The sequence below is a fragment of the Rhizobium sp. 42MFCr.1 genome, assembly GCF_000377185.1.
Classification (GTDB): Bacteria; Pseudomonadota; Alphaproteobacteria; order Rhizobiales; family Rhizobiaceae; genus Rhizobium; species Rhizobium altiplani.
Genome location: NZ_KB897861.1, coordinates 1 through 45,594 on the forward strand (window position 1 = coordinate 1; position 45,594 = coordinate 45,594).

The 45,594-nt window shown below is 60.4% G+C and carries 51 protein-coding genes and 1 pseudogene; 20 read left to right on the forward strand and 32 right to left on the reverse strand.

The genetic code is table 11. The annotated features are described in order from the left end of the window. Positions 1 to 156, forward strand: a pseudogene (locus C934_RS35945) (IS110 family transposase); the annotation flags it as partial. A gap of 45 nt (positions 157 to 201) precedes the next feature. On the opposite strand, the gene fliP reads toward C934_RS35945, so the two are convergent. From fliP to flgF, 13 genes are all read right to left on the reverse strand, one after another. Further along, on the reverse strand, positions 202 to 939 hold the full coding sequence (gene fliP / locus C934_RS0127070; RefSeq protein ID WP_018859682.1) for a flagellar type III secretion system pore protein FliP: 738 nt from the start codon (positions 937 to 939) through the stop codon (positions 202 to 204). Beyond that, positions 936 to 1,448, reverse strand: coding sequence for a flagellar basal body-associated FliL family protein (locus tag C934_RS0127075; protein ID WP_018859683.1), 513 nt, complete (start codon positions 1,446 to 1,448; stop codon positions 936 to 938). Before C934_RS0127075 ends, fliP begins: the two co-directional genes overlap by 4 nt. Before the next feature lie 10 nt (positions 1,449 to 1,458). Beyond that, a complete protein-coding gene (flgH, locus tag C934_RS0127080; protein WP_018859684.1) occupies positions 1,459 to 2,175 on the reverse strand; it encodes a flagellar basal body L-ring protein FlgH in 717 nt (238 codons plus the stop codon). Next, entirely contained in the window at positions 2,172 to 2,705 is a 534-nt protein-coding gene (locus tag C934_RS0127085) for a MotE family protein (protein WP_018859685.1), read from the reverse strand. Before C934_RS0127085 ends, flgH begins: the two co-directional genes overlap by 4 nt. Continuing rightward, the gene (locus C934_RS0127090; protein WP_018859686.1) at positions 2,702 to 3,823 is read right to left on the reverse strand and encodes a flagellar basal body P-ring protein FlgI; all 1,122 of its coding nucleotides are present in this window, start codon (positions 3,821 to 3,823) and stop codon (positions 2,702 to 2,704) included. Before C934_RS0127090 ends, C934_RS0127085 begins: the two co-directional genes overlap by 4 nt. Then, positions 3,820 to 4,305: a flagellar basal body P-ring formation chaperone FlgA gene (gene flgA / locus C934_RS0127095; RefSeq protein ID WP_018859687.1), complete on the reverse strand. Its 486-nt coding sequence runs from the start codon at positions 4,303 to 4,305 to the stop codon at positions 3,820 to 3,822. The genes C934_RS0127090 and flgA overlap by 4 nt, the downstream gene beginning before the upstream one ends. Positions 4,306 to 4,322: 17 nt before the next feature. Continuing rightward, positions 4,323 to 5,111: a flagellar basal-body rod protein FlgG gene (flgG, locus tag C934_RS0127100; RefSeq protein ID WP_018859688.1), complete on the reverse strand. Its 789-nt coding sequence runs from the start codon at positions 5,109 to 5,111 to the stop codon at positions 4,323 to 4,325. A 19-nt stretch (positions 5,112 to 5,130) separates the two neighbouring features. After that, positions 5,131 to 5,457: a flagellar hook-basal body complex protein FliE gene (locus C934_RS0127105; protein WP_018859689.1), complete on the reverse strand. Its 327-nt coding sequence runs from the start codon at positions 5,455 to 5,457 to the stop codon at positions 5,131 to 5,133. A 2-nt stretch (positions 5,458 to 5,459) separates the two neighbouring features. Further along, entirely contained in the window at positions 5,460 to 5,876 is a 417-nt protein-coding gene (gene flgC / locus C934_RS0127110; protein ID WP_018116161.1) for a flagellar basal body rod protein FlgC, read from the reverse strand. A 4-nt stretch (positions 5,877 to 5,880) separates the two neighbouring features. After that, positions 5,881 to 6,273, reverse strand: a complete 393-nt coding sequence (flgB, locus tag C934_RS0127115; protein WP_018859690.1) for a flagellar basal body rod protein FlgB — start codon at positions 6,271 to 6,273, stop codon at positions 5,881 to 5,883. Positions 6,274 to 6,445: 172 nt separating this feature from the next. Continuing rightward, entirely contained in the window at positions 6,446 to 6,997 is a 552-nt protein-coding gene (locus C934_RS0127120; protein ID WP_018859691.1) for a hypothetical protein, read from the reverse strand. An 11-nt stretch (positions 6,998 to 7,008) separates the two neighbouring features. Next, positions 7,009 to 8,400, reverse strand: coding sequence for a flagellar protein export ATPase FliI (gene fliI, locus C934_RS0127125; RefSeq protein WP_018859692.1), 1,392 nt, complete (start codon positions 8,398 to 8,400; stop codon positions 7,009 to 7,011). A 14-nt stretch (positions 8,401 to 8,414) separates the two neighbouring features. After that, a complete protein-coding gene (flgF, locus tag C934_RS0127130; protein ID WP_018859693.1) occupies positions 8,415 to 9,149 on the reverse strand; it encodes a flagellar basal-body rod protein FlgF in 735 nt (244 codons plus the stop codon). A 250-nt stretch (positions 9,150 to 9,399) separates the two neighbouring features. On the opposite strand from flgF, the gene motA reads away from it, so the two are divergent. The 6 genes from motA (at position 9,400) to C934_RS0127160 (ending at position 14,585) form a co-directional block, all read left to right on the forward strand. After that, the gene (gene motA, locus C934_RS0127135; protein WP_018859694.1) at positions 9,400 to 10,272 is read left to right on the forward strand and encodes a flagellar motor stator protein MotA; all 873 of its coding nucleotides are present in this window, start codon (positions 9,400 to 9,402) and stop codon (positions 10,270 to 10,272) included. 6 nt (positions 10,273 to 10,278) lie between these two features. Next, positions 10,279 to 11,217, forward strand: a complete 939-nt coding sequence (locus C934_RS0127140; RefSeq protein WP_026372122.1) for a FliM/FliN family flagellar motor switch protein — start codon at positions 10,279 to 10,281, stop codon at positions 11,215 to 11,217. A 62-nt stretch (positions 11,218 to 11,279) separates the two neighbouring features. Continuing rightward, positions 11,280 to 11,861 carry a flagellar motor switch protein FliN gene (gene fliN, locus C934_RS0127145; protein WP_018859696.1) on the forward strand — a complete coding sequence of 194 codons (582 nt, stop codon included), beginning with the start codon at positions 11,280 to 11,282 and terminating at the stop codon, positions 11,859 to 11,861. Positions 11,862 to 11,890: 29 nt separating this feature from the next. Then, entirely contained in the window at positions 11,891 to 12,931 is a 1,041-nt protein-coding gene (gene fliG, locus C934_RS0127150) for a flagellar motor switch protein FliG (protein ID WP_018859697.1), read from the forward strand. 129 nt (positions 12,932 to 13,060) lie between these two features. After that, positions 13,061 to 14,140, forward strand: coding sequence for a flagellar biosynthesis protein FlhB (gene flhB / locus C934_RS0127155; protein WP_018117037.1), 1,080 nt, complete (start codon positions 13,061 to 13,063; stop codon positions 14,138 to 14,140). A gap of 4 nt (positions 14,141 to 14,144) precedes the next feature. Next, positions 14,145 to 14,585: a hypothetical protein gene (locus C934_RS0127160; RefSeq protein WP_018859698.1), complete on the forward strand. Its 441-nt coding sequence runs from the start codon at positions 14,145 to 14,147 to the stop codon at positions 14,583 to 14,585. 18 nt (positions 14,586 to 14,603) lie between these two features. On the opposite strand, the gene visR is transcribed toward C934_RS0127160, so the two are convergent. From visR to C934_RS0127225, 13 genes are all read right to left on the reverse strand, one after another. Beyond that, entirely contained in the window at positions 14,604 to 15,350 is a 747-nt protein-coding gene (gene visR, locus C934_RS0127165; RefSeq protein WP_026372123.1) for a transcriptional regulator VisR, read from the reverse strand. A gap of 12 nt (positions 15,351 to 15,362) precedes the next feature. Continuing rightward, complete coding sequence (gene visN / locus C934_RS0127170) at positions 15,363 to 16,109, reverse strand: transcriptional regulator VisN (protein WP_018859700.1); 747 nt, start codon at positions 16,107 to 16,109, stop codon at positions 15,363 to 15,365. Positions 16,110 to 16,481: 372 nt separating this feature from the next. After that, complete coding sequence (gene fliF, locus C934_RS0127175; RefSeq protein ID WP_026372124.1) at positions 16,482 to 18,173, reverse strand: flagellar basal-body MS-ring/collar protein FliF; 1,692 nt, start codon at positions 18,171 to 18,173, stop codon at positions 16,482 to 16,484. 103 nt (positions 18,174 to 18,276) lie between these two features. Then, positions 18,277 to 18,666 (reverse strand): chemotaxis protein CheT, encoded by a 390-nt coding sequence (gene cheT, locus C934_RS0127180; RefSeq protein ID WP_018859702.1) that lies wholly within the window; start codon positions 18,664 to 18,666, stop codon positions 18,277 to 18,279. Positions 18,667 to 18,683: 17 nt separating this feature from the next. After that, positions 18,684 to 19,238 (reverse strand): chemoreceptor glutamine deamidase CheD, encoded by a 555-nt coding sequence (cheD, locus tag C934_RS0127185; protein WP_018117031.1) that lies wholly within the window; start codon positions 19,236 to 19,238, stop codon positions 18,684 to 18,686. After that, positions 19,235 to 19,624, reverse strand: coding sequence for a response regulator (locus C934_RS0127190; protein WP_007530058.1), 390 nt, complete (start codon positions 19,622 to 19,624; stop codon positions 19,235 to 19,237). Before C934_RS0127190 ends, cheD begins: the two co-directional genes overlap by 4 nt. Then, the gene (gene cheB, locus C934_RS0127195) at positions 19,624 to 20,667 is read right to left on the reverse strand and encodes a protein-glutamate O-methylesterase CheB (protein WP_018859703.1); all 1,044 of its coding nucleotides are present in this window, start codon (positions 20,665 to 20,667) and stop codon (positions 19,624 to 19,626) included. Before cheB ends, C934_RS0127190 begins: the two co-directional genes overlap by 1 nt. Continuing rightward, positions 20,664 to 21,575: a protein-glutamate O-methyltransferase CheR gene (cheR, locus tag C934_RS0127200; RefSeq protein WP_018859704.1), complete on the reverse strand. Its 912-nt coding sequence runs from the start codon at positions 21,573 to 21,575 to the stop codon at positions 20,664 to 20,666. The genes cheB and cheR overlap by 4 nt, the downstream gene beginning before the upstream one ends. Beyond that, positions 21,572 to 22,039, reverse strand: a complete 468-nt coding sequence (locus C934_RS0127205; protein WP_018117028.1) for a chemotaxis protein CheW — start codon at positions 22,037 to 22,039, stop codon at positions 21,572 to 21,574. Before C934_RS0127205 ends, cheR begins: the two co-directional genes overlap by 4 nt. Before the next feature lie 3 nt (positions 22,040 to 22,042). Then, on the reverse strand, positions 22,043 to 24,316 hold the full coding sequence (locus C934_RS0127210; RefSeq protein WP_018859705.1) for a chemotaxis protein CheA: 2,274 nt from the start codon (positions 24,314 to 24,316) through the stop codon (positions 22,043 to 22,045). A gap of 17 nt (positions 24,317 to 24,333) precedes the next feature. Further along, complete coding sequence (cheY1, locus tag C934_RS0127215; protein ID WP_007530053.1) at positions 24,334 to 24,699, reverse strand: chemotaxis response regulator CheY1; 366 nt, start codon at positions 24,697 to 24,699, stop codon at positions 24,334 to 24,336. Continuing rightward, complete coding sequence (locus C934_RS0127220; protein WP_018859706.1) at positions 24,696 to 24,989, reverse strand: STAS domain-containing protein; 294 nt, start codon at positions 24,987 to 24,989, stop codon at positions 24,696 to 24,698. The genes cheY1 and C934_RS0127220 overlap by 4 nt, the downstream gene beginning before the upstream one ends. A gap of 63 nt (positions 24,990 to 25,052) precedes the next feature. After that, positions 25,053 to 26,666: a globin-coupled sensor protein gene (locus C934_RS0127225; RefSeq protein WP_026372125.1), complete on the reverse strand. Its 1,614-nt coding sequence runs from the start codon at positions 26,664 to 26,666 to the stop codon at positions 25,053 to 25,055. Between the two features lie 646 nt (positions 26,667 to 27,312). Here C934_RS0127225 and C934_RS0127235 point away from each other — a divergent pair. Then, positions 27,313 to 28,734: an ArnT family glycosyltransferase gene (locus C934_RS0127235; protein ID WP_018859709.1), complete on the forward strand. Its 1,422-nt coding sequence runs from the start codon at positions 27,313 to 27,315 to the stop codon at positions 28,732 to 28,734. Positions 28,735 to 28,738: 4 nt separating this feature from the next. Here C934_RS0127235 and C934_RS0127240 read toward each other — a convergent pair whose 3' ends face one another. Next, positions 28,739 to 29,044 (reverse strand): helix-turn-helix transcriptional regulator, encoded by a 306-nt coding sequence (locus C934_RS0127240; protein ID WP_018859710.1) that lies wholly within the window; start codon positions 29,042 to 29,044, stop codon positions 28,739 to 28,741. Between the two features lie 34 nt (positions 29,045 to 29,078). Here C934_RS0127240 and ybaL point away from each other — a divergent pair, with 34 nt between their 5' ends. The 8 genes from ybaL to C934_RS0127280 all read left to right on the forward strand — a co-directional run bounded on the left by ybaL (position 29,079) and on the right by C934_RS0127280 (position 40,329). Continuing rightward, positions 29,079 to 30,887 carry a YbaL family putative K(+) efflux transporter gene (ybaL, locus tag C934_RS0127245; RefSeq protein ID WP_018859711.1) on the forward strand — a complete coding sequence of 603 codons (1,809 nt, stop codon included), beginning with the start codon at positions 29,079 to 29,081 and terminating at the stop codon, positions 30,885 to 30,887. A gap of 54 nt (positions 30,888 to 30,941) precedes the next feature. Further along, positions 30,942 to 31,322: a hypothetical protein gene (locus C934_RS0127250; RefSeq protein WP_018859712.1), complete on the forward strand. Its 381-nt coding sequence runs from the start codon at positions 30,942 to 30,944 to the stop codon at positions 31,320 to 31,322. Between the two features lie 92 nt (positions 31,323 to 31,414). Further along, complete coding sequence (gene secD / locus C934_RS0127255; protein WP_018859713.1) at positions 31,415 to 33,970, forward strand: protein translocase subunit SecD; 2,556 nt, start codon at positions 31,415 to 31,417, stop codon at positions 33,968 to 33,970. An 87-nt stretch (positions 33,971 to 34,057) separates the two neighbouring features. Then, positions 34,058 to 34,525 (forward strand): hypothetical protein, encoded by a 468-nt coding sequence (locus C934_RS35325; protein WP_018859714.1) that lies wholly within the window; start codon positions 34,058 to 34,060, stop codon positions 34,523 to 34,525. 44 nt (positions 34,526 to 34,569) lie between these two features. After that, positions 34,570 to 36,126, forward strand: coding sequence for a VOC family protein (locus tag C934_RS0127265; protein WP_018859715.1), 1,557 nt, complete (start codon positions 34,570 to 34,572; stop codon positions 36,124 to 36,126). A 665-nt stretch (positions 36,127 to 36,791) separates the two neighbouring features. Beyond that, a complete protein-coding gene (locus C934_RS0127270) occupies positions 36,792 to 37,709 on the forward strand; it encodes a glycosyltransferase family 2 protein (protein ID WP_026372127.1) in 918 nt (305 codons plus the stop codon). A gap of 67 nt (positions 37,710 to 37,776) precedes the next feature. Then, positions 37,777 to 39,267, forward strand: coding sequence for a lipopolysaccharide biosynthesis protein (locus C934_RS0127275; RefSeq protein WP_018859717.1), 1,491 nt, complete (start codon positions 37,777 to 37,779; stop codon positions 39,265 to 39,267). A gap of 42 nt (positions 39,268 to 39,309) precedes the next feature. Then, positions 39,310 to 40,329, forward strand: coding sequence for a polysaccharide pyruvyl transferase family protein (locus C934_RS0127280; RefSeq protein WP_018859718.1), 1,020 nt, complete (start codon positions 39,310 to 39,312; stop codon positions 40,327 to 40,329). Positions 40,330 to 40,336: 7 nt separating this feature from the next. Here the strand turns inward: C934_RS0127280 and C934_RS0127285 are convergent, their stop codons facing one another. Then, positions 40,337 to 41,233 carry a DMT family transporter gene (locus tag C934_RS0127285; protein ID WP_018859719.1) on the reverse strand — a complete coding sequence of 299 codons (897 nt, stop codon included), beginning with the start codon at positions 41,231 to 41,233 and terminating at the stop codon, positions 40,337 to 40,339. Between the two features lie 149 nt (positions 41,234 to 41,382). Next, on the reverse strand, positions 41,383 to 41,811 hold the full coding sequence (locus C934_RS0127290) for an OsmC family protein (protein ID WP_018859720.1): 429 nt from the start codon (positions 41,809 to 41,811) through the stop codon (positions 41,383 to 41,385). A 233-nt stretch (positions 41,812 to 42,044) separates the two neighbouring features. Here C934_RS0127290 and C934_RS0127295 point away from each other — a divergent pair, with 233 nt between their 5' ends. Then, positions 42,045 to 42,251, forward strand: a complete 207-nt coding sequence (locus tag C934_RS0127295) for a hypothetical protein (protein WP_018117010.1) — start codon at positions 42,045 to 42,047, stop codon at positions 42,249 to 42,251. A gap of 122 nt (positions 42,252 to 42,373) precedes the next feature. On the opposite strand, the gene C934_RS0127300 is transcribed toward C934_RS0127295, so the two are convergent. Further along, positions 42,374 to 42,778 (reverse strand): hypothetical protein, encoded by a 405-nt coding sequence (locus C934_RS0127300; protein WP_018117009.1) that lies wholly within the window; start codon positions 42,776 to 42,778, stop codon positions 42,374 to 42,376. Positions 42,779 to 43,020: 242 nt separating this feature from the next. Here C934_RS0127300 and C934_RS0127305 point away from each other — a divergent pair, with 242 nt between their 5' ends. Continuing rightward, positions 43,021 to 43,254, forward strand: a complete 234-nt coding sequence (locus C934_RS0127305; RefSeq protein WP_018859721.1) for a hypothetical protein — start codon at positions 43,021 to 43,023, stop codon at positions 43,252 to 43,254. A 205-nt stretch (positions 43,255 to 43,459) separates the two neighbouring features. Beyond that, complete coding sequence (locus C934_RS0127310; RefSeq protein WP_018859722.1) at positions 43,460 to 44,110, forward strand: glutathione S-transferase family protein; 651 nt, start codon at positions 43,460 to 43,462, stop codon at positions 44,108 to 44,110. A 136-nt stretch (positions 44,111 to 44,246) separates the two neighbouring features. Here the strand turns inward: C934_RS0127310 and C934_RS34845 are convergent, their stop codons facing one another. Further along, positions 44,247 to 44,474: a hypothetical protein gene (locus C934_RS34845; protein ID WP_156828810.1), complete on the reverse strand. Its 228-nt coding sequence runs from the start codon at positions 44,472 to 44,474 to the stop codon at positions 44,247 to 44,249. Positions 44,475 to 44,579: 105 nt separating this feature from the next. Then, entirely contained in the window at positions 44,580 to 44,747 is a 168-nt protein-coding gene (locus C934_RS35330; RefSeq protein WP_169683789.1) for a hypothetical protein, read from the reverse strand. A 630-nt stretch (positions 44,748 to 45,377) separates the two neighbouring features. Between C934_RS35330 and C934_RS32705 the strand changes: the two genes are divergently transcribed. Further along, positions 45,378 to 45,594: helix-turn-helix domain-containing protein (locus C934_RS32705; protein ID WP_018858287.1), on the forward strand; the 217-nt coding region annotated here is incomplete at its 3' end.

Sequence of the window (45,594 nt, forward strand, 5' to 3'; positions counted from 1 at the left end):
GCCATCCGCTTCGATCCAGCCATGAAGGCCGTCTTCGAACGACTGAAAGCGAAAGGAAAGCCCGGAAAGGTCGCTCTCGTCGCGGTCATGCGAAGGATAATCATAATCCTCAATGCCAAAATGAGAGACTATCGAGCAACGGTGATTGACGCCTAACACCGTTGCTTTTTGTTGTGTGGAGTGTGAAGCCGCGAAACCTCGTCAGTGGAACGAGCGGACCAGACTTCCGACCAACAGGTTCCAGCCGTCGATGAGCACGAAGAAGAGAATCTTGAATGGCAGCGAGATCGAGGTCGGCGGCAGCATCATCATGCCCATTGCCATGGTGATGGTGGCGACGATCAGATCGATGACCAGGAAAGGAAGGACGACGAGAAAGCCTATCTCGAAGCCGCGGCGGATTTCCGAAATCATGAAAGCCGGAATGAGGACGCGGTAGTCGATCTTCTCGCCGGTCTCGACAGTCTGGCCACGCTCGCGCGCCAGATCCACGAAAAGCGCCAGATCCTTGTCGCGGGTGTTGTTCGCCATGAATCCCCGGAAGGGCTCGGCGATACGCGCCACCGCCTGCTGCTCGTCGAGCTGGTTCGACAGGAGCGGCTGGACGCCGGTCTGCCATGCCTGATCGAACGTGGGCTGCATGACGTAGAAAGTCATGAACAACGCGAGCGACAGGAGGATCATGTTGGAGGGCGTGGAAGACAGGCCCATTCCCGATCGCAGGATCGAGAATGCAATGATGAAGCGCGGGAAGCTCGTCACCATGATCAGGATGCCCGGAGCGACCGAAAGAACGGTCAACAGGCCGAATGTTCTGATGATCCATGCCGCAACCGAACCGTCGACCGGCAAGTTCAAAAGGTTTGATGGGAGCTGCTGCGCATGGGCCAGCTCCGGTGCCGCCATCATGGCAGCGAATAACAATATGAATCGAATCATTCGACGACGAAGGTCCTGAACATGACCTTCGATACGCGCCCTTGCGCGCGAAGGTCAACACGCTCCTGGATGTCATCCTTAAGATATTCGAAGCCTCGCGGTCCCTCGATCTGCTGCAGCGAAACCGTACGGACATAGGCGAGGATGTCCTGATGGACATCCTCGGCGACCTTGACGTCCGGCGGGCCGTTAAAGAGCAGCGCGACTTCCAGGCGAACTAGGCTTTCTGAGGGATAGGCAAGGTTCGTGGTGATGGGCTCGAGTTGAACTATGTTGTTGGCTTCCGTCGAAATGCGAGGCAGGCCCGCCTCGCCTTCCTTTTTCTGCGCGGCCTCGTCCTTGGCTGCCTTGGCCTGTTCCGCCTGCTCGGCGCCTTTGATGCTGGGCGCGACCATGTCACCGACCACCCAGCCGCCGCCGGCGCCGAGCAGCGTCAGGACCGCAAGCCCGACGATCGTCATTATTGTGGCCTTTTTCGACTGGCCCCCAGCGGTTTCTGTCTCTGCCATGATGTGTGCCTCAGAGCGGCGAGAAGAGATCGACGGCCTGCTGGCCGCGCGGCGGCTGCTGTACTTCCATCAGGCGGCCGCGACCGCCGTAGGAGATGCGCGCTTCAGCAATCTTCTCGTAGGAAATCTGGTTGTCGGAGTTCACGTCCTGCGGGCGCACGATACCGGCAACGTTGAGAATGCGGATCTCCTGGTTGACGCGAACCTCCTGAGAACCGCTGATCACGAGGTTGCCGTTCTCGAGGATACCGGTGACGACGGCGGCGACCATGAGCTTCAGCGTCTCGGACCGGTCGATCTTGCCCTTGCCGTCGGTACTGGTATCCGAACCGTAGGTCACATCGGTCTTCGACTGAGGATTCCAACCCATGACGTTGGCGTTCACATCCCAGTTCAGGCCGCTCGAGTTGGTCCGGCTGCGGCTGGTGTCGTTCTCGAACTTCGCCTTGTCGTTGATCTGGATATCGACGGTCAGGATGTCGCCGACATTCAGCGCGCGCGCATCCTTGAAGAGGGCGGCCTGCGAGTCGCTCCAGAGAGAATAGCCCTGCGCGACCTGGCGCGGCTGCTTCGGATAAAGCGCCATCTGCGGCGTCTGGCCATAAGCAAGGCCGCTGCCGATCGGGCTCATGGCTGGGGCGCGACCGATCTCATTGACAGCCTGCGGCGATGCGCAGCCTGCAAGAAGGGCGACGGCGGCGATCGCGACCTGAAAACGCATGTTCATGAGGGGTCCTTCGACGTATTGGGATCGGACGCGCTGGCGATGATATTGGCGATGACCGCGGCCTTCTGCGGATCCATCTCATTGAGGATCAAGCTCGACTGGGTCGCGTTCAGCCGCATGATGACGGCGGCCGCCACTTCGATCTTCACCTCTTGCAGCTGTGATGCGGCTGCGTCCGGTTTCATTTTCTTATAGATATCGGTGAGGCCCGCTTCGGCCTGCTTGAGGAAATCATCACGGCGCTTCAGCCAGTCCTGATATTCCTCTTTGCGCTTGCTCATTTCCGCAATGCGGGAATCGACGTCGGCGCGAAGCTTCTCGAGTTCCTGCTTCTGCAGCAGATAGCGCTGGTCGCGTGCGGGATCGGCAATGTTCGTGCAGAACTGCTTGATCTCCTCCTGCGATGTCATTTCACCCCTCGGCGACGGCTGTTCCTGTGCGAAGGCGCCGGGAATGGACAACGCCACGACGGCCATCGCAGGCAGTGCAAGCCGCTGAAGCAAGTCTGACAAGGCCATATTCTTCATCATTGCAGGACGAGCTCCGCTTGCAGCGCGCCGGCTGATTTGATGCCCTGGAGGATGGCAATGATGCCATCCGGCTTGACGCCGATATTGTTGAGACCCGCCACGAGCGTCCTGAGATCAGGCCCATCCAGCAGAGCCACCTTGCCGCCCGTCTTCTGCGCAGCGATGTCGGTCTGCGGCTGCACGGCGGTCACACCGCGCGAGAACGGCTCTGGCTGAATGATCTGCGGTGTCTCGGTTACCTGGACAGTGAGAGTACCATAGCTGACGGCAACCGGCGACACGCGCACGTCCGCGCCGATGACGATCGTTCCCGTTCGCTCGTTCACCACGACCTTGGCGGGCGTGTCGGTCTCGACGATAAGATTCTCCAGATCGGCCATCAGGCGCGTCAGGTCCGCCGTTCTCGGCTTCTGGACGATGACCTCCTGCGCGTCCTTGGCTTCTGCTACCGGGCCGCCGAAGCGAGTGGAAGCATAGCCATTGACGACATCGGCAATGCGGATCGCCGTCGAGAAGTCCGGGTTGCGCAGTTGCAGGACGAGATTGACGGAATCCTTGAAGCGCGAGGGCAGTTCACGTTCGATGATGGCGCCGCCCGGCACCCGTCCAGCGGTCGTCACACCCTCGGTTACCGTCGCGGCCTGGCCCTGGGCGGTGAAACCCGAGACCACGACCGAGCCCTGCGCGACAGCGTAAATCTGGCCGTCGGCGCCCGACAGCGATGTCATGATCAGTGTGCCGCCGCGCAGCGAAGTCGCGTCGCCAAGCGAACTGACGTTCACGTCGATGCGGCTGCCGGGACTGGCATAGGGTGGCAGATTTGCTGTCACCATGACAGCTGCGGTGTTCTTCGCGTTGGACTGGGTGCCCTGCGTGGAGATGCCGAGGTTCTGCAGCATGGCGCGCATCGACTGCTCGGTAAACGGGGAAGCGCGGAAACCGTCGCCGGTGCCCTGAAGACCGACGACCAGACCGTAGCCAATCAGCTGGTTGTCGCGTCCGGCCTGCAGGGAGGCAATGTCCTTGATGCGCGAGTTCATCGCCGCAGCGGGCGTGACGGCCAGGACATTCGGAGACAGAAACGCGAGGGCTACGAATAGGCGAAAAAACATCTTCATTTTGCGGCCACGTGTATGGTGCCGTCTGCGAGCACGGTGCCGCTGACAATCACGCCGGAATCCATGTTGCGAACGCGGATGAGCTGCCCCGTCATACCATCCTCGAGCGGCGAGCCGGCCGCCGAGATCGTCATCGCGCCGAGCGTGAAGATAAGACGGGTCGAGGAGCCGCGCGTCACGGTATAGGGCTCTCGCAGCGCCGAGACGGAGATCGTGCGCCCCGGCAGGAGCGTGCGCTTCGAAATCATCCCTTCGACCTGGCGGATCGACTTTGCATAGTCGCCCTTGAGGTTGGGGTTGGTCACTTCCACTTCCTGGAGCTGGGCGCCGGAAACGGTTTCGCCGGGGTAGATGGTCGTCATCGGAACGACGGCATATCCCATGCCGGCAGCGGCTGCTGCCTGCGGCATGGCAAATGCGGTGATCGCAACGGCGGCGGCTGCCGCCCATCCGAGGATACCTTTGACCCGGCAAAACATCATGTTTCGGCCCTTCCCGATTACTTCAGGTTCTTGCTGACGATGGAGGCCATTTCGTCGGCGGTGGTGATGACCTTGGAGTTCATTTCATAGGCGCGCTGCGCCGATATCAGTTCGGTGATTTCCTTCACCGGGTCGACGTTCGACGATTCGAGGTAGCCCTGCTTCATGTAGCCGAAGCCTTCTTCGTCGGGCGTGCCGACCACGGGATCGCCCGACGCAGGTGTCTGCTGAAAGAGGTTGTCGCCGAGAGGCTGAAGGCCGGCCTCGTTGACGAAGTCGGCGATCTGCAGCTGGCCGAGCACGGTCGGATCGGTGTCGCCCGGCAGCTTCGCCGAAACTTCGCCCGAGCGGCTGATGGTCACTTGCGTCGAACCCTGCGGGATCGTGATATTAGGCGCTACCAGGTAACCGTCGGTGGTGACGATCTGGCCAGTCTCGTTTTTATTGAACGCGCCAGCGCGCGTGTAAAGCGTCGTGCCATCGGGCGCCTGGATCTGGAAGAAGCCGCGACCAATAAGCGCTACGTCGAGGTCGTTGCCGGTCTGCGAAAGCTCGCCCTGGATGTGCAGGTTGCGGACGGCGGCCGTCTGGACACCGAGACCGATGTTCGCACCTTCAGGTACGATCGCCTGGTTCGCGCGGTTCGAAACTCCCTTGGCGCGCTCGGTCTGATACAACAGGTCCGTGAATTCAGCGCGAGCGCGCTTGAAGCCGGTCGTGTTGATGTTCGCGATGTTGTTGGCGATGACTTCAAGATTGGTCTGCTGGGCATCCATACCCGTCGCAGCAATGGCAAGCGCTCTCATGGCTTCGTCCTCAAATCAATTACATCTGCATGCGGGTAACGTCGAGAAAGGCCGAAACGACCTTGTCGCGAATGGCGATCGCAGTCTGAAGGGTCTGCTGTGCCTGCATGACGGCATCGACGACTTCACGCGTCGTCGCGGTGCCCTTGATGCCGGCAAAGGACATGCTTTCTGCATTCTTGAGGGTATTGACGGCGCCCGTCGCAACATTGGTGAGAACCGCGCCAAAGCCGCCGTCGTTTGCAGCACTTTCTGCCGCCGATGAAGCTGTGGAGCGGTCCTTCTCGATGGCGGCAAGGCCGCGGGTCATCGACAGGGAGCTGACGCTATTGACGTTGTTGATCATGATTATTGGCTCTTCAGAAGGTCGATTGTCGACGAAATCAGGTCGCGGGATTGCTTGATGGTCTGCAGGTTGGCGTCATACGAACGGTTTGCTTCGCGCATGTCGGCCATCTCGACCAGCATGTTGACGTTCGGGAGCTTGACGATGCCCTTCTCGTCCGCAGCCGGATTGGAGGGGTCGAATTCAGTGATGAACTTCGATTCGTCGACACCGAACTTCTTGACGTTGACGGTCGTGACGCCATTGGCGCGATCGACCGCTTCGCCGAAGGTGATGGTCTTGCGACGGTAGGGATCGGCACCGGGCGTGTCGCCGGTCGAGCGTGCGTTGGCGATGTTTTCGGACACGATGCGAAGGCGCGTCGATTGCGCTTCAAGCCCGGATCCCGCGATTTTGAGTGCTGCTGACAAAGGATCCATGATCTTAGCTCTTCACTGTCATCAGCATCAGTCGATTGAACGAGCTTACGAGCGACGTGTTCAGATCGTACTGACGCTTGATTTCACCGGACTTCGTGAGTTCCTCGGCGAGACCGACCGTGTTGCCGGACTCCTGCACGCCGATCTCCTGGTCAAGGGCCGCGTCCTTGACGTCGATGTCGCTTTTCGTGCCGAGATCGTTGCCGGTCAGGTGCGCAGCATTCGTGCGCGCCATAGTAATGTCCGACCGGTCGAGGGTGGCCTGGAAAGGCGTGATGTCTTTGGCGCGATATTTCGGCGTATTCGCGTTCGCGATGTTGCCGGCCACAACCTCCTGACGGATCGTCAGCCATTCGGCCTGCCGCGACGCCAAGTCGAAAAGTTGAATCGGTTGCATGGGAACTCTCCGTTTTTACTGGGGCGAACCTAGGACGGTAATCTTGCGTCAGACTTACGGAGAATGCGGTCCGACATTCCGTGGCTGCCGGGCGCGCACTCCCATAACGGGACGAAGGCTCCGACCGTATCCGGTGGAGCCTTCGACTGATGCGCTTGAGAGCGGTGCACGCTCAATTATGCTGATAGACATCGCCCTTGGAGGTGATGATGACCCATTTGCCATCACGTTCCTCCAGCGTCGCCAACCGGCTTTCGTCCGGCAGAATGGATCCCACCTGAACGACGTACATGCCTGAGGTATCTTCGATCAAGGCACGGCCGTTTGCCACGTGAAGGAGGCGAAAGCCGGATTTACCGGGGAACGGCTGATCCTCGGCCGGCGGACCCTTATCGTCTTCCTTGCCAATGTTGGAGACCGTCGCGGTCGTCAGCGGATCGACGGGGATCTCGGGCTTCCTGTCGTATCGGTTCTTGTTGGCCATCGCGAGGGGCGAAACGCTGAAGACGTTTCGTGCCGGCCAGTCGGGAAGGTCGCGTGTCCGGTCGCCCTGCGCGACATTGATGCCGAACTTGTCCTCGTTAAAGAAGACGTACCACGGAAAGAAGGCGGACGCCGCCGCCAGGGTAAGGCCGGTAATTGTCAGGGCGCGGTCGAGAAAGACGGTTTTGCGCCGCAGAGGCTTCAGCGGGGCGATCTTCTCATCGTCATCGAAATCTGTCACGTCGCGCCTCTCTACCTGCGGATACTCGGCTGGCCGCCGATGCCGGCCGCGGCTTTCAGGGCGCCGGCCAGATCGGCAAAGGCATCCCTCGAATCGCTATCGCCGGGCGACTGTTTCAAAACATCGTAAATAATCGGTACCTGCTTGACCGCCATATCGAGATCAGGATCGGCGCCCGGGCGATAGCCGCCGATCAGGCGCAGGTCGCGTGTTTCCTCGAAGCGGTGGATGAGCGTCTTCAGGCGAGACACCAGCTTCTCCTGATCCGGGGTCCAGGCCTTGCGCGCCAAACGCGAGATCGAGGCCAGCGGATCGATCGGTGGGTAACGCCCTTCCTCCGCCAGACTACGCTGCAGGACGATGTGGCCGTCCAGAATGCCGCGCGTCGAGTCGGCGATCGGGTCGTTGTGGTTGTCACCATCGACGAGGATGGAAATGATCGCGGTGATCGTTCCGGTCCCCTCCGGTCCGGGTCCGGCACGCTCCAGCAGGCGCGGCAGCTCGGTGAAGACCGAGGCGGGATAGCCACGGGCGATCGGCGGTTCACCCGACGCAGTCGCGACCTCGCGGATCGCGTGGGCAAATCGGGTAACGCTGTCGACGATCAAGAGTACGTTGTCGCCCTGATCGCGGAAATGCTCGGCGATGGTGACCGCTGTCAGCGGCGCCATCTTGCGCAGCATCGGGCTCTCGTCACTCGTCGCGACGACGGCGATCGCCTTCTTCATGTTGTCGCCAAGCGTGTCCTCGATGAATTCGCGCACTTCGCGGCCACGTTCACCCACAAGCGCGATGACGACCTTGTCGAAAGCATCCGCACGGGCCAGCATGGACAGCAGCGTCGACTTACCGACGCCCGAGCCTGCGAAAATGCCGAGGCGCTGGCCGAGGCAGAGCGGCGAGAAAATGTCGATAGCGCGAACGCCCGTCTTGAAGCCTGTCTCCACGCGCTTCCGCGTCATGGACGGCGGCGCCGTGTTCGAAATGGGGCGGCGGCCGAGCCCCTCGACAATGGGACCGAGGCCATCGATCGGCTCGCACAGCGCGTTGACGGTGCGCCCGCACCAGCTGTCCGCCGGAGAGATGCGGAATGCACCCTTGCGGATGACCGTATCATGGATGCCGATCGGCTCGCCCGGCTCGATCGGGCAGACATAGGTCAGTTCAGGCTCGACGCGAACCACTTCGCCGAGGTGGATGCCGGTCGGCGACTTGTGGGCGACGAATTCTCCGAGCCGCACATGGCGCGACAGGCCGGTTACGGTGTAGTGGCCGGCCGCGATCGTCTGGACGTGACCGCCGGGGGCGACCAGGAATTCTGGGCTCGAATAGCGCGACACGAGCCCCGCGAGATGCGTGAGCTTCGGCGAAAGGTCGGATTCGGCGAGCGGCGTATTGCTCATGCTTCAGGCCCCGTTCAGCGGCTGCCGCCGAGCGTCTTGATCGCCTCGCTGAACGAAGTCTCGCTGTCCTTCGAGAGCGACGTCATACTCTCGAAGGCGCGATTGACTTCGATCAGCTGCGTAATTTCGCGCATCGCGTTGACGTTGGAATTTTCGAGATAGCCCTGCCGGACACCGACATTGAAACGATCGGTGACGGCGCGTGGCTGCTCGGTCGTCATGATGCCGCTATTCTCGTAGCGCAGATAGCCCTTGCTGATATCGGCCTCGAAGAGACCCAGCGAACCGACCTGCTTGCCGTCCTGGTAGATCAATCCGTCAGAGCCGACCTTCGGTTCGCCAGCAGCCGTGTTGAGCGTCACCGGCGCACCGCCGGCGTCGAGAACAGGGTAACCTCGAACGGAAACGAGCTCGCCGTTTTCCTTCATCGTGAAGCGGCCATCCTTGGTCAGAACTTTGCCGGCCGGCGTGTCGACCGAGAACCAGGCATCCCCCTTGATCGCGAAGTCGAGCATGTTTCCGGTGTGCTCGAACTCGCCAGTATCGCCGGAGAGATAGTCGTTGCCCTGGGACACATAGGCGATCTTCGCATTGATCTTGTTGCCGGTCTCGCCGAGCATCTCGTCGAATTTCACCTCCGTCCCGCGGAAGCCCGTCGTGTTCACGTTCGCCATGTTGTCGGCGATGGTGGTGAGGCGACGTTCGAGTGCGATCTGCGACGACAAAGAAACATAAAGACCGGATTGCATCCCGATAGGCTCCTGCATTGGCGATGAACGGTACGAAATCCGGGTGTTTGCAGTCGGTTCGACCACGAATTTCGCTGAGGCGGCACCTCAGAAACGGGCACGGATGCCCATTCGTCACCGACAAGCTGACAGCAAATGCTTGCGCGAAGCTGGCATGCAAAAGCTTGATTTGCAGGGACTATCATCAGCCTCACGCAAGCCAGCAGCCCTATCCGTTGAGTTGAAAATAACGATCAGGTTTGGACTGACGATGAATATCATTATCGGATTTGTGATTACCTGCGGCTGTATCGTCGGCAGCTTCATGGCGATGGGTGGCCACGTGGACGCGCTCTGGCAGCCGTTCGAGCTAGTCATCATCGGCGGCGCCGGCCTGGGCAGCTTCGTCATGGGCAACCCGATGAAGGTGGTGAAGGATTCCGGCAAGGCGCTCGTCGAAGCCTTCAAGCACACGGTGCCGAAGGAACGGAATTATCTCGATACGCTTGGTGTCCTCTACTCCCTGATGCGCGATCTTCGCACGAAGTCTCGCAACGAGATCGAAGCCCATATCGACAATCCGGCCGAATCCTCGATCTTCCAGTCCGCGCCGACGATCCTCAAGAACAAGGAACTGACGGCGTTCATCTGCGACTACGTCCGGCTGATCATCATCGGCAATGCCCGCTCGCATGAGATCGAAGCACTGATGGACGAAGAGATCAACACGATCCTTCACGACAAGATGAAGCCCTATCACGCCATCCAGATCATGGGCGACGCCTTCCCCGCGATCGGTATCGTCGCCGCCGTTCTCGGTGTCATCAAGGCCATGGCGCACATCAACGATTCGCCTGAGGTCCTCGGCCACCTGATCGGCTCGGCGCTCGTCGGCACCTTCCTCGGCATCATCCTGTCCTATTGCGTGTGTTCGCCGATCATTTCCCAGATCAAGATCGTCCGCACCAAGCAGCATCGCCTCTACGTCATCGTCAAGCAGACCCTGCTTGCCTACATGAACGGCTCGGTGCCGCAGGTCGCGCTCGAATACGGCCGCAAGACAATTTCGGCCTACGAGCGTCCTTCGATCGACGCGGTCGAGCAGGAAATGATGAATCCCGGCGGCGAGAACAAGGCGGCGTAAACGGTCATGAACGCTCCCCTCAAGAAACCCCTCATGGGCGAAGCCCTTCTTGCCAAACTGACCGGCAGGCTGGGCGACAAGGCCACCGTCGAGAAGATCTGCAGCGGATTCGGCGAAGTCTACGTCGTCTTTCTGCCCGACATCATCAAGAGCGAGACGAACCTCGACGTCGAAGTGGCCTATCTCGGTTGCGACAGCGGGCACAAGAACGAGCTGGTCGCCAACCTCGGCGACAATACGACGCTCGTCGATGCGACGCTCCGAAACTGGTCACCAAACATTACGCTTGCCTGCGGCAACAGCTTCATCATCACCCTGATGGAACACTTGCTGGGTGCGGCGGCAGACGCCGTCGAGCAGCCGGCGGATCGCCTGCTCTCCGTGATCGAGCTCGAGCTTGCGGTCATGGTCTTCGACAAGTTCGCCAATGTCCTTCGTTCGGCAGTGAACGCGCCTGGCGGCTTCGAGCCAGTGCTTGAGTTTCCGCATGCGTTCGAAACACGGATCAAGCCGGCCGAAGACAAGCCCGACGAGTTCGCGGCCGCGATCAACATGTCGATCACGCTCTCCGGCATCACCTCGGATTTCTCGCTGATCGTTCCCCAGGCTGCCCTGCTGAAGACGACGGTGACGGCTCCGAAGGCCAAGGGCCAGTCGGCTAAATCGACCGAATGGAGTGATCAGCTCAGCGAGCAGGTGCGCCGCTCGCCGGTGACGCTCGACGCAAAGATCCGTCTGCAGGACCTGACGCTGCGGACCATTTCGAAACTTGCGGCTGGCGATGTTATCCCCTTCCACGACCGCGGCGACGTCCGCGTCGAAGTCAGCGCCAACAGCAAGGAATTGTACATCTGCGAGTTTGGACGTTCGGGCGAACATTATACCGTCCGGGTGAAGGATACGATTAATTCGGATGACGAGCTCATCCGCCACTTGATGAATTAGCCCATTTTCCAACCGGGCTGCCACGGCAGCTTGAGGCAAGTTTCAACTGGAATAGTGATTTCATGGCGACGAAGAAAACACCCAAGAACAGTGACCTTTCAATGGAGCTCCCGGGCAACGAGGCCGAGCTTGATCAGGCCATCGATGACCTGCGCGGCGTCCTGAAGACCGACGCGGACGGCGGCCTGCCGGATTTTGCTGGAGAGGCCGACGCCTTTAGCGGCAGCACCGACCTGTCAACCTTTGGCGGCGGTTTCGGAGATGCGGCAGAGCCCGCATTTGGTGGCGACGATTTCGGCGCAACATCCGATTTTGGTGGCTCTGCCAACTTCGGCGACAGCTCGTTTGGTGCGATCGCTTCCGAACCTGCCCCGCTCGGCAGCGCCATGCAGTCGAACCTCGACCTGATCATGGATATCCCGATCGACGTTCAGATCATGCTCGGCAGCAGCCGCATGCAGGTCGCCGGCCTGATGAACCTTAACGAGGGCGCAACCATCGCGCTCGACAAGAAGATCGGTGAGCCGGTCGAAATCATGGTGAACGGCCGCAAGATCGCTCGCGGCGAGATCACCGTTCTGGAAAACGACGACACGCGTTTCGGCGTCAAACTGATAGAAGTTCTGAGTACAAAGAAAGCCTGATCCCGGTGCAGGGACGGAGAGGTTAGACCATGATGGACTTTGACGATTTCGGCGGCGCGCTAGCCGAGAAACCGTTGACCCAGGCTGAAAAGGCGGCGGCCGTTCTCCTCGCCATGGGGAAAGGGGTCGCCGGCAGGCTGTTGAAATATTTCACGCAGGCCGAGCTGCAGACGATCATCGGCTCGGCGCAAACGCTGCGTGCGATCCCGCCGGATGAATTGCTCGGACTTGTCGCCGAATTCGAGGACCTGTTCACCGAGGGTGCAGGCCTCATGGATAATGCCAAGGCGATCGAGAGCATCCTTGAAGAGGGTCTCACGCCCGACGAAGTCGACAGCCTGCTTGGCCGTCGCACCACCTTCCAGGCATACGAGACGTCGATCTGGGATCGCCTCGGCGAAGGCGACCCGGCCTTCATCGGCAAGTTCCTCCTGCGCGAACATCCGCAGACTGTCGCCTATATTCTCTCCATGATGCCCTCCTCATTCGGCGCCAAGGTTCTGATGCAGATTCCGGACGGCCGCCGCGCGGACATCATGAACCGTACCGTCAACCTCAAGGCCGTCAGCCCCAAGGCCGCGCAGATCATCGAAAAGCAGGTGCTAAGCCTGCTGGCAGAGATCGACGCCGAGAAGAATTCGATCGGCTCGACGAAGGTTGCGGAACTGATGAACGAGATGGACAAGCCGCAGGTCGATACCCTGCTCACCTCGCTCGAATCGATCAGCCGCGAATCGGTCAACAAGGTCCGTCCGAAGATCTTCCTCTTCGACGACCTCATGCTCATGCCGCAGCGCAGCCGCGTCATGCTCATGAACGATATCTCGTCCGACATCCTGACCATGGCGTTGCGCGGCTCGTCTGCCGACATGCGCGAGGCCGTCCTCGCATCGATCAGCCCGCGCCAGCGCCGCATGATCGAATCGGATCTGCAGAGCGGCACCGTTGGCATCAATCCGCGCGAAATCGCAATCGCCCGGCGCGCCATCGCCCAGGAAGCGATTCGCCTGGCAAACTCCGGGCAAATCCAGCTCAAGGAGACCGAAGGCGAAGGCTCGGCCGCGGCCTAAGCCGCTGTTGTTGTGTACGAAGCACCTCTTCCCGGCCGCTGCGGTTGATCGCCGCGGCGAAAGGGAGATACCTTCTAGGAAAGGCCGCGCCCTGGCGCGGCCGTTTCTTTTTGATGGAGGGCTTCGGCCTTGGCCGACGACGACAAGGACAGCAAAACAGAAGACCCGACAGCGAAGAAGAAAAGCGACGCTGCCGAGAAAGGCAACGTGCCGTTCTCGCGCGAGGTGCCACTGTTTGCCACCGTGCTTGCCACCTTCGTCTATATCATCTTCTTCCTGCCGAGTGGGCTCAGCAAGGTCGGCGAGGCGCTGAAGGACATTTTCGAGCAGCCCGACCAATGGAAACTCGAAACCGGGCCGGACGCGCTCTCCCTGTTCGTTCACCTCGCCTGGGTTTCGGCGGCCTTCCTCGCGCCCGCCTTCATCCTGTTCATGGCGTTTGGCGTTGCCGCGTCCATCTCGCAGAACCTGCCAACGCCGGTGCTCGAGCGCATACGGCCGCAGTTTTCGCGCATTTCGATCGCCAAGGGATGGTCGCGGCTGTTCAGCCTGCCTGGCCTCATCGAGTTCGGCAAATCGCTGACGAAGATTGTGATCGTCGGCGTCGTCATGTTCTTTGCGCTGAAGAGCGAATACTTCAGCGCGATCGATGCGATGTTCTCCGATCCGCAAACGATCTTCACGCGGATGATGACGTCGATGCAAAAGATCACCATCGTCGTCCTGATCGCCACAGCCGTCGTCGCCATCGCCGACTTCTTCTGGACGCGCTACCACTGGTTCACCGAACTGAAGATGACGCGGCACGAGGTCAAGGAAGAGAACAAGCAGTCGCAGGGTGACCCCTTCGTCAAGAGCCGCCAGCGCTCGCTCATGCGTGACCGTGCCCGCCGCCGTATGATTGCCAATGTCGATCGCGCGACGCTCGTAATCGCCAACCCGACTCACTTTGCCGTCGCCCTGCGCTATGTGCGTGAGGAAAACGACGCGCCTGTCGTCGTCGCCAAGGGGCAAGACCTAATTGCATTGAAAATCAGGGAGATCGCGGAAAAGAATGGGATCCCCGTTTTCGAAGACCCGCCGCTCGCGCGCTCCATGTTTGCGCAAGTCTCGGTCGATAGTGTCATACCGTCTGTATTCTATAAGGCAGTCGCGGAACTCATCCATCGGGTTTACGCGGCGCAAGCCAAGAACAAACGGGTAAGATAGCCGAATGAAAAAATGCCCCTACTCTGCCCAGCGTGAAAAAATCCTGGCTGAAGCCATCAGCCCCGTTGCCACGGAATTGCGGCTTCTGGACGCCTCGGATCTCATCTCTCTTCTGCGCTTCGAGTATTACGGCAATCTTTCCGATCTCGTATCGTCAGCGGCCGAGCTCTTCTTCCACCCCGGCACGGTCAATTTCGGCCATGGCGGCAGCTACACGCTAGAGTGGGGCGGCAAGCCCGAAGTGGTCATCGACCTTGAGATCAAGCCGCGCGGCGTCACGATCTATGCGCAGCTGATGCTTGCAGAGGCGCACGCCGGCATCGAGATCAACCACATCGCGTTCCAGAACCCTTCGGCGGATCCCGACGAAAACACTGTTTTCCTCGCGCAAAGCCTGCGCGACGCACGCTATAACGTCGAACCATTGCAGGCTTTGGCGGGCTAAAGCCCACACGGCTTCTCGTCAGCTGATATATCCAAGACGGATGGCCTTTGCGATCGCCTGGATTCGATTGACCGAATCCAGCTTGATCGTTGCCGAACCGAGATAGGCGTTGACGGTATGCACCGAGAGACCAAGCTTCTCTGCAATCTCTTCGCTGATGCGCCCGTCTCCAGCAAGCTGCAGGCAGGCAATTTCGCGTTCGCTGAGAGCTTCGGCAGCCGCCACGCGGCGCTCGTCGAGCGAAAGCAGGTCGATCATGATCTGGCACGATCTCACGTGCAGTTCGACGATCATATCGCTGGCCGGCTCGAGATCATCGCCCGTAAAGACAACGAAGCCGTTGCCAACGGCGCCGAGGCGCACCGGAAACGCCATGCCGGAAAAGGGAGTCAGGCCGCCCTTCAGGCGCGTCATGAAAGGTGCAATGCTTGCCGGCCCCGGAGCGGCGCGATCAAGCCCGCCAGCCCATACGACTGGAAGAAGCGACTTCTCGATATGATCAAGTAGCGCCTCGCCATGAGCGTCGATGAATGCGCCACTGAAGCCGCTGTTCACCGATCCCCAGTTTTCCAGTTCGCAGACCAAACGCTGCTTTCCCGGGACGCCGGCACCGCTGATTCGATAGACAGCGAAATTCTGGGCGTCGGCGAGCTTCTGCATGCCGATGAGACGCGGAAACAGGTCGGACCGACTAGCGACCTTGCTGACCCGCACGCCGCGCATTGTTTCCGAATTTCCTATCGATCGACCGGACGACTGCCCCATAACGCCGTCCCCTTAGACGAGATTGTTCCTGACCGCGAATGCGATGGCCTCGGAACGAGTCTTCGTCGCCGTCTTTCGCATGACACTGGTGATGTAGTTGTTGATGGTGTTGCGAGAGATGCCGAGGATCATCGCAATCTCATCGCTCGTTTTGCCCTCGGCGATCCAGAAAAGGCATTCCAGTTCGCGATCGGTCAGCTCGAAGTCCCGGTCGGCCTTGGCGGCGCCGCACTGCAGGAAACTCGTGAAATAGGCGGACAAGAGCCCCACGTCGCGCAAGCGCTCCTGCGACAGAATGAAACCGTCATCGAACAGGAACATCAGCACCAGGCGCGAGCGTCCGATGTTGAACATCAACGAACAGTACTGGCGGCTGGCGCCGTCTGGCGCATCCGCGGAATCCGGCAGGAGCGCGAAATGCGGCTGGAACAGCTGCATACACTTTTCGATCTCCGTCGCACGGGCAAAGCCGCCAACGAAGGTATGCGCCAGATTGGTGACAAGATCGAACGGCCAGTCAGACGAGACCACGAAATCGAGCCCCGCTTCCTGAACCAGATCCGCCCGCGCCAGGAGGTAGTGCGAGGCGCCGACATAGTCGGTCAGGGCGCGCAGGCCGGGTTGCAACCGCCCCGTGCTCGAAATCTCGCAGAGCTGCGCGATCAGTTCGTCACGCGAAGACAGGTTTGTCGCTGCGATGCCAACGAAGTTTGCCTTCTGCGTGTCGCTCTTCAGAGCCTGCAATATCTGCATATCCATTGGCAAAAACCCCGCGGCCGCGAACCACTACGACAGAAACCCGATCCGCGGCCCTTGAGCAAATTGCGCCCCCTCCGCGAACCATCCAACACTACACTAGGTGGTAAACTTCGCCATCTCCGAGTTCTCGGGATTTACATCGCCCGCACTTTGTGCGTTGATTCGCACGGAAATTCCGCTTGTTAATGAATTCTAAAATTAAAGTGATTCGGGGAATCCTGACAATACGATTCGCGTAAAACGCGCAGCTATTTCAGCCCTGTGTCAAGCCTATCCTCAGAAATCTTCGCGTGCGCGCCCGAGCGATGGCAAAACTGCCGATCGCGGTGCAGTAGACGGGCAAAAGAAAAAGGCCGGTTGCCCGGCCTTTCATTACGCGGCGTTGTCGACCGCCCATTTTCTGAGGATTTTCGCGGCGCGCTCCTCGTTGATCTCGACCATGCGCGCCAGTTTGCGTTCCGGGCCTTCCTTGACGCGACGATTGAAGTTGCCGTCGTCGTCGCCGAGGCTGAGCAGGTCCTCAGTGCTGTCGAAGCCGAAGTCCGAACCGAAGCCATCCATGAGCGCAGCACCGGTACCCACGCCACCCGCCGGAGCGAAATCGGGAAGTTCGAGGCCGGCGCTTTCCGGCGACGTGTCGCCGATGACCGCGGCGCCGTTGCCGGTCACGCTGCGGATCATCGGGCGGACGCCCATCCAGACCACAAGGAAGGCAACTGCGACGAAAGCGAGCGAGTTGATGATGCCTGCGAGATTGCGGCTCAGCATTTCCATGACACGGACGCCGCCGCCGGTTTCCTCGAGAAGCTGGTTCTCCAGGAAGTCCATGGCCGTAACGGTCACCATGTCGCCGCGATTGTTGTTGATGCCAGCGGCGGATGCCACGATCTTCTGCATCTCCGCGAGATAGGCATCGATCTTTGCCTGGTCCGCCGGCTCGCCGACCATCTGAGCAATGCGCCCCTTGTTAACGACGACTGCAACGGAGAGCTTTTCGATCTTGTAGCTGTTGCGCGTCGTGGCAGTGGTCTTGCTGTTGATCTCGTAGTTGGTCTGCTCTTCTTTCTTGTCGGACTTGTCTTGCGATTCGGGACCGTTGGGTCCGCCCGAGTCCGGTGCCGCCTGCGGGATGTTCTGCTCGACCGTCGTCGCGTTGTCGGACTGCTTCTGCAGCGACTGAGAGGCTTCCTTGGTCGTGCGGATCGAGCGCTCGACCTTCGATTCCGGATCGTAGACAGTTTCCTGGATCTGCTGGCTATCGGTATTCAATTCCGCGGTGACGCTGGAGCGGAAGTTATCCATGCCGAGGAAGGGCGCGAGTGCCTTGTCGATGTTGGTTTCAACTTCGCCCTGGACGTTCTGGACGATGTTCAGAGAACGGTTCAGCGAGCTGTTGCTGGCCTCGTCGCCCGAAGCGAGCAACTGGCCTGCGGAGTCGAGGATGGTAACATCGGCGACATCGAGGCCGGGAACGGCAGACGCAACAAGGTGGCGGATCGAAGTCGCCGCGGTGCGGCCGGCCGCGACACTTGCGCGAATCATGACGGAAGCGGTCGGCTTCTGTTCGGCTTTGCGGAAGTTGCCGACCTCGGGCATGACAATATGGACGCGTGCTGCCGTAATGCCGGAGATCGACTGGATCGTGCGGCCAATTTCACCTTCGAGCGCGCGAACCCGAGTGACTTCCTGCATGAACGACGTCAGGCCGAGAGAGCCCACGTTGTCAAAGAGTTCATAGCCGGCGTTGGCGCTGTTCGGGAGGCCGCGCTCGGCGAGCAGGAGACGCGCCTTGCCGGTCATACCGGCGGGAACTGTGATGCTGGAGCCATCCGTTCCGACCTGGAAACCGATATTTGCCTCGGCGAGCGCAATGCTGATCTGGTTCAGATCGGGCGTATCAAGCCCGACATAAAGCGTTTCCTGGGCCGGCTTATTGACCAAAAAGGCCGCCGCCAGGATGAGTACCACGGAAACGACACCCACGCCCGCCAACGCCAGCAAGCGATTCCGTCCTAGCGAACTGAAGTTCTTAAAAATTTGAACTAATTGATTTAACAGATTCATTCTGTTCTCGCACGACCATCCAGACAAAGCAGGCTTGTTGCCTCATGTGGACAATAGGTGCCGAAACTTGTGCGAACGTTTCGGAGGGTGCGAGCAGGCTGGATCAGAAGAAGTCGAAGTCTCCGGCTGCCTTCGCCAGCGGCTGAACACTGCTATAGCGCGCCGCCCCGCTCAGAGCGCGCTGCATTTCACTGAGCTTCACCAGGCTCAGGGCCGTTGCGACATCGACAGACCAGTCCTGCGGAATCTCGCCCGTGATGGTATCTATGAACTTGGCAAGACCGCGCGTCTTCTGCACGGCAAGATCAATTCCCTGCATCACCTTCATGCTTTCCGGCGAGTTCAGCAGTTCGCCGCCCCCGACGTCGAGGAGCTGTGGTTCGATGCGCTCGATCAGGTAAGCGACGTCGTGCAACTCCGCGACGATACGCATCAGGACATCAGGCAGGGCTTCGGCGGGCGACGGCTGCTCTGTCATGGCATTCACAGTCATTAGTAAGGTCCTTGCCCTCAGAAGAATTCGATGCTGTTTTCGACGGGTTTCTGCGGAGCGACCGGACGCTGCTCAAGCGCAACGGTTCTCTGCGTTTCCGCACCGGTGAGCGGATACTGCCGAGCGCGTCCCGAGACCGGCCAGTACTCGAGCTTGCGCCCGTGCTCCCCGCCGGTGCTGGAGCCGACGACCGGTATGCCTTCATCCTTCAGGAACTGCACCGCAAAGGCGGCGTTCTGTTCGCCGACATTCGAGAATGTCGAGATCGTCTTCGCCCCGCCGAAGATCTTGGCCTCCAGGCGGTCGCGACGCGCCCCTTGCTTCAGTAGACCGTTGATCAGCAATTCCATCAGGTGGACGCCATATCGCGTGGCGTCTGCGCCCGTCATCGGCATATTTCCTGTCCCTGGCAGAAGGAAGTGATTCATTCCTCCAACGCCTGCCACGGGATCTCGCAGGCATGCAGCCACACACGAGCCAAGGATGGTCGTCAGTACCGCGCTCGGATCATTCAGGACCTTCCATTCGCCCTGGATGATATGAACGCGGCGGGCCGCAACATCGAGGTTCATTTCAATGCTCCAAATACGGCCTCGATAGCCGCCTTCATCTTCTCGATCGTGAAGGGCTTGGCGAGAACGTTGTTGGCACCAAGCTGGGCCGCTTTCGTCACGAGTGCGCGGTCACCCTGCGCCGTCAGGATGATGAAGGCGGCTTTCTTCGTCGCCGGGTTGGCGCGAACAGCCTGCAGGAAGCCGAGGCCATCCATCTTCGGCATGTTGAAATCGGAGATGACAAGATGATGCGGCTGCTGGGTCATGATCTTCAAGCCCTGCTCACCATCGCCGGCGGCCGTAATCTGCTTGAAGCCGAGCTGGGTCAGAGCGTCGCTGAGCAGCAGACGGCTCGTGACCTGATCGTCGACGATCAGAACTTTGATTTTCTCTGCGATAGACATTAGTCAGTTCCTTCCTTTCGGGCGGCTGTCATTTTCAAAATTTCTTCGCCGATGGCATTGAGGGGCAGTTGCTGCTCGACGGCGCCGAGCTCGTAGGCAACCCTCGGCATGCCGTAGACCACTGAGGTCTTTTCGTTCTGGCCGAGCGTACGCGCGCCGGCGTGGCGCATCTTCAAGAGGCCGGCGGCACCGTCGCGTCCCATGCCGGTCAAGATCACACCGACCGCGTTGCGGCCTGCCAGTTCGGCAACCGAGTCAAACAGCACGTCGACGGATGGCCGGTGACCGTTCACCGGATCGCGTTCGATGAGGCGGCAGCATGGCGCATGGACGTTGGCAACCTGCAGGTGGCGCTCGCCGCCTGGTGCAAGATAGATTTTCCCGATCTCCAGGCGCGCACCGTCGGTCGCTTCCTGCACGACGGGCGCGCAAAGCCGGTTGAGGCGTTCCGCGAAGCTCTTGGTGAAGGTCGGCGGCATGTGCTGCGTGATAACTGTCGGCGGGCAGTTTGCCGGGAACTTCTGCAGCACGGCAATCAACGCCTCGACGCCGCCGGTCGACGAACCGATCGCGACGATCTTGCGGCCGACGCGGAAGTCAGCGACAGCAGGTGGCGGAGCAACCGGAGCCGGCTGAGGGTACTGGCGTCGCTGCGAGCGGGCGGCAGCCTTCACCTTCTCGGCAAGATCTCCAAAGGGACGCGCATCGCCCGGGAGCGGCTTGCCGACGCAGTCGAACGCGCCGATCTCAAGCGCCGCCAGAGAGGCATCGGCGCCGCGATGGGTCAACGTCGAGACCATGATGACAGGCATCGGGCGGAGCCGCATGATCTTCTCGAGGAAGTCGAGACCGTTCATGTTCGGCATCTCGATATCGAGCGTTACGACATCAGGATTGAGCTTCTTGATCGCCTCGCGGGCCTCAAGCGCATCGCCTGCTTGACCGATGACGCTGACCTCGGGATCGGCGCTGAGAACAGCGGTAATCAGGCCGCGCATCGTGGCGGAGTCGTCGACGACGAGAACCTTGGCCGGTGCGCTCATGCCTTCCTCCCAACGCCCTTGGTCGTGTAGCGATAGGTGGTGATGCCGATATTGTCGAAGACATGCTTGGCGTCGCCGGAGACGCGTTCGGAATGGCCGATATAGAGATGGCCGCCCTCAGGCAGCAATTCGGCAAAGCGTGACCAGATCTTCATCTGCGTCGGCTCGTCGAAGTAGATCACCACATTCCGACAGAAGATGACGTCGAACTTGCCCTTGAACGGCCACTGCGCCATCAGGTTCAGCTCGTTGTAGGTGATCAGACGCTTGACGCGGTCGTCGACCTGGAACTTGCGCCGCCCCTGGACCTCGACCTCGCTGAACCACTGCTTGCGCATGGCGGGCGACACGGTTTCGAGCGCGCTCTCGTCATAGGCACCGGCACGGGCGATCGCCAGAATCTTCGGATCGATATCGGTCGCCAGGATCTTGAAATCGTAGTCGGCGACGTTGGGCATCATCGACAGGACGGTGAGCGCGATGGAATAGGGTTCCTGGCCATCCGACGAGGCAGCCGACCAGATACGAACCCGACCGCCCATCTTCGCGCGATGCAGCAGTTCTGGCAGCACATGGTCCCGAAGGTGCTCGAAGTGGTGGTTCTCGCGGAAGAAGCGCGTGAAGTTCGTCGTCAGATGCGACAGCATCTCGCGGCGCGGCGCCGCACCCGCCGGTGAAGAAACGAGCGCGCAATACTCCCGAAATCCGGAAAGGCCCAGATTGCGGATATGCTTCGACAGCCGCGAGTAGACCAGCGAGGCCTTGGTCTCGTTCAGGAAGATGCCTGCATCCGAGTAGATCATCGCAGCGATTTCCGTGAGATCGCGGCGCGTCAGCGGGTACTCTCCGCTTGCCAACACCTCGTCAGGGTTTCCCTGCCGCATGTCTTTTGCACTCAGAACATTCATGCGGCTTCGCTTTCCGTTTCGGGGAAAATGGCTTCGAGCTCGAGCAGGCAGATCATGCGTTTGTCGATCGCCAGGATGCCGCGCGCGAACTGACGTTGCAGCTCAGATGCGATTTCCGGTGTCGGCTGCACATTGTCTTCAGTGACGGTCAGAATGTCGGACACGGCATCGACCAACAGACCGACGACCTTGCGGTGCACCTGCGCTACGATGATGACGTGTCGCGCCGTCGGCACAGTCGCCGGCATGCCGAGGCGAGCCGACAGATCGATAATCGGCAGCACCGCACCGCGCAAATTGATGACGCCCTTCATATAGCCGGGCGAGTGCGGCATCGCCGTTGCCGGCGTCCATCCGCGGATCTCGCGCACCGACATGACATTCACGCAAAATTCCTGATCCCCGATGCGGAACGCGATCAACTCGCGGTCCCCATCCTTCAGACTTTTTACGGCATACGACATAGCTTACCCCACAGCTGCCAGCGACACTTCCTGCCTCAACGCTTGACCGCGGGAAGCTCCCACGACCGCGTCGACATCCAGGATGAGAGCCACGCGACCGTCGCCGAGGATGGTCGCCGCAGCGATACCCGGAACGTGCGTGTAGTTCGCCTCAAGGCTCTTGATGACGACCTGGCGCTGCCCCTGGATCGCATCGACCATGAGCGCGCGCTGACCGCCGCCTTCCGATTCGACGAGAAGAGCGACTCCTTCGACAGGATTAGCCTGCGTGGCACGGAAGTTCAGGATGCGACCGACATCGACCAGCGGGCAGAAGCTGTTACGGATCGAGATCAGGCGATGGTTTGCACCAAAGGAATGAATCGCGGCGGCTTCCGGTTGCAGCGTCTCAACGATCGCCGTCAACGGGACAACCAGCGTCTGGCCGGCAACCGTGACGACCATGCCGTCGAGAACGGCAAGGGTCAGCGGCAGGCTCATCGTGAAGACGGAGCCCTGCCCTGGCTTCGAGGTGATGTTGATGCGGCCGCCGAGCGCCTGAATCGAGCGCTTGACGACGTCCATGCCGACGCCGCGACCGGAAATGTCGGAAATCTTGTCGGCGGTGGAGAAGCCCGGCAAGAAGATCAGGTTGTCGATTTCTTCGTCGGTCAGGTTGGCGTCAGCCGGGATCAGCTCGTTGGCGATGGCCTTCTGCTTGACCTTCTCGCGGTTGATGCCGGCGCCGTCATCGGCGAGCTCGATCAGGATGCGGCCGGAGCGGTGCTTCGCCGTCAGGCGAACCGTGCCTTCGACGTTCTTGCCGGCGGCGGCGCGCTTTTCGGGCGTTTCGATACCGTGGTCAACGGCGTTGCGGATCATGTGCGTCAGCGGCTCGGCCAGCTTGTCGATGACCGTCTTGTCGACTTCGGTGTTTTCACCTTCGGTGATCAGGCGAATCGTCTTGCCCGTCATGTCGGCGATTTCGCGAACGATGCGCGACATGCGCTGGAAGACCGGCTTTACCGGCTGGGCGCGGATCGCCATGACCGAATCCTGGATCTCGCGGGTGAGCTGCTGCAGCTCCTCGAGGCCCATGTTGATGGATGACGTTCCGGTCGTGTCGTTTTCGATGACGCTCTGCGAAAGCATCGCCTGGTTGATGACGAGCTCGCCGACGAGGTTGATCAGGCGATCGACGCGGTCGAGATCGACGCGGATGGTCTGACCAGCGCCGGCAGCGGCGTTGTTCTGGGCGGCGACAGCTGCACTTGCGGCAGCGGCGGCAGCCGATTCCTTCTTCTCGACACGAGCAGCGGCGGCGGCCATCTGCGTGACGTTGGAAGCAGTCTCGGCGGCAGTAACCGCAGCGGCCACGTCGGCCTTCGGCTGCTCGGCCGGTGCCTCGGTCGCGCCATCATCGAGGATCGACAGGTCGAAGGGCACTGGGATCATCGGCAGTTCTTCGGCTTCGGGGGCAGTCACCTTTTCCTCGCCTGCGGTGATCTGCAGGTCGCAATCCCACTCGGCAAATTCGAAGACCGTGCGGATCGCATCTTCGCCCTTGTCTGTCTTGAGCGTGATGTTCCAATAGAAGTAGGCAGCTTCCGCATCGAGCTCGTCGAGACCCGGCAGCGCATCCATGTTGCAGTAGACGCTCATCTCGCCGAGGCGGGAGAGATCGCGCAGCAGCAAGGTCGCGTCGTTGCCTTTGGAATAGAGGTCCGAACGCGGCTTGAAGGTGATTTCGTAAGTCGGCAGATCGGAGCCGACCTCTTCCTCGCCGCTGAAATCGTCGAAGGAGAAGGGGATCGGCTGGAAGCCGCTGTCATCGGTCGGCTTGGGGGCCGGAGTGGCGGCGACAGGCGTTGGCTTAGCCACCGGAGCTTCCACGCCAGCGGACGGGGTAGGCAGCTCGCCGTTGGCGAGCGCTTCCAGTTCCTTCACCAGACCGCGGCTGCGGCTTTCATCAACGCTGCCGCCGTCGCGGGCGGCATTGGTCAGGTCGGCCAGCACGTCAGCCGACTTCAACATGACCTTCAGGACATCCTGTGTCGGCTCAAGCTTGTTGGAACGAACGCAATCAAGTGTGGTCTCGAAGACATGCGCGAAAGCGACGAGATCATCCAGACCGAAGGCGCCAGCGCCACCCTTGATCGAATGGACGGCACGGAACACCGCATTGACGGTTTCCGGATCGCGATCGCCATCATTCATTTTCAGAAGACCGGATTCCAGTTCGGCGAGCTGCTCCTCGCACTCCTGGAAGAAGATCTCTTTGATTTCGTTCATATCCATAGGAGAAAATCCTGGGTTTAAGCGGTTACACGCTCAATGGCATCGATCAGCTTGGCAGGGTCGAAAGGCTTGACGATCCAGCCGGTGGCGCCGGCCTGGCGCGCGCGGTTCTTCTTTTCCGCATCGCTTTCGGTCGTCAGGACCAGGATCGGGATCGCACGGTACTTGTCGTTGCGGCGAACGCCCTCGATAAAGCCGAAACCGTCAAGGCGCGGCATGTTGATGTCGGTGACGATGACATCAGGATTGGATTCTTCCAGAACCTCGAGGCCCTCGACGCCGTCTTCAGCCTGGATCGTCTCGAAGCCCGCATTGTTGAGGGTCACGAGAAGCATGTTCCTTATGGTCCGTGAATCATCCACGGTAAGCACTTTTTTCTTCATTGCCGGATCTCCTTGGCGAGCAGATGGATATCGACACCAATCAGCTGCATGGTTTTCTGAAATGCGTCCGAAACCTTGCTGAACGTGAAGGCGAGCTTGTCCTGGTCCCAGGTCTTGGCGGCTGCCATCAGGACCTGCGCGCTCAGGGCTCCGACGCGTTCGACCGCGGACGCGTCGATGGCCAGATCATTGCCGCGCAACGAGACGAGCTTGTCGCGAAGCATGGTTGCTTCGTTCAGATCAAGCACCGCTGACAGGTTCAGCGTTTTCCCAGTTTTCCTTGCCGCCATCAGCTCTTCCTTGTCTCCTGGTTACTGCTCAACGTATGTGAGCGGCGCTCATATACCGGTCCGTTAGTAAACAATCCGCCCTCCGGCCGAGGCGACCGGCTGCACAAATCCGAAGTCCTCGTCGTCAGCCACGACATCGGCGGTCCGCCTGATGCCGATCGCCGGGGAGAACACCGGCGGGGGGCGCGCGGGCTCGGCGTTCTGCCGGGCAATACGAAACTCGCGGATCGTTTGGCCGAGTTCGACGATGACACTGTGCAGGTAGTCGGCGCCTTCGGCTGAACGCGATGCGGAAGCCGCGTTATCGGTCATCTGGGCGCCGAGGCCCTTCACGTCAGCTGTCACGACATCAAGGTTCGCAGCGTGTTCGCTGGCCTGATTAGCGACCATCGCGATCGCCGTGTTGATCTCACTGACCTGGCGAACGATGCTGCCAATCGAATCCTGCGTACGTCCAACCATCTGGACGCCGGCATCCACCTGCGACTTGGTGGTGCTCACTAGCGTCTTTATCTCGCGCGCCGCGTCCGCCGAGCGTTGCGCTAGCGCACGTACTTCCTGCGCGACCACGGCAAAACCACGTCCGGAATCGCCGGCGCGCGCGGCTTCGATGCCAGCATTCAGCGCCAGCAGATTGGTTTGGAAAGCAATCTCGTCGATTGCGCCGATGATTTGTCCGATCCGCTCGGCAGACTGTTCGATATCCGCCATCGCAGCAATCGCGCGCCCGACAACCTGGCCGCTTTCTTCGGCCGCGGCGCGGGTCGTGGCCGCCGCCTGCTCGGCAGCCCGGCTACCCGCGGCGCCGTGGCGAACGCTTTCCGACAGATCGGCAAGCGCAGCTGCAGAGGAGAGCAACTGCTGGGCATGAACGGACGCGTTTCCGGCGAATTGCTTCGACGCATCGCCAAGCGTCTGGACGGAGGTTCCGGCAACCGCCGTCTTTTCGGCGATCGCCTGAAATTCGGCCTGGACGGCATCGAGCGCACCGTTGAGCGCCTGCGCGATATCCCGATGGGCGCCGTCTTCCTCGATGGTCGCACGAACCGTGAGGTCGCGCGTGGCAAGGCCATTGATAACATCGGCGAATACGCGTGCGACGTCCGCCTTGTCACTGGCGCGCTGATCGGCAAGCGCACGCTGCTGGGTGGCCCGCAAGGCATTGAAACGCAAGGATATGGCAATCTCGACATCCACCATCACGAGGCGAATGATCGCCGACATGAGGTCGGAGATTTCCTTGGCCCGACGACGGCTGCTCGGCAGGAAGGAGCGACCGGCCAACTCGGTTGCGAGGCCGCCGATGATATGCTCGAGAACAACGCCATGACCCGCGACATGCCAGCGCGGGTCGAGACCCATCTTGCTTTCGGAATCAGACAGAACCTTCACACGCTCGGCATAAAGGCTGTCAAAACGCGCATCGGTCAGAACATCCCAGTGGGAGGCCTGCAGGTCGTGGAGGCGCTCGACCTGACGTTCGCTCTCGAAATTCCGCGCCGCGTCTGGAAACGATTGAAAACGCTGAAAAAGGTCACGCAGACCGGCGGTCAGATGCTGCTGAAGGTCGAGACGGTGGCGCCGGACCAAATCACAGTGTTCGGCGTCGAGACCGGCAAAGCGCAGCCTCTCACGCAAGCTGCCTGCCTGCGCTCCTCGAGCCTGATCTGATGGCATTTCCTGCCCCAACACCTGTCCCCAACCACATGCCGGGCGCTTGCCCGTCATTAAACTATTGCTCCGCGCAGCGTGCACGCTGCTGATTGGTGGCTTGCCTCGGCTGCAGCCGGCGGCGTGAAGCCTCCCGATCAGTCGATTCTGCTTCGGAGCTGCTTGATGAGATGGATTCCGGATCGACCGGTACGGCGGTGCGGCGTCATGCCTGGTGGGAACGAGTTAGTTTTCCCATTCCGACGTGTCATGCAATGTTTATGGTTAATTCCTTGCCTGAAGGTTAATGCGTATTTTATGAATGTCGACTTTCCAGCAGGCCCCAATAACCATCTATGAATTACTGGGCTTGCGTTGCGGCGCTGCTACAGTCCTAGGCAAGCTTTGTGGTATATGCCCAGAAATAACCGTGACATGACGTCAGAAGGATTGGGCAATGATTGTTTTCGGATTGGGGTCGTGCGTTCTTTCGATCGCTGTTCTCGCAGCCGTTGCGCTGCTTGACCGTATCGAAGCGACCCGCAGTCAGGTTGCCCTGCGCGTCCTTTAAAATTCCACAACCAGATTGTAACGAGTGGTCAAACGCACCGGCATGCCGGTGCGTTAATCTTTGGCTTTACTGCGGTATTTGAGTTCAGCGGGAATTGCATTCATGTCTGCCAGACTTGGTCTCCTCATCGTTCTTGGCGTGACGCTCTGGCGAGTCATCACCCTCCATTTCGACACGACCGATCTGTTCGTCGACGAGGCGCAATACTGGTTCTGGTCGCAGAATCTCGATTTCGGTTACTACTCGAAGCCGCCGATGATCGCCTGGGTCATTCGAGCCATGACGGAGCTTGCAGGATCGACGTCGATCTACTGGATCAGGGTGAGCGGACCGCTGATCTACATGGCGACCGCGATCATGCTGATGAAGACGGCCAACCGCTTTGTCGGACCGAGGATTGAAGGGTGGACCGGCGCGACCTTCATCACCCTGCCCGGCGTTGCCCTGTCATCTGTGTTCTTCTCGACCGATGTCGTGCTTCTCTTTTTCCTGACGATGGCACTATGGGCCTATTTCGGCCTGACCGAGAAGCGTTCCGTCGGCCTCTCCATCCTCATGGGATTTGCCGTCGGCTGCGCCTTCCTCTCGAAATACGCGATCCTCTTTGTCGTTCCCGGCGGGTTGATCGCGCTCATTCTGCTTCCGAGCGCACGCATCGCCTGGCGCGATTTTTTCACAGCCGTCATCGTTGCGCTTGTCGTTGCTGCGCCAAATCTCTGGTGGAATCTTGCCCATGACGGAACAACGGTCCGTCACACCACCAACATCGCGCATTGGAGCAAGCTCGGCGTCAATGTGGCCGGCGGCCTGGAATTCTTCGCGGCGCAATTCGGCGTCGTCGGGCCGATCGTATTCTCCGCGATGCTCTGGGCCGTTGTCCGCGCACTCAAGGGCAAGAGCGAGCCTAGGGAAAAGCTGCTGATCTGGCTGTCTATCCCTGTCGTTGTGCTGATCACCTTCCAGGCGCTGGTTGCCAAGGCTTATGCCAACTGGGGCGTGACGGCCTATATCGCGGGAACGATCCTTGCCGTGTGGTTGCTTGACCGCCTCTGGCCCAAGGGCCTGCGCCTGTCGCTTGCCATAAATGGCACGGCGAGTTTTCTGTTTCCTCTTGCCGCGATCTTTGCGCACCAGCTGGTGCTGCCGAACGGCAGCGAGATCATGAAGCGCTATCTCGGCCGTAGCGCGATCAGCCGCGAGGCTGGCGAGCTGGCGCGGCAGTCCGGCACCTCGATCATTGTCAGCGACAGCCGCGATCTCCTGGCGGACATGTTCCACACGCTGAGGAACGATCCTGTCCGTATCTACGCGCAGCCGCCCGTCGACGCGCCTGACAACTATTACGAGCAGACCTTTGCGCTGCCGAGCGACGTTGCAGACGACGTGCTTTTTGTGACGACACACCCGGTCGAGTGCGCCCAAACGCCTGAGCTGGTCCGCAGCTGGCAGCCGACGGAAGGCTACTACCGCGGCAAGACTATCTTTTCCTACAGGATTTCGCCGGCCTGCCTGACCGGCAAATAGGACCTCACTTCGGGGTAGACGGGAGGCCAAGGCATGTTCCCGTCCCCTCCACCTCCACAAACACGACGCCCCCTCGCTCGAAGGCGAGACGCAACTGCGCCTCGGTTGCACGATGGATATCGTGATGCTTTCCTTCGTAGTCACGGATGGTGCTGCGCGACACGGCGGCCTGTTCCGCGAGGTCGAGCTGCGTCCAGCCAAGCAATCCGCGAGCGGCCCGGCACAATGCCGGGGTCAGAATTGTTTCCTTTGCGCCTTGACCCATAATGTCAAACCACCCATATTGGTTGATATAGGCCATATATGTCATGTTTTAAACGGGATTTCCAGTTCGGGAGAGAATGATGCCGCACGATACGCCTTTGATTTCGACAATCGTCGGAGGCCTCGTGCTTGCGTTCATTCTCGGCACGCTCGCCCACAGGCTCCGAATGCCGCCTCTGGTCGGCTATCTCGTCGCAGGCGTTCTCGCCGGCCCGCATACGCCGGGCTTTGTTGCCGACCAAAGCCTTGCGCCTGAACTGGCCGAGATCGGCGTCATCCTGCTGATGTTCGGCGTCGGACTGCACTTCTCCCTGAAAGACCTCCTCTCCGTTCGCGGCATTGCGGTACCCGGCGCCATCGTGCAGATTGGATTTGCCACGCTACTCGGCTGGGGACTGGGGGCGCTCATGGGATGGCCGACGGGAGGGAGCCTTGTCTTCGGACTCGCTCTTTCCGTCGCTTCGACAGTCGTCCTCTTGAAGGCACTGCAGGAGCGACGGCTGATCGATAGCGATCGCGGCAGGATCGCGGTCGGTTGGTTGATCGTCGAGGACCTCGCAATGGTCCTGGCGCTCGTTCTGATCCCGGCAGCCGCCAGCATCGGCGGTGGAGAGCATGCGACGGCAGAGCCGCTTTCAGCCGCGATCAGCCGGCTCCTCGGCCTCGACCTTGGCATGGGCGGCATCATCGTCATGACCCTGGTCAAGGTCGTGATATTCGTCGGGGTGATGCTGGTTTTCGGGGGCCGCCTCATTCCCTGGACGATGCACCGCATCGCGCACACTGGATCCCGCGAACTGTTCCGCCTCGGCGTGCTTGCGATCGCGCTCGGCGTTGCCTTCGGTGCCTCGAAGCTGTTTGGCGTGTCGCTGGCGCTCGGCGCCTTCTTTGCCGGCATGGTTCTGGCCGAGAGCGAACTCAGCCAGCGCGCCGCCCAGGAAAGCTTGCCGCTCCGCGATGCCTTCACGGTCCTCTTCTTCGTCTCGGTCGGCATGCTGTTCGATCCGAACATCCTGATCGATAAACCGCTGCCAGTGTTGGCCACCGTTCTCATTATCGTGGTCGGCAAGTCGATCGCCGCCTTCCTGATCGTACGACTGTTCCGCAAACCTGTCGGCACGGCGCTGACGATTTCGGCGAGCCTTGGGCAGATCGGCGAATTCTCCTTCATCCTGGCCGCACTCGGCGTCTCGCTCGGTCTGCTGCCCGAGGAGGGGCGCGACCTCATCCTTGCCGGCGCGCTGATCTCGATCATCCTCAACCCTCTGCTGTTCTACGCCTGCGATCGGTTGCGCCGCGTGCTGGAGCGGACAAAGCGCGAAGAGCCGGTAGCGACGAATGTGCCAGAGCCGGCTAAAGAGCCCGAGCCAGAGGAAGAGGAGAACAGGCAGCCGACGGCGCTTCGCGGGCATGCAATCATTGTCGGTTACGGCCGTGTCGGCAGCATCGTCGGTCAAAACCTCAAATCATCGGGCACGCCCTTCCTTGTCATCGAGGACTCGAGCAACCGCATCGGCGAACTGCGGGATCAGGGGATCGAAGCGATCAGCGGCAATGCCGCCTCGCGCGAGCTGCTCGACCTCGCAAACATCGCCGGCGCCCGCAGTCTCGTCATCGCCATCCCCAACGCATTCGAGGCGTGCAGGGTTGCCGACCAAGGGCGCACCATCAACCCTTCGCTCCTGATCGTCGCCCGCGCGCATTCCGACGCCGAAGTGGATGAATTGCTGGAGTACGGTGCAGACACTGTTATCATGGGCGAACGCGAAATCGCCATGGGCATGGTTGACCGGCTCGCCCAAGTGCATCATGACAGTGTGCGCTATGAAGATGAGGCCGACACTGCTACAATTGCAGTCGAGGACACGCCTTCTCCCGATAAAGAATGAGAGACTTTTGCGCCGTTGAGCCGGTACGAGGTTGAAAATCCAGATGATCACGAGATGAGGCTCGACGCACGCCGCATGGGCAGTCGTGTTGCGATCTCGCTGGTCATTGCCGTCTTCGCCTATCTTGGCCTTCTGTTCGGCGGCAATCTGGTCATCGTCCCCAGCCGCGGTGCGAACTCGGTCTCCTCGTCCGCCAAGGACGGCCAGCCGCTGCAGCTGAGCGCTCGCGATACCGTCCGCGGCATTTTGACCGCCGAGCGCAAGGCGGCTCCCAAACATGTCCCTTACGACCCCGGCGCAGCAGCCATTGGCGCGACGCCTGATATCGAGCTCCGCCTTGGCGGTGAGCAGCCCCTCGCAACCTTCCATCCCGCGCTTCGCGGCGCCGATGCGAGGGCTTACGACTCGCACGGCCCGCCTGCGGCCTCGGCATGAATGCGCGCCGGTCCGGCGCTTTCCATTGCTTTTAAGACACGCCGCCAGCGCGAGGAGCGCAGGCTCAAGCGTTATCAAGGATAAACAACAACATGCGTAATTCACCATGGCTGGTGTTCACCTATACGGTGATCATTCTCCTCGGCATTCTGATCGCTCTGCCGAACGCACTGCCGCAATCCACCCTCGCGCGTCTGCCCTCGTGGCTGCCGCATAACCAGGTTTCGCTCGGTCTCGACCTTCGCGGGGGCTCGCACCTCGTTCTCGAAGTTGACGAAGCGGACCTGACCCGCGAGCGCCTGCAGTCGCTCCTGCAGGATGCCCGCCGCGTCCTTCGCGAGAAGAACATCCAGACGAAATCAGTCGTTCGCAATCAGAACCAGATCGTCGTGACCCTGACGGATACGGCACAGACGGACGATGCGGTCACACAGCTGAAGACGCTCGGCAATGCGATTGCCACCGGCCTCAGCGCCGGCCAGTCCGATCTCTCGGTTACGACCAGCGGCGGCAATATCCTCGTCGCCTTCTCGCCGGCCGGCATTGCAGCCAATGTCGATTCCGCGGTCCAGCAGAGCCTTGAAGTCATTCGCCAGCGCGTCGACCAGGTCGGCGTCGCCGAACCGACGATCCAGCGCATCGGCGGAAACCGCGTGCTCGTGCAGCTCCCGGGCGCACAGGACCCGTCTCGCCTTCGCCAGCTTCTCGGCTCGACCGCGAAGATGTCCTTCCACATGCTTTCTCCGAACAACGCTCCGGGACCGGGCGTGACGATGCTGAAGGATGAGCAGGGCAACAGCTTTGCAGTTCTCGACCGCGTCGAGATTTCGGGTGACCGTCTTTCGGATGCGCGCGTCAGCTTCGATCCGAATACGCATGAGCCCGTCGTCAGCTTCCGCTTCGACAGCGCCGGCGCAACCCGATTCGCCGACATCACCCGTCAGAACGTCGGCAATCCGTTCGCCATCGTTCTCGACGACAAGGTGCTGAGCGCACCTGTCATCCGCGAACCGATCACCGGCGGCTCCGGCCAGATTTCGGGCAACTTCTCGGCTGACAGCGCAACAACGCTCGCCGCCATGCTGCGCGCCGGCGCCCTGCCTGCCAAGCTGACCGTCATCGAAGAACGCACCGTCGGTGCCGACCTCGGCGCGGACGCTATCCGCATGGGTATCTATTCGGGTCTCGTCGGCTTCGCGCTTGTCGCAGCCTTCATTTTCATTCTGTATGGCACGTGGGGCTTCCTCGCGAACTTCGCCCTGCTCATCCACACGATCCTGACCTTCTCGGCCCTGACGCTTGTCGGAGCAACGCTGACGCTGCCAGGTATCGCGGGTGTCGTCCTCGGTATCGGTCTTGCGGTCGACGCGAACGTTCTCATCAACGAGCGCATCCGCGAAGAGACGCGCAAGGGCAAGAGCGCGTTCGCTGCCATCGATACCGGCTTCCGCCGCGCTTATTCGACGATTATCGACGGCAACATGACGGCGCTGATCGCAGCGGCCATCCTGTTCTGGTTCGGCACCGGCCCGGTCCGCGGCTTCGCTGTGACCATGGCGCTTGGCCTGATCATCTCGATGTTCACGTCTGTCGCCTTTGTTCGCGTCACGATGATCGAGATCACACGCCGTCGTAAGCTGAAGGTCCTGAACATCAAGCCGATGATCCCGATGATGTTCAACCCTTACGGCCGCCATATCCAGTTCATGAAGGCTCGCTTCTTCGGCGTGACGGTCTCGGCGCTTCTGTCGATCGCCTCGGTCGTCCTCTTCATCCATCCGGGTCTCAACTACGGCGTCGACTTCCGCGGCGGGATCCAGATGTCGGTCAAGACGCAGGACGCCGCCGATCTCGGCCGCTTCCGCGAAGGCTTGAACAGCCTTGGCCTCGGCGAAGTCTCCCTCCAGACCTACGGCGACAACAACACCATGGCGGTGCGTGCGCAGCGTCAGGAAGGTGGGGAAGAAGCCCAGACGGCAGCCGTTGAAAAGCTGAAGGCCGAGATCGTCAAGATCGACCCTTCGGCAACCGTTACCGGCACCGATGTCATCGGTCCGAAGGTCAGCGGCGAGCTCGCCTGGGCCGGCATTCTGTCGGTCGTCATCGCAAGCTTGGCGATGCTTTTCTACATCTGGTATCGCTTCGAATGGCCATTCGCTGTCGGCGCTATCGTCACGCTTATCCTCGACGTGACCAAGGCGATCGGTTTCTTCGCGCTGACCGGCCTCGACTTCAACCTGACAGCCATCGCAGCCATCCTGACGCTCGTCGGCTATTCGGTGAACGACAAGGTCGTGGTCTATGACCGCATGCGTGAAAACATGCGCCTCTACAAGTCGATGCCGCTGCGCGAGATCATCGACCGGTCGATCAACGAGACGCTCGCACGAAGCCTCTACACCAACGCGACGGCGTTTCTTGCCTTGCTGCCGATGGCGATCTGGGGCGGCAGCGCGGTCTCAAGCTTCGCGATCCCGATGGTCTTCGGCATTCTCGTTGCCGGCGCGTCGTCGGTCTTCATCGCAGCACCGATCCTGCTCTTCCTCGGCGACTGGCGTCGTCGCCACGGCAAGGCCATTGCTGCGGCCGAGCCCGAAGCAGAAATCATCCCTCCGGAAGAGGGCCAGCCGCGCAAGACCGCCGGCTGAGTGCTAGTGAGATGAAACGAAATGAGGGCGCCGGTTGCTGAACCGGCGCCCTCTTTCTATTCTCGCCCGACTGGGAGGTTCTGCAGCATGTCGTCCGAGCAACCGATTGAATCGACTGAAAACGAGGAGCGCATTCGGCGCTTCCTGGCAATCGCCTCGCACGATCTGCAATCGCCGCCGCGAGACATCGCGATGTACGCGGAAATCCTGCTCGACGACTTGGCCGGCAAGCTTGACGGCGACCAGTTGAAGAGCCGGGCCTGGTACCGACCCCACCTATCAGGACAAGATCTTCGACGCCTTCTGGAAGCTGCCGCAGGCAGGGCGACCCGCCGGCCCGGGGCTTGGCCTCACGGCCGCGCGAGAAAAACCTGCGCGCGCTCGATGGCAGCATCCACCTGCATGCTCAAGCCGCCGACCCTTCAGCAATTCCGCGAAGTGTTGGACGGACTGGACAGTTTGAATTTGCAGGCGCGTGGAGATAGCTTAGTTCTTTATGCGGAACCTTCGAGGCAAACCCCAATTATAACGGCATGGCGTTTATACTTGCACTAATGCTGGCGATGGCGACGCCTCCCAATCCATCCGGACTGTATTCAATGGTATCTGGCATCCATCACGTGACCCTCCTGACCCGAAAGGTGCAGGCAAACGTGGATTTCTACGCGGGTTTTCTCGGCATGCGGCTGGTCAAGCAGACCGCCGGATTCGAAGACGCCACGCAGCTTCATCTCTTCTACGGGGACGGCGTTGGCAGCCCCGGCTCGTTGGTGACCTTCCTTGTATGGGAAGACGGTTCACCCGGCCGCGTCGGCCACAGCCAGATCGGTGAGCTGTCGCTTGCGATCGATCCATCGAGCATCGGCTATTGGCTCACCCGCTGCATGAGTTTCGGACTTCGCTCTGAAGGCCCGGCCGATGAGTTTGGCGAACCTGTGCTGCGGCTGAAGGACCCCGACAATATCATCGTCAAGCTCGCCGGCGCCCGTGATCTGAAGTCGCCCGCTACCTGGGACGGCGCGGGCGTTCCGGTCGAACACGCCATTCAGCGGGTACGCGGCGTCACCATGCTCACCGAGAAACCGGCCGAAAGCCGTGACTTCGCGGAGCGTCATTTCGGCTACCGCTTCCAGGAAACGCGCGGCAACATCGACCGGCTTGTCTCGGAATCGGGCGATATTGTCGACATCAGGAATGCCCAGGGATTCTGGTCCGGCGCGCCCGGTACCGGGACGGCCGATCACGTCGCCTTCCGCGCCGTAGACGAGAAGCAACTTCACAAGGTGCACGATGCCCTGAAGGAAAGCGGCGCGTCGGCGACGAACCTGCACGATCGCAAGTATTTCGAATCGCTCTATGCCCGCGAGCCAGGCGGCACACTGATCGAATTGGCGACAGACAAGCCCGGCATGATGGTGGACGAGCCGCGGGCCACGCTCGGCACCAAGCTTTTCGTTCCCAAGGACCCAATCACCGATCTCAAGGATCTGAAGGTCGTACTGCCGCAATTTTCGATGCCCGGCGAGCCCCGCATCAACTACCGCGACCTGCCCTTCGTGCACCGCTTTTATACGCCGCCGGATCCTGACGGCAGCGTCTTCGTGCTGTTGCACGGCTCAGGCGGCAACGAAACGACGTTGATGCCCCTGCTGCACGAGGCTGCCCCGCGTGCCACGCTGCTTGGCGTGCGCGGACGGGCGACGGAAGAAGGCATTCCGCGCTGGTACAAGCGCATCACGCCGTTCTCCTTCGACCAGGACGATATCAAGAACGAAGCCGAGGCCTTTGCCGCCTTCATCGAGGGAGCCGTATCGTCCTACGGCCTGGATCCGAAGAAGATCGTCTATGTCGGCTATTCCAACGGCGCGAACCTGCTCAACTCGCTCCTCTATCTGCATCCGAATTTGGTGCACAAAGCTGTGCTGTTGCGCTCCATGCCGGTCCTGAAGGATTATCCGCACGCCGATCTCAAAGGCACGGATCTCTTGGTCATCAGCGGCAAGACGGATGCTTACGGCAAATATGCCAGCGACCTCGAAACCCGGCTGAAACAATCGGGAGCGACCGTCGACTCTGATGTCATCGCCGGCGGACACGATCTCGGCGACGCTGATGTTTCGATCATCCAGAAATGGCTGGCACAGCAGATCAACTAGCTCGGAAGGGCTTTTTCGCAGGGACGGCACCGGCCCTGCGTTCCCCTGCATTCATGCACCGACGCGCGCGGACACGCCTGCAATTCCGTCCTTTTGCGGCGTTCGGAAGCAACGTTTCAAAGCAAAGACAAACAAGCCTTCACAAACTCGCGCTTGACGATAGCGAACAAAGGTCTGCTGTTCCCGACGGTTGTACCTTTCTGCTTCGTGCTAAACGTCAACAATGAACGCCACTGCGCAAGGGCCCTCGGTTATTTGTTATTCATGAAGACGTGCCCGTCTCTTTTCCATAAATTGAAAGCAATGCCATGACTGTTTGCAACACTTATACGGTGTGAATATATTTCGACGCTGCCGTATTTTTTTATACAATATACGTCGACATCTTTACATATCTTTTCTCGATTTGATCACACTATATATTATTGAAACTAGAATTATGAATTTTTAAGAATTATTTCCACTTACATTATCCACAGAATTCAGCTTTTATCTTTTAAATCTATATTTAGATTGTCTTAAGCGATACAGAAGGCAAGAAATTACCACATTCGTCTGCGAACTGCTCCAACTGTTCTATTTTGCTGCAGCGCAAAATGCTCCTTGCCGAAGCGGGGTCCCAGCCCTATCCTCGCCTCGACATCGATCGCAGAAGGGGAATTTGCATGCCTCCTCGGCCCGTGGACATCAGCCTGATCATCTCGTCGAGAAATCGGGTCTATGGACTAACGAACTGCCTGGATGCCGTTTCTATTGCCGCCCGCCAGGCAGACTATCTGAGACTTGAACTGGTCTTCGTGGACAATGGCTCCACGGACGAGACGTCGGACGTCGTCCGCCAATGGGCGTCGACCGCGCCGATCAAGACCAACTTGATCTATGAAGCGAAACCCGGCCTCGCCGTCGCCCGCAACACGGGCCTCCACGCCGCGAGAGGCCGTGTCCTCGCCTTTACCGACGACGACTGCGAGATTTTCCCCGACTATTTCAGCACGCTCGCAGCGCTTTTCAGCTCGGATACCGAGATGGTCATGCGCGGCGGGCGGATCGAGCTCGGCGACACACGCGACCTGCCGGTCACGATCAAGCCCGAGATGGAACCTGCGGTATTGAGCAGCGAGCTGCATGCCGGCGGCTTCATTCATGGCGCGAACATGGCGTTTCCCCATGGGCTGGTCGAGAAGATCGGCTTTTTCGATACTCGCTTCGGGGCGGGCTCCCCTTTCCGCTCCGGTGAGGACACCGACTACGTGCACCGCGCCTTCAATGCCGGCGTGCGTGTCGAATATCTGCCGGATTTTGCCGTCAAACACTTCCATGGACGGCGTGAACTCGCGGATATCAAGCGTCTCCAGACCGGCTACGCCTTCGGCAACGGAGCGCTGTACGCCAAATATCTCTTCGATCGCCGCTCGAACATGCGCGGCATGCTGCGCTGGGAAATCCGCCAGGCGCTCATGGAGGCCATCGGGCGCCGAAAACTCAACGAGGAACTTGGCCTGACCTACCGCAGCCAGCTTCGTGACAACCTGACCGGCATGCTCGCCTACTGGCGAGGGCCGAAGGCAAAGCAGCCCGCCTGAGGTTTCGCTTCGCCGCCAACAGAATCAACGCGCGACTCTTCGCGAGCCAAATTCGATTGGATAATGCATGGCCGATACGGCAATTGCGCACGCCGAGCTTAAGAAGAAAACCGCACTTTCCGTCCTCTGGTCGGTCATTCGCGTGGCCTGGAGCACAATCGCGACCTTCGTGATCTTCGTCATCCTCGCACGCATTCTCGGGCCCGGCGATTTCGGTACCTTCGCGCTTGCGAGCCTCTTCGTGGAAATCGGCCGCGTGCTTGCCTATGCAGGCCTCGGTGATGCGGTCACGCGCCAGCTTGATCTCGACGAGGAGCTTGCCGATACCGCCTTCTGGGCGACGATCGCCTTCAGCGCCATCGTTGCCTCGCTGGTGTTCTTCTTCGCGCCCTACTACGGCGATCTGGTGCGCGATCCATCGGTTTCAGGCATTCTGCGCTGGCTGGCACCACTGCTTCCGATTTCGTCGCTGGCCGTCATCCACAATGCGCGCCTTGCCCGTGAATTCGGCCACAAGAGCCTCGCCGGGCAGGCAATCGCCGCCAGCCTGCTCTCAGGCATCACCGCCGTCGTCTGCGCCTTTCTCGGCTGGGGCGTCTGGGCGCTCGTTGCGCAGACCGCGGTCAACGCCGCCGTGACCGTGCTCCTCGGCTGGTTCTACTATCCCTGGATGCCGAAGTTTCGCTTCAATGTGCCGATGTTCCGGTCCGTTTTCCTCTTCAGCATCAGCCTTGTCGTGACCCAGCTGATGTGGATGCTGCTCGCCCGCGTGCAGGATATCTTCATTTCGCGCTGGTTCGGCCCGGTCGAAGTCGGCCGCTATCGCATTGCCTGGCGGCTGATCGAGCTGATTGGCCAAGCGGTGCTGGCCCCGATCGGCAGCGTATCGCTCGTCACGCTGTCGCGCCTGCAGAACGACCACACGGCCTTCCGCAACGCCTACAACAAGATCGTCGGTGCAGCCGCGCTCGGAACCATCCCGCTGCTGCTCGGCTTCGGCGCCCTGTCGAACGACATGATCGCGCTGCTCTTCGGCAACAAGTGGGGCAATGCCGGCGATATCGCCACCGTCCTCGTGCTGATGGCGGTTCCCTTCGTCACGAACTTCTTTGCCTCGTCGGCGCTCTCGGCTGTCAACCGGGCGGAATCGATCCTCTCCGTCGCCGCCCTGCAGCTCGTGACGACGCTGATCCTCACCTGGCTGCTCGTCCCCTACGGCGTTGTCGCCGTTGCTGCGGGCTATACGCTGCGTGCCTGGCTGACGATGCCCTATCAGCAATATGTGCTTCAGCGATACGCGCATATCGACGCCAAAAGCACGCTGAAGGCCGTCGCCCTACCCTTCTGCGGCGCGACACTGATGGCCGTCTGCGTGTGGTTCGCGCATCCGGTCATCGTAGAGCACATTCAGAACCGCTGGCTCGCGCTTGGCCTTAGCATCGGCCTGGGCGGACTGATTTACCTGGCGTTCCTGCCGATCTTCGGCCGCTCGGTCATCCGCCCTTACATCGCGCTTGCCATGTCCCTCAACCCATTCCGCAAACAGGCCGAAGCCTAGCCGCTTGCATGGACCCGAGTGTCCGTAAACAAGGAGCATTTCATGGAATCCAATATTACGATCATCAACCGCCTGCAGGGCGTGATCGCCAATTGCCTTTCCGACCTCTTTGATCCGTCCGAGCGTTTTGCGCTTCTCGACTTCCCGAACCACTACAATATCGGCGACAGCGCCATCTGGCTCGGCGAGCTTGCCTATTTCGACAAGAAACGTACGCGCCCGACCTACGTGACCGAGATCCCGACCTATGATGAAGACCGGATGCTCGGCGCGATCAGCAGCGGTCGCATTTTCCTGCACGGCGGCGGCAATTTCGGTGACATCTGGGCCGGCTACCGCCAGTTCCGCGAAGGCCTGCTCGACAAGCACAAGGGCCGCCCGATCGTCCAGATGCCGCAGACGATCCATTTCAAGGAGCAGGCAAATGTCGACAGCACCGCGCGTGCGATCGAGCGCCACGGTCAGTTCACGCTTCTCGTTCGCGACCAGCGAAGCCTGGAATTTGCCCAGCGCTGGTTCCAGTGCGAAACGCGGCTTTGCCCGGACATGGCCTTCTGCATCGGTCCGGTCACTCGACCGACGCCGCAGCACGAGCTGCTGCTCAATCTGCGTGAGGACCAGGAAGTCGGCACCGCACAGGACCTGACGGCAGCAACCTTGCGTCCGGGTACCGTGAAATCGGACTGGCCCGACGAGCCTGCCGATTTCCAGCGCCAGACGAAGCACGCCGCGATCCTGAAGGGCCTTCTGACCGGCCGTATCGGCGGCCGCGCGCGGATGACGGAGCTTGCCTATCGCGAACGGGCGCAGCAGCGTTTCGACCGTGGCGTCGCCCTGCTGAGCTCGGCGCGCCAGGTCATCACCGATCGCATGCACGGGCATATCATGTGCGTGCTCTTGGGCGCCGATCACTGCGTTCTCGACAACAGCTACGGCAAGACGAGCAGCTTCATCGAGGCCTGGGGCACCTGCAACAGCGACAAGGCGGAGCTTGCCTCAACGGTCGACGAGGCGCTCGCCATCCTCGATGTGCGTCGCGTCGCCGCTGCGGCCGCCGCCTGATTTGAGATCAGCCTCGCCGGGCAACCAGAATCCCGGCGAGCACCACTGCCCCGCCGACCGCCTGCATCGGGCCGATCGGTTCGCTGAGCAGAACCCAGGCGAGGATTGCCGCCACGACCGGCTGCAGCAGCAGCGTCAGTGAGGAGAAGGCGGCCGGCAGATAGGCGAGCGAATAGGCAATCGCCACCTGCCCGCCCGCGTGGCTGACGAAGGCAAGACCGAAGACGATCGCCCAGCCATAGGCCGTCGGCGGTAGCATGTGGCCTTCGTAGAAGAAGCCGATCGGGAAGATGCAGACAGCAGCCGACGCCGTGCTCCAGAGCATGATGCGGACCGTATCGAACCGGCTGCGCAGCTTGCCGATTGCCAGGATGTAGCCGGCATAGAACACGGCTGCGATGACCGCGACGCCATCGCCGCTGAGGTCGCCATTGCCAAGCGCCGCAGGACCGCCCTTCAGGACAACCACGCCAGCAAGCGCCAATACCAGCCCGAGAACGAAGACACGGGTAACGACTGCGCCGAAAAACAGAAGCCCGATCACCGTGACAACGACGGGAGCCAGATTGGCAAGCAGCGTCGCATTGGCCACCGACGTCATGGTGATGGAGAGGTGCCAGGCCGCGAGATCCATGGCGAGCAGGACACCCGGCACGACCAGCAGGGCATAGTCGGATAGCTTTTCAGGCTTCGAGCCCGCATCCTTGCCCTTCGCAAGCGAGAATATGAAGATCGGGATCAGCGCCAGGGCGACGCGCCAGAAGGCCGTCGCCATCGGCCCGACTTCCGACAGCCGCACGAAGATCGGCGAGCCGCCGATCGCCGCGCCGCCGAGGATCAGGGCGGCGAGGGGAAAACGGTTGGATGCGGGGGTTTCTGCGACGGTGGAAGCGGCCTGCGACATTAGCTCTCGATGCGTTCTGACCGCCTGACGACCGGCGGCGAGCAACGGACCTATCAGAAGCGATGGTGTCGTGATAGCCGAGGAGCGACAGGGGCAGGCAAAAGCGCAATCTTATTGCCCGCCGATGCGAATTTGCAGCACCGAGCCTATCAGCCGGAAATGACGGCCGAGAATTCAGGCGCCCCGCGAATTGTGTTGCTGACCGTGCAGATTTCTTCCGCCGCATGGGCGATCTTCAGGCGCGTCTCTTCATCGAGGTCGCCCTTGATCGAGAAGGCGATGTTGAATGTCTGGACACGCGACGGGCCTTCGCTTGCCTTCTCGCCAGTAACGTCGGCCGTGATCTCCGTGATCCGGTCGAGCATGCCCATCTGGCTTGCGGCAATGCGCGCGCTCAGGACCAGGCAGGCTGACAGCGACGCATAGAGGAGGTCGAGCGGATTGAAGCCAGGTTGCGAGGCGCCGGTGACGATATCGAGCTCACCCTTGGTGGCCGAGGTGACATGTGGAAAGCCGGTGCGACCAAGAACGGCGGTTGCTCCAACGGGACGGGGACGAGCCTTGAGATCGGCGGCCATGAGAAAATCCTTTGGTGATGACAGCCTGTGCTAGATAAGGATTTTGATTGCCCGCGGCAATGCGCTTCAGCTCCGGCGAAGGGGCGGAAACAGACCACTCGGGTGATTCGGCCACCAATCCGTCCGCTCGTCAACCTCAGTTTCCCATCCCGATTTCTAAGGATAGCCCCAGGTCAGCTTCAAAGCGCAATATAAGCTTGCACTAAAACAGAAACGACTCATTGGAGTTATCCATGCGAACACTTGCGGCTGTTCCTGATGCACCCAGCGTCGTCCTCGATGCCGAACCCTTCGGCTATGTCAGAAAAGTCTACCTCGACGACGAAGCCTGCTGGGGCCTGTTCGATTCCGATGGCGATGTGATCTTCGTCGGCGACGCTGCCGGCGATTGCCACGAATACGCGGCGAAGGAACAGATCCGGATTCAGATCGTCCATTGAAACTCGAGGCGACGTGCTCGCAACGGGCTCGCAATTAAAGCGACATCGATGTCCGGCGACGAGATGCGCTGGGCGGAGTGCCGGGCAGGGTGGCTACCCTGCCAGACGCTGCATTTGACAGATCAGCGATATGACGGCGCCGGCGGTGTGAGTACCACCTTTTCGCTGGAGAAGATGATGAAAGCGAACAGCAACACGCCGACGAAGGTGATGACCGACGCCAGAGCGACGATCGGCTCCATGGCCGTATTGCCCTGAAGCATGAGATAGAGCGCCGGCACCATGAGCGCGATGCCTGCCGTGTAGACGTAATACTGGATCATCGCGAGACGCTTCTCGGCCTTCTGGGGATTGAGGGCGTGGTAGCCGCCAAAGATCGCCATGGTCACCCAACCCAAGAGATTACAGTGCGCATGGGCGCCGATCACGCTGTGATCCTGCGAGATCGCCATGTTCAGCCCCATGAGGATGCCGATAATCAGAAATATGACTGCCGTCCTGAAGTATAGCTGCGATATGCGTGGCATAGAGTATCCCCCTCCGTTTGCGCTGACAGTATTATCATTCCGCAATAGAATTGAGAACGGCGGCCGTCCGAGATTTAACCTTCTGAAGACCATTTTGTTGCCGTTTCGGGAGACCGCTACGCGCCGCAACACTCCCCGCCCATCGCATCGGCACTTTACCCCTGAAGATTGGCAAATTCTTAAGCATTTCCTTAAACACATTTCGACTATTCTGTCTCGTCGGCACATTCGCGGGGAGCGAGATGAGAGACATTTACAAACCCTTCGTCGCCACTGATGACCCCGACCGGGACATCCGCTGCCAGGACGCGCTGCAGTTCGCCTTCCGCGATCTCGTCGCGGCATCGGTCGATGCGGGCTGGAACGAGTACGAAGCGCTCGAGGCGATCGCTACGCTTGCGGACGACGGCCTCCGGCGGATCGGCGCCAATGACGACGCCCAGACGCTGCTCGATGTGCTGCGAAGGATGGCTTAGTCGAAGCAGGCGACGCACCCTTCGCGATGTGGGCGTTTGCGACCTGTGCGGAAGAAACGTCCAGCATAAGTCGAAAGCTGCCCCCTCGCGCCAGCAGGAATCCTTCCTGACTATTTGAACAACCGCGAGGACTATCCTGAACATTGGGTGTCAGAATCTCGTTCAGCCAGTCGTCTTCAAGACAGACACGCTATGGAGAACAACAATGGCCATCACCATTACCGCCTTTGAACGGTCGCCCGATCGCGGCCGGGGTTTGGCGCGCGACATGCGCGTTCGCTGGGCGCTCGAAGAAGTGGGCCAGCCTTACGACGTTCGTCTTCTTTCGTTCAAAGCGATGAAGGAACCCGCGCATCTCGCGGTTCAACCTTTCGGGCAGATTCCGACCTATGAGGAGGGCGATCTCGCCCTGTTTGAGTCGGGGGCGATCGTGCTGCATATCGCGGAGCGCCATGCGGGCCTGCTGCCTGAGGATACAAATGCCCGGGCACGCGCGATCGCATGGATGTTTGCCGCACTGGACACGATAGAGCCGCCGATCGTCGATAGAGAAGTTGCCAGGTTCCTGGAGGGCGACCAGCCCTGGTACGAGCAGCGCCTGCCCATGATTGACAAACGCATTCGCAAGCGACTGAGCGAACTTTCCGATCGGCTTGGCGATGCCGACTGGCTCGACGGGAACTTCAGTGCCGCCGACATCCTCATGGTGACGGTACTGCGCAGATTGGAAGGATTGGGCATGCTGGACGAATACCCGAACCTTTTCGCCTATGTCGCCCGCGGCAAAGCGCGGCCGGCCTTCAAGCGTGCCTTCGATGCCCAGTTGGCTGTCTTCACCGCCACATCGGCTGACTGAGAAAGATCTGCTTTGGGCTGTGCCTGCCACCACGCCTCAGCACGTGAGCCGGGCGACGGTAACGGCGAAGGTTGATGACCTGCCTCAGGCGGCGGCCAGCAAGCCATCGGCGGTGAGCGTTCGCTATCAGGCTGGGTCAGCGACGACGGGCCTGGGCGACGACTGACATGTCAATCTCGGTTTCAGCGATCCAGGAGCGGTCAACGGCAATATCGACATGGGTCCGGGCTGGGACACGTTCTACATAGAGGGCGGGCAGATCACGTGTCCCGTCAATATGGGCGACGGTGACGACTGGGCCGCAGTCACGGGAGGCACCCCTGTCGTCGAATTTCGCGGCAGGAGCCGGTGCGGACCAACTCATTTGGGCCGGCGGCAAACGAGTTCCGGCCACGCAATGCCATCGCAAGATACCGATTGGCACCGGACGTCCTTCAGCACGGTGGCGATCGTCTCAATCACGTCGTCATCAGTGAAGGTCAAGGCTGAGTTGCTGGCCTTTGATTACAGGCAGAGGGCGGCCGATATCGATATGGCCGAAAACGCGTTTGCGGCGCTCGGCATCGCGCTCCCGCTCCGCCCGGCTTGCGGCGACGGCAGCAAGGGCATTCGCGATAACCTGTTCAGTATGGGTCATGAGAACCTCCATAGGAATGTTCCTATTTTGTTCTCATTTTGCGACAGCGTCAAGGGGCGTATTCACGCCGTGCAAGGTACCGCTCCACTGGCGCCACACAAAGCCAATTTCGCCGTCAACTGTTCGTTCGCATGCGCCAGATGGCGGTGATAGATTGTTTCTCGACACGAGTTCACCCACCGCAGGGAGAAACCCATGCGCAGACTTCGGATGCTTATGCTGATAGGGCTCGCCGCGTTTGCTTCGGCCTGCACAACAACTCCGCAAAGTTCAAATCGCGGAGATTTTCAGTATCAACCGCGGTATTCCGTGAATCCCGCCTGTGAACATGGCTTCAGACCGACAAACGCGTTGTCGTGCGGTTACTGACCGGGCTGGGCCAACTGAGGGCGAACGAGGCGCTCAAGCGTCCTGCGGGTAAAGCCGCCTTCGCGGCCTGCGTGGCTGCGCCAAAAAGGTTTCACGTGCGGGTTGGTGCATCGGCGCGATACGTGGAACTAAGAGGCGATCTTTGAAGAAACGAGCAGTTTGTCCTTCCCGAGAGAGGGGTGACAGTTCATACCGGAGACATGGGTTACACTTTTGGCCTTTGCGAGGAGAGCGAAGGTGCCTTTGCAGGAGTGCAACCGCATGGACGAGCGTCTCAAATTCGTTGCGCGGGTTCTGGATGGCGAGAAGATAGCGGCGCTGTGCCGCGAATTCGGCATCTCCCGCAAGACCGGTCACAAGATCATCAGCCGCTATAACGACAGCGGTCTGGAAGGACTGACAGATCGATCGCGACGGCCTTACCGGCACGCCAATCAGCTTCCTTTCCAAATCGAGAAGCTGATTGTGCGGACCAAGC

Excerpts from the sequence above, each read along its gene's own strand:
- fliP (WP_018859682.1), bottom strand. The coding sequence starts at position 939 with ATGATTCGATTCATATTGTTATTCGCTGCCATGATGGCGGCACCGGAG.
- cheB (WP_018859703.1), bottom strand. The coding sequence starts at position 20,667 with ATGAGCGCACCGGCCAAGGTTCTCGTCGTCGACGACTCCGCCACGATG.
- C934_RS0127210 (WP_018859705.1), bottom strand. The coding sequence starts at position 24,316 with ATGGATATGAACGAAATCAAAGAGATCTTCTTCCAGGAGTGCGAGGAG.
- C934_RS0127295 (WP_018117010.1), top strand. The coding sequence starts at position 42,045 with ATGCGAACACTTGCGGCTGTTCCTGATGCACCCAGCGTCGTCCTCGAT.
- C934_RS0127205 (WP_018117028.1), bottom strand. The coding sequence starts at position 22,039 with ATGTCGTATGCCGTAAAAAGTCTGAAGGATGGGGACCGCGAGTTGATC.
- C934_RS0127265 (WP_018859715.1), top strand. The coding sequence starts at position 34,570 with ATGGTATCTGGCATCCATCACGTGACCCTCCTGACCCGAAAGGTGCAG.
- C934_RS0127105 (WP_018859689.1), bottom strand. The coding sequence starts at position 5,457 with ATGATCAACAACGTCAATAGCGTCAGCTCCCTGTCGATGACCCGCGGC.
- cheT (WP_018859702.1), bottom strand. The coding sequence starts at position 18,666 with ATGACTGTGAATGCCATGACAGAGCAGCCGTCGCCCGCCGAAGCCCTG.
- fliI (WP_018859692.1), bottom strand. The coding sequence starts at position 8,400 with ATGAGCAATACGCCGCTCGCCGAATCCGACCTTTCGCCGAAGCTCACG.
- C934_RS0127160 (WP_018859698.1), top strand. The coding sequence starts at position 14,145 with ATGAAAAAATGCCCCTACTCTGCCCAGCGTGAAAAAATCCTGGCTGAA.
- secD (WP_018859713.1), top strand. The coding sequence starts at position 31,415 with ATGCGTAATTCACCATGGCTGGTGTTCACCTATACGGTGATCATTCTC.
- fliN (WP_018859696.1), top strand. The coding sequence starts at position 11,280 with ATGGCGACGAAGAAAACACCCAAGAACAGTGACCTTTCAATGGAGCTC.
- C934_RS0127280 (WP_018859718.1), top strand. The coding sequence starts at position 39,310 with ATGGAATCCAATATTACGATCATCAACCGCCTGCAGGGCGTGATCGCC.
- C934_RS0127275 (WP_018859717.1), top strand. The coding sequence starts at position 37,777 with ATGGCCGATACGGCAATTGCGCACGCCGAGCTTAAGAAGAAAACCGCA.
- flgG (WP_018859688.1), bottom strand. The coding sequence starts at position 5,111 with ATGAGAGCGCTTGCCATTGCTGCGACGGGTATGGATGCCCAGCAGACC.
- C934_RS0127240 (WP_018859710.1), bottom strand. The coding sequence starts at position 29,044 with ATGACATATATGGCCTATATCAACCAATATGGGTGGTTTGACATTATG.
- C934_RS0127090 (WP_018859686.1), bottom strand. The coding sequence starts at position 3,823 with ATGAAGATGTTTTTTCGCCTATTCGTAGCCCTCGCGTTTCTGTCTCCG.
- C934_RS0127290 (WP_018859720.1), bottom strand. The coding sequence starts at position 41,811 with ATGGCCGCCGATCTCAAGGCTCGTCCCCGTCCCGTTGGAGCAACCGCC.
- C934_RS0127075 (WP_018859683.1), bottom strand. The coding sequence starts at position 1,448 with ATGGCAGAGACAGAAACCGCTGGGGGCCAGTCGAAAAAGGCCACAATA.
- C934_RS0127250 (WP_018859712.1), top strand. The coding sequence starts at position 30,942 with ATGAGGCTCGACGCACGCCGCATGGGCAGTCGTGTTGCGATCTCGCTG.
- C934_RS0127085 (WP_018859685.1), bottom strand. The coding sequence starts at position 2,705 with ATGATGAAGAATATGGCCTTGTCAGACTTGCTTCAGCGGCTTGCACTG.
- C934_RS0127220 (WP_018859706.1), bottom strand. The coding sequence starts at position 24,989 with ATGGCGGCAAGGAAAACTGGGAAAACGCTGAACCTGTCAGCGGTGCTT.
- fliG (WP_018859697.1), top strand. The coding sequence starts at position 11,891 with ATGATGGACTTTGACGATTTCGGCGGCGCGCTAGCCGAGAAACCGTTG.
- visN (WP_018859700.1), bottom strand. The coding sequence starts at position 16,109 with ATGGATATGCAGATATTGCAGGCTCTGAAGAGCGACACGCAGAAGGCA.
- cheY1 (WP_007530053.1), bottom strand. The coding sequence starts at position 24,699 with ATGAAGAAAAAAGTGCTTACCGTGGATGATTCACGGACCATAAGGAAC.
- C934_RS0127225 (WP_026372125.1), bottom strand. The coding sequence starts at position 26,666 with ATGCCATCAGATCAGGCTCGAGGAGCGCAGGCAGGCAGCTTGCGTGAG.
- C934_RS34845 (WP_156828810.1), bottom strand. The coding sequence starts at position 44,474 with ATGAGTTGGTCCGCACCGGCTCCTGCCGCGAAATTCGACGACAGGGGT.
- C934_RS0127270 (WP_026372127.1), top strand. The coding sequence starts at position 36,792 with ATGCCTCCTCGGCCCGTGGACATCAGCCTGATCATCTCGTCGAGAAAT.
- C934_RS0127140 (WP_026372122.1), top strand. The coding sequence starts at position 10,279 with ATGAACGCTCCCCTCAAGAAACCCCTCATGGGCGAAGCCCTTCTTGCC.
- fliF (WP_026372124.1), bottom strand. The coding sequence starts at position 18,173 with ATGAATCTGTTAAATCAATTAGTTCAAATTTTTAAGAACTTCAGTTCG.
- C934_RS0127190 (WP_007530058.1), bottom strand. The coding sequence starts at position 19,624 with ATGTCTATCGCAGAGAAAATCAAAGTTCTGATCGTCGACGATCAGGTC.
- flgC (WP_018116161.1), bottom strand. The coding sequence starts at position 5,876 with ATGGATCCTTTGTCAGCAGCACTCAAAATCGCGGGATCCGGGCTTGAA.
- flgA (WP_018859687.1), bottom strand. The coding sequence starts at position 4,305 with ATGATGTTTTGCCGGGTCAAAGGTATCCTCGGATGGGCGGCAGCCGCC.
- flgB (WP_018859690.1), bottom strand. The coding sequence starts at position 6,273 with ATGCAACCGATTCAACTTTTCGACTTGGCGTCGCGGCAGGCCGAATGG.
- C934_RS0127310 (WP_018859722.1), top strand. The coding sequence starts at position 43,460 with ATGGCCATCACCATTACCGCCTTTGAACGGTCGCCCGATCGCGGCCGG.
- flgH (WP_018859684.1), bottom strand. The coding sequence starts at position 2,175 with ATGAACATGCGTTTTCAGGTCGCGATCGCCGCCGTCGCCCTTCTTGCA.
- C934_RS35330 (WP_169683789.1), bottom strand. The coding sequence starts at position 44,747 with ATGACCCATACTGAACAGGTTATCGCGAATGCCCTTGCTGCCGTCGCC.
- C934_RS0127235 (WP_018859709.1), top strand. The coding sequence starts at position 27,313 with ATGTCTGCCAGACTTGGTCTCCTCATCGTTCTTGGCGTGACGCTCTGG.
- C934_RS0127285 (WP_018859719.1), bottom strand. The coding sequence starts at position 41,233 with ATGTCGCAGGCCGCTTCCACCGTCGCAGAAACCCCCGCATCCAACCGT.
- motA (WP_018859694.1), top strand. The coding sequence starts at position 9,400 with ATGAATATCATTATCGGATTTGTGATTACCTGCGGCTGTATCGTCGGC.
- visR (WP_026372123.1), bottom strand. The coding sequence starts at position 15,350 with ATGGGGCAGTCGTCCGGTCGATCGATAGGAAATTCGGAAACAATGCGC.
- cheR (WP_018859704.1), bottom strand. The coding sequence starts at position 21,575 with ATGAATGTTCTGAGTGCAAAAGACATGCGGCAGGGAAACCCTGACGAG.
- C934_RS35325 (WP_018859714.1), top strand. The coding sequence starts at position 34,058 with ATGTCGTCCGAGCAACCGATTGAATCGACTGAAAACGAGGAGCGCATT.
- C934_RS0127305 (WP_018859721.1), top strand. The coding sequence starts at position 43,021 with ATGAGAGACATTTACAAACCCTTCGTCGCCACTGATGACCCCGACCGG.
- flgF (WP_018859693.1), bottom strand. The coding sequence starts at position 9,149 with ATGCAATCCGGTCTTTATGTTTCTTTGTCGTCGCAGATCGCACTCGAA.
- C934_RS0127300 (WP_018117009.1), bottom strand. The coding sequence starts at position 42,778 with ATGCCACGCATATCGCAGCTATACTTCAGGACGGCAGTCATATTTCTG.
- cheD (WP_018117031.1), bottom strand. The coding sequence starts at position 19,238 with ATGAACCTCGATGTTGCGGCCCGCCGCGTTCATATCATCCAGGGCGAA.
- ybaL (WP_018859711.1), top strand. The coding sequence starts at position 29,079 with ATGCCGCACGATACGCCTTTGATTTCGACAATCGTCGGAGGCCTCGTG.